This window comes from Enterobacter cloacae complex sp. BZL2005 (assembly GCF_049238885.1).
Lineage (GTDB): Bacteria > Pseudomonadota > Gammaproteobacteria > Enterobacterales > Enterobacteriaceae > Enterobacter > Enterobacter roggenkampii.
Genome location: NZ_JBMKGI010000001.1, coordinates 336,305 through 392,200 on the forward strand (window position 1 = coordinate 336,305; position 55,896 = coordinate 392,200).

Below are 55,896 nucleotides of genomic sequence, written 5' to 3' on the forward strand. Positions count from 1 at the left end.
TTACCGGATAGCACGTCGCGACGCGCACAACAGTGATGCTGAACTGGCCTCCGTTGTCTCTAACATGTCAACGGAGCCGCGCGCCACGGCTGAGATTCGTGAGACAGCGTTCCGCCTGCTCTGCCTTAACCATACCTTCACCAGCTATATTTCGACGCTGGGGGCCCACCGCGAGAAGCTCACTAACCCGGCGGTTCTCAACCTCCTCGATGACGCCGTCTGCTATGTCGATGATGCGCTTCATCACCGCCCGGCCGATGAACCGCGCGTTCGACAGGCTCTGGATGAACTGGCTCAACGCATTGCGCATCTTGACCCGGGAAATGACAGCAAAGCGCCGCTGGTTCTTCAGCAGATAGGCCTGCTGATCGCTCTGCTGCCTGAAATTTGCCGGCTGCAACAGCACATCGCTACCTGGAGGAACGACTCTCCTGCGGCTCAGGCAGCGCATTAAACCACTCCGTCAGCTCCCGGCGGATACCTGCCGGGAGTGCCGCCTCATGCAGCCCTTCGATAGCTCCTTCCAACGCAAAGAGCACTTTTATACTGAGTGCTTTATTCTTTGCCCGCATCTTCAGCCAGCTCGCTCTGGCACCCAGCGCCCGCAGCGTTTCTTCATTGGTGATACCGGCTTCAAAGAGCAAAACTTCAAGCTGAAAGGTCAGGTTCGGCAGATCCTTAAGACGGGTTCGTTGATGACGCTGGTAGCGCTCTTTCCTTGCCGCACTGAGTGCAAACGAGGAGAGCTGAAGCAACCGCTCCCTGTCCTGCCATAATCCGTCATCCACACGATAATAGTTGAGCAGCACCGGGCGGCCTCGCTTCATCAACGTCAAGAAGGAGGAAGCATTTTTTACACAGTATTTTGCACTCTCTTCACACGCGCGAAGGTAAAGTTCGCCATCGGACACCATGGCAAAGACCGCATCATCGACCGCCAGGGTGTAACCGCCAAACAGCGCGCGATGATGAATCTCGCCCAACGGAGAGAGGTATTCCTGGGATTTATAAATCCGTTCATAAGATATCTTTTTCATGATATTTCCCTTCAAAATCATAGGCTAACAACGAAATTTCTTACTAGCGGATCCGTTAGCAGGAAAATAGGCAACTTATCGTCGTTGAGCAAGATGATTTTTCGAGGGGCATCAAGATTGAATGAATTTTGCGAGTCGCTTTCCGAAAATGAGGTTGATCTTTGGGCATACAGGAGTTACTGTATATCCATACAGTAACCACAGGGCTGGAATGAATATGCACACTTCAGGCTATGCAAATCGCGCAACCTCTCTCTCTTCTGCCGCAGGCAATGTCGCGCAGAATTCCGTCGAGCGTGTTTCCACAGGGCTTATCAGTGAAGTGGTTTATCGTGAAGACCAGCCCTTGTTAACGCAACTTCTTTTACTGCCATTATTACAACAGCTCGGTCAGCAATCACGCTGGCAGCTTTGGCTCACGCCTCAGCAAAAGCTGAGTCGCGAGTGGGTTCAATCCGCAGGCCTTCCGCTGACCAAGGTCATGCAGATTAATCAACTTTCGCCTTGCGATACCGTTGAGTCGATGATCCGCGCGTTACGCACAGGAAATTACAGCGTGGTGATTGGCTGGTTACCGGAAGAATTGACGGAAGAGGAACATTTCCGACTGACTGAAGCCGCTGAAGAAGGGAATGCGATCGGGTTCATTATGCGTCCGGTTCGATCGGATTCTTACCGCAGAGGACAACTTTCAGGGCTAAAAATTCACTCAAATTTGTATCATTGAGTGAAATTAAGATTTTTCCTGGAATTTTTTTTGACCGCAAGATGGGATTTTAGTTCCCGGCCTTAAAATTGCGGCAAGGCTTGTCTGGTGCGGTTCTCCTTAATTTTATTGCACAAAATTCGTTCAAAAAATGTTAAATAATCGGTATACGGAACTTTTTTTTCATATGCCTGACGGACTTCACACTTGTAAGTTTTCAGCTACGTTGTAGACTTTACATCGCCAGGGGTGCTCGGCCTAAGCCGAAGATATCGGTAGATTTATATTTGACCACGCCCCCCGGTGAAGGATTTAACCGTGATTCTCTCTTGAGACTTTCATGGCGAATTTTGGATGATAACGAGGCGCAAAAAATGAAAAAGACAGCTATCGCGATTGCAGTGGCACTGGCTGGCTTCGCTACCGTAGCGCAGGCCGCTCCGAAAGATAATACCTGGTATGCAGGTGGTAAACTGGGCTGGTCTCAGTTCCACGACACCGGCTGGTACAACAGCAGCCTGAACAATGATGGCCCAACTCACGAGAGCCAGCTTGGTGCAGGTGCGTTCGGTGGCTATCAGGTTAACCCGTATGTTGGTTTTGAAATGGGTTACGACTGGTTAGGTCGTATGCCATACAAAGGCGACACCGTAAACGGCGCTTTCAAAGCACAGGGCGTTCAGCTGACCGCTAAACTGGGTTACCCAGTAACTGACGATCTGGACGTGTACACCCGTCTGGGCGGCATGGTATGGCGCGCTGACTCCAGCAACAGCATCGCTGGCGACGACCATGACACCGGTGTTTCCCCAGTATTCGCTGGTGGCGTTGAGTGGGCTATGACCCGTGACATCGCTACCCGTCTGGAATACCAGTGGGTTAACAACATCGGCGACGGCAACACCGTTGGTGTTCGTCCAGACAACGGCATGCTGAGCGTAGGTGTTTCCTACCGTTTCGGCCAGCAGGAAGAAGCAGCTCCAGTTGTTGCTCCAGCGCCGGCTCCAGCTCCAGAAGTACAGACCAAGCACTTCACTCTGAAGTCTGACGTTCTGTTCAACTTCAACAAAGCGACTCTGAAACCAGAAGGCCAGCAGGCACTGGATCAGCTGTACACCCAGCTGAGCAACCTGGATCCTAAAGACGGTTCTGTAGTGGTTCTGGGCTTCACCGACCGCATCGGTTCTGACGCTTACAACCAGAAACTGTCTGAGAAACGTGCTCAGTCTGTTGTTGATTACCTGATCTCTAAAGGTATCCCAGCTAACAAGATCTCCCCACGTGGTATGGGCGAATCTAACCCAGTTACTGGCAACACCTGTGACAACGTGAAAGCTCGCGCTGCACTGATCGACTGCCTGGCTCCAGATCGTCGCGTAGAGATCGAAGTTAAAGGCATCAAAGACGTTGTAACTCAGCCAGCGGCATAAGTTATCGTCTTATAAAAAAACCCCGCAATGCGGGGTTTTTTATTGTCTGAAGAAAAGTAAAAAAAACTACTTTTTACCCAACAGCGCCTGAAGGTCATTCTTCAGTGTCGACATCTGGTTGGCGTACTTCTCTTTATGTTCTGCATCCTCAATCAACTGCACGATGGTTTCCGACAGCGTTTTACCCCGTCGTTGTGCCAGCCCGGCCAGGCGCTGCCAGACAACAAATTCCAGATCGATTGATTTTTTGCGAGTGTGCTGGTGCTCAGCATTAAAATGCCGTTTGCGTCGCGCGCGGATAGTTTGCTTCATCCGGTTTAACAACGCAGGATTAATGTGTTTCTCAATCCAGCCGTTGACCTGTACCGGTTCGTTTTCGAGGGTCAGCAAAATATCCACGGCTTCTTGCGCAGCGCTGGCTTCGATGTAGCAGGTGATCAGCTCCCCTTCACGGTGCTTTTTGACCAGGTACTTCCATTTCCAGCCGCTTTCGAGATTTTCCAGTTGTTGATATTTCATTGCGATCTCAGTGTTACCACGTAACTCTGTTCAGAATATCAGTTTTTTAGCAATCTGCTGAAAAGAAATCATATCCTGTGAGTGAATGCAGCTAATCACCCTGTCGAAATCCCCAATCCTGCTTGGGTACAGCCCCCCGCTTACGGTATACTCCACGCTTTTACATCTGACTAAAAAACATCAACTTTGACCATTACGAAACTTGCATGGCGTGACCTTGTTCCGGATACCGAAAGTTATCAGGAACTGTTTGCACAGCCAGATCTCGCAAAAGAACACGAATTCATCCTTAGCGATACGCAGCCCCGTTTGCATTATGCGCTGGAGCAGGTATTAAGCCCCTGGGCAACTGCGCCTTTCATGCTGCTCAAAGCCCCGGAAGAAGCGGAATACCTGACGTTGTTCGGGGATGCCGTGCGTCAGCTAAAGCCGGAAGCGAACGCCGTTTTTGGCGGCCAGTATCGTATCGCTGGACATGATGTTACTTTCGAACCGGCGGCGCAGGCCGACGGCCTTTTTGCCGCTAAGGGCGAGGTGATTACCGCGAACTGGGTCGAGGCTGAACAACTCTTTGGTTGTCTGCGCCAGTTTAACGGCGAGCTTTCGCTGCAGCCTGGGCTGGTACATCGCGCAAATGGCGGTGTCCTGATCATCTCGCTGCGTACCCTGCTCTCGCAGCCGCTGCTGTGGATGCGTCTGAAAACCATCGTGCATCAGCAGCGTTTCGACTGGGTCGGCTACGATGAGTCTCGTCCTCTGCCTGTCTCGGTTCCGTCTATGCCGCTGTCATTAACCGTCGTGCTGACGGGCGACCGTGAATCGCTGGCAGACTTCCAGGAAATGGAGCCTGAACTGGCTGAGCAGGCGGTATATAGCGAATACGAAGACAATATCCAGATTGCCGATGCCGACGATATGGCGCAGTGGTGTCAGTGGGTGATGGCCGTTGCCGAACGTTTTGCGCTGCCAACGCCTGCGGCTGACGCGTGGCCAGGCCTGATCCGCGAAGCGGTGCGCTATACCGGTGACCAGGAAACGCTGCCACTCTGCCCGCTCTGGATCGGCAAGCAGCTGCGTGAAGTGGGTGTGATTAGCGGTAACGGTGCGTTCACCGGAGAACAACTCACCCAGATGCTGGCTCAACGAGAGTGGCGGGAAGGCTATCTTGCTGACCGCATGCAGGATGAAATTCTGCTGGAACAAATTCTGGTGGAAACCGAAGGCGAACGCGTCGGGCAGATTAACGCCCTGTCGGTGATTGAATTTCCTGGCCATCCGCGCGCGTTCGGGGAGCCGTCCCGTATCAGCTGCGTTGTGCATATTGGCGATGGCGAGTTTACCGACATCGAACGCAAAGCCGAGCTGGGCGGAAACATTCACGCCAAAGGCATGATGATCATGCAGGCGTTTTTGATGTCTGAACTGCAGCTTGAGCAGCAGATCCCCTTCTCCGCCTCGCTGACGTTTGAGCAGTCCTACAGCGAAGTGGATGGCGATAGCGCCTCTATGGCTGAACTGTGTGCCTTAATCAGCGCCCTGGCGGAAGTGCCCATCAATCAGAACATCGCGATCACCGGTTCGGTGGATCAATTCGGTCGTGCGCAGCCTGTGGGTGGCCTCATCGAAAAAATTGAAGGCTTCTTCTCTATCTGTCAGCAGCGCGGTTTAAACGGCAAGCAGGGTGTGATTATTCCGGCTCCCAACGCACGCCATTTAAGCCTCAGCCAGGAGATTCTGGATGCGGTTGAACAAGAGCAGTTCGCTATCTGGGCCATCGAAGGGATTGAGGATGCACTACCCTTACTGACAAACCTGGTATGGGATGGCGAAGGGCAAACCACCCTGATGCAGACTATCCAGGAGCGCATTGCTCAGGCAACACAGCAGGATGCTCGTCACCGTTATCCATGGCCGTTACGCTGGCTGGGCTGGTTTAGTTCGAACTGATCGGACTTGTTCAGCGTACACGTGTTAGCTATCCTGCGTCCTTCACTAAAATAAGGCTTACTGAGAACATGGTAGATAAACGCGAATCCTATACAAAAGAAGATCTTCTTGCCTCTGGTCGCGGTGAACTGTTTGGCGCGAAAGGCCCACAGTTACCGGCCCCGAACATGCTGATGATGGACCGTGTCGTGAAAATGACCGAAACCGGCGGCAACTTCGATAAGGGTTACGTAGAAGCAGAACTCGATATCAACCCGGACCTGTGGTTCTTCGGCTGCCACTTTATTGGCGATCCGGTAATGCCTGGCTGTCTGGGTCTGGATGCAATGTGGCAGCTGGTTGGCTTCTATCTGGGCTGGCTGGGTGGTGAAGGTAAAGGCCGCGCGCTGGGCGTGGGCGAAGTAAAATTCACCGGCCAGGTTCTGCCTACGGCGAAGAAAGTGACCTATCGTATTCACTTCAAGCGCATCGTTAACCGCCGCCTGATTATGGGCCTGGCAGATGGCGAAGTGCTGGTAGACGGTCGTCTGATCTATAGCGCAAGCGACCTGAAGGTTGGCCTGTTCCAGGACACGTCCGCGTTCTGATCGTGCTTTCGCACCTCCAGAAAGGCGAAACCTCCGCAATGCGGAGGTTTCTTTTTTGAAAGAGACGTTATCAGGCTATGAGTGCCCTGTCGCCGATGGCTTCTCGCCAGCCTCCAAGCCATTGTGACCTTTGATTTATCGTCTGATAAGGACACATTTCTTTAGAACGTCCAGCGATGCCGGCCTGATAACCACGTTGATGAGCCCGTTCCAGGCGATCTCGTTTCTGTCTCTTCATGCCTCGTTTCCCTCATTCTTTTGTCTGGTGGAAAGAAAACAGTGTCTGCACTATCTGCACAGGCACAGATAACGAATACCCCGAATTAGTCGCATCGTCAATGTTCAAAATTCATACGGGTGTCATATTTGTGAGCTAGCTGGAAATTCATTTGTACAAAAATTGTGACGTGGCACAAGTAACAACCTGAGTTGAAAACGAAAAAAAAACCGCAATCAGCGACAGACCGATTGCGGTTTCTGATGATGAATTTTACTTATGGCAGCCGGGAAATCTCTCTCGCGATACTGGCCGACTCCTGCGCCCATCCCTGAGCCAGGACTTTCACCATTTCGTCATAGCCATCTTTCTGCTGCTTCAGCTCCAGATGGAAAGGACGCTTAATCAGCTGCCCCTGATGGTTCAGCAACCACTCCCCGCTGATGACCACTGCACCGTCATAACGGCCGTGGAAGCCCGTTACGGTGACGTTCAGCGTATCCTGATCGTTACCCAGCGGCTGCGACGCGACTACCCACCCCGGAAGCTGACTGCCCAGGTTAGCCACCAGCGTGTTGCGTAGCTGCTGATCCAGCGGGCTGGCCCACAGGTTGTTGGTCGCAATCACGTATTTCACGTCGCTGGTCTGATAGACCACGCCGTTTCCTGCCAGATAATCCGGCACGGCGACCTGCTCAACCCACAGCTGGCGGTTCCCCTGGCTCGCCGTGCTTTGCCCACCGCTGTGGGTTGCCACAGGCAGCTGATAATAGCTTTTATTATCTCCCCCTGAACTGCATGCCGTTAACAGCAGAGCGCCAACCATCAATAGCCATTTTTTCATTCTTTTGCCCTCTTCGGCTCAGGATCCTTTTTATCTTTCGCTTCGAACACCAGTGCATTGCTCTTCTCGTTGAGCGTTTTTAGCACCGGCTGCAGTTCACGCAGGACCTGATCAAGACGCTGCATATCTGCCACCATCTTGTTATAGGCCGCTGATCCCGGCTGGAAGCCCTGCATACTGCGGTTCAGCTCACGCAGCGTTTTCTGCATATCCTGCGGCAGCTGCTGCATGCTCTGGCTCGCCGTAATCTTGTTGATGTTATCCAACGTGGTTTGCAGACGGCGCATCGTTGCCTGGCTTTCGCTCAGCGAGTTTGTTGCCGCTTCAATCATCGGATTCAGTGGCAGATTGTTGATCTTATCCAGCGTCTCCATCAGACGCTGCTGGATCTGCGCCAGACCGCTGCTTACGGTTGGGATGATCTTGTAGCCACCGAATTCACGGATACCGGTAATCGGCGGTGCTTTCGGGTAGAAGTCCATATCCACATACAGCGCACCGGTTACCAGGTTACCGGTTTTCAGCGACCCGCGCAGACCGCGTTCCATCAGCTGGGTGATATGAGTCGCGATATCCTGATTTTCACCAATCTGATTAAGCAGACGCTCTGGTTCAATGCGGATCAGTACCGGAATGCGGTAATCATCATCCAGCACCTGCTGAAGGCCCGGAACGAAGAACGGCACTTGCCCAACCGTACCGAGACGAATGCCGCGGAACTCAACAGGCGCCCCCGGCTGCAGGCCGCGAACGGAGTCTTTAAAGAACATCAGGAAGTCAACGTGATCGGTATAGAGCGCATCCTGAATGCTTTTTTGATCGTCAAAGAGACGGAAAGCGGTGTTCTCTGCGACCGGCTGCCCTAAATCCAGGCCCTCCGGCACGTCAAAGCTCACGCCGCCACCAAACAGCGTGGTCAGCGAACCCATTTCAACGCGCATGCCTGCCGAAGTCAGATCTACCGCGATCCCGCTGTCTTTCCAGAAGCGGACGTTGCTGGTGACCAGGCGATCGTTTGGCGCATTAATGAAGAGCTGATAGCTGATCGCGCGTTTCTGTGGATCAAACGTGCTTTTCTCAACCGACCCGACGCGGTAGCCGCGGAACAGAACCGGGTCGCCCGCCGTGAGCTGACCCGCTTTTTTGCTATCGAGGATCACGCGGATGCCCTTGGCATCAGGCGGTGCAAGCGGCGGTGAATCCAGAAGCTGGTACTGGGCCGGCTGGTTACCCTTAGCGCCCGGCTGCAGCTCAATGTAGGCACCCGAGAGCAGCGTCCCCAGGCCGCTGATCCCTTCACGCCCCACCTGCGGCTTAACGACCCAGAAAACGGAATCGCCGTGCAGCAGTTTTTCCATGCCGGCATTCAGGCGCGCCTTAATCTCCACATGGGTTAAATCGTCGGTCAGGGTTGCGCTTTCCACCACGCCCACATCCACGCTACGGCTTTTGATGGTCGTTTTACCGCCCTCAATCCCCTCGGCATTGGTGGTTATCAGCGTCACTTCCGGCCCCTGATGGCTGTAATGATAAAACAGGATCCAGGCACCGATCAGCGCAGTCACGATGGGAAAAATCCACACCGGAGACCAGTTTTTGACCTTCTGCACTTTCGCCTCTCCACTCTTATTTTCCATGCTCTTACTCTTCCTCATGGCTTGATTCAGGCTCACGATCCCACGATAAACGAGGGTCGAAGGTCATGGCCGCAAACATGGTCATGATCACGACCAGTGCAAACATTAAAGCCCCCATCGCAGGATAAATACTCATCAAACCGCCCATCCGCACCAGCGCAGAGAGAACGGCGATGACAAACACGTCAATCATTGACCAGCGTCCGACAAACTCGACCACTTCATAAATCAGGTGCATGCGTTCGCTGTCGCGTTTCCCATGACCTTTCGCATCCCAACAGAGCCAGGCGATGGCGATCATTTTTAAGGTGGGCACCATAATACTGGCGATAAAGATGACGCCAGCGACCGGATAGGAACCTTCGCCCCAGAGCAGTATCACCCCGGCCAGGATCGTCGAGGGCATTTTGTCGCCGAGCAAATCGGTGATCATGATTGGCAGAATATTGGCTGGCAGATACAGCATGACGGACGTGACCAGCAGCGCCATCGTCCACTGCAGGCTATTTTTACGGCGCACGTGCCCTTTCGTTTCGCAGCGCGGACAAACGTCGAGATCGGCGGGCAGCACGGCGGTACAGCACGGGCACGAGCGAAGCCCCTGGCGAATGCCGGGCACGCCGACCTTCACCGTCTGCGCAAGCGTCGGTGCCGGGGCGATATCATCCCACGCCCAGCGTCTGTCCACGCACTGGAAAGCGCGCAGCTGCAGGACGCAGTACAGACACCAGGGAATAAAGCTGCTGCCAATCCCCACGTCGCCGTACGCCATCAGCTTCACGAAACTGACCAGGATCCCCGCCAGAAAGATCTCCGCCATCCCCCAGCTTTTGAGCTGAAACAGAATACGCGCAAGTCGGATTTTCAGCGGTGCCGGCATCCTGACGCGGTTCACCAGCAAAAGGATGACGACCAGGCAAAAAGCCGGGACTATCTGGACAAACAGGAGAAAGAAGGTCCCCAGGCTGGCGTAATCTTCCGAGAACATCACGCCCGGGATTTCAAGCAGATCCACCTGACTGGTGATCCCCCCCACCTTCATATAGATGAAGGGGAAGAGATTAGAGAGCAGCAGCATGAATAGTGCTGCCAGCGCGTAAGCAGTGGGACGCTGCCGCGGCGCGTCCCACTCGGTTGTCAACGTCGCGCCACAGCGTGGACACAGGGCTTTATGTCCGTGACCAAGCTCTGGCAACGCCACGAGCATATCGCATTGCGAGCATAAAATATGCCTGTCGGCATGGTGCTGGTCACACATATGTTATCCCTGTTTATGCGCCGTTTTTCAGAGACTCAAGGTACTCCCAGCGCTCAAAGGCGTCTTCCAGGGCTTTTTCAGCCGCGGACATTTCAGCCAATACTTTCTGAGTATAGTCATGCGATTGGGTAAAGAATGACGCATCAGCAACCTGTTTTTGCAGATCCTCAAGCGCAGCCTCCAGCTCTTCAAGACGCTGCGGTAGCCCCTCCAGTTCGCGCTGCAGGTTATAGCTTAGTTTAGCCGAGGTTTTCTTGACAGTTTCTGCTTTTGTTACAGCAGGTTCAGAACTTATTTTGGACTTTGACTGCTTCGTCGCCAGCGACTGTGCCTGCTGCCCTTTTGCATCGTGATAACCGCCGACATATTGACCAATTCGCCCTTCACCTTCGAAGATCCAGCACTCGGTCACGGTGTTGTCAACGAACTGACGATCGTGGCTGACCAGCATCACGGTACCCTGATAACCGTCAATCAGCTCTTCCAGCAGTTCCAGCGTTTCGACATCCAGATCGTTGGTCGGTTCATCGAGGATCAGCAGGTTGCTTGGCTTCAGGAACAGGCGCGCCAGCAGAAGACGGTTGCGCTCACCGCCTGACAGCGCGCGCACCGGCGTCATGGCACGCTTCGGATGGAACAGAAAGTCCTGCAGGTAGCCCAGCACGTGGCGCGGCTTGCCGTTCACCATCACTTCCTGCTTGCCTTCGGCGAGGTTGTCCATCACCGTACGGTCCGGATCCAGCTCCGCGCGGTGCTGGTCGAAGTAGGCGACCTCCAGCTTGGTCCCGCAGTGAATGCGGCCGCTATCGGCCTGCAGCTGGCCGAGCATCAGTTTCAGCAGCGTGGTTTTACCGCAGCCGTTCGGGCCGATGAGCGCAATTTTGTCGCCGCGCTGAACCTGTGCCGAGAAGTCTTTCACCAGCACTTTACCGTCAACCTGATAGTTAACGTTTTCCATTTCAAAGACAATCTTGCCGGAACGGGACGCCTCTTCCACCTGCATTTTGGCGCTGCCCATCACTTCACGGCGTTCGCTGCGCTCGCGACGCATCGCCTTCAGGGCGCGCACGCGGCCTTCGTTACGGGTACGGCGGGCTTTGATGCCCTGGCGGATCCAGACTTCTTCCTGCGCCAGCTTGCGGTCAAACTCCGCATTCTGCAGCTCTTCCACGCGCAGGTTTTCTTCTTTTTCCAGCAGATACGTATCGTAATCGCCGGGATAGGTCACCAGCTTGCCGCGGTCGAGATCGACAATGCGCGTCGCCATATTGCGAATAAACGAACGGTCGTGCGAGATAAAGATGATGGTGCCGCTGAAGGTTTTCAGGAAGCCTTCCAGCCAGTCGATCGCCTCAATATCCAGGTGGTTCGTCGGTTCGTCCAGCAGCAGCACCTTCGGCCCGCTGACCAGCGCACGACCCAGGGCCGCTTTACGCAGCCAGCCGCCGGAGAGCGCCGACAGCTCCATGTCGGGTTCCAGCCCGAGCTGCGCCAGCACTTCATTAATGCGGTTTTCAAGCTGCCACAGACCGTGGTGATCGAGCATCTCCTGCACTTTTGCCAGCTCGTTGAGGTTTTTGTCGCTCGGATCGGTCATCACCAGATGCGAAATCTCGTGATAGCGCTTCAGGTATTCAGCCTGCTCGGAGATCCCTTCCGCCACGAAATCGTACACGCTGCCGGTCACGTGACGCGGTGGATCCTGCTGCAGGCGGGAGACAATCAGATCCTGCTCGTAAACAATGCGCCCGTCATCCAGGCCCTGTTCGCGGTTAAGGATTTTCATCAGCGTGGATTTACCCGCGCCGTTACGGCCCACCAGACAGACGCGCTCGTTATCTTCGATGTGCAGCTCTGCATTGTCGAGAAGCGGTGAGTCGCTGAAAGAGAGCCACGCGCCGTGCATACTAATTAAAGACATTTATTTTTCCTTTCAGACCGCGGTAATCAACCAGCAGTTATGGATTTGACGGTTACGGGCAAAGTCCTGAGACAGCGTTTTTTGGCTGATTTCTTGTGCTTTCAGTCCCAGGGCTGCTAAGCCGTCATGATCCATACGGAAGCCGCGTTTGTTGTTCGAGAACATAATGGTGCCGCCTTTACGCAGCAGGCGCTTCAGGTCGGTCATCAGGCGCAGGTGATCGCGTTGAACGTCAAAGCTATCTTCCATGCGCTTGGAGTTGGAGAAGGTCGGCGGATCGATAAAGATCAGGTCAAACTGCTCGTCGGTGTCGCGCAGCCAGCCCAGCACGTCAGCCTGCATCAGACGATGCTGACGCCCGGTTAAGCCGTTAAGACGCAGGTTTCGCTCCGCCCACTCCAGATAGGTGCGGGACATATCCACCGTGGTGGTGCTGCGCGCGCCGCCCAGACCCGCATGCACGCTGGCGCTGCCGGTATAGGAGAAGAGATTCAGGAAGTCCTTGCCCTTGCTCATCTGACCCAGCATGCGGCGGGCGATACGGTGGTCGAGGAACAGGCCGGTATCCAGATAGTCGGTCAGGTTGACCCACAGACGGGCGTTATATTCGCCCACTTCGATAAAGTCGCCCTTCTCGCCCATCTTCTGGTACTGATTTTTCCCTTTCTGACGCTCGCGGGTTTTCAGCACCAGCTTGTTTGGCGCAATACCCAGCACGGCGATGGTGGCGGCAATAACGTCCAGCATGCGCTGACGCGCTTTTTGCGCATCAATGGTTTTCGGCGGCGCATATTCCTGAATCACCACCCAATCCGCGTAGCGGTCAACCGCCACGTTGTACTCCGGCAGGTCGGCATCATACAGGCGGTAGCATTCAATGCCCTCCTGCTTCGCCCACTTCTCAAATTTCTTCAGGTTCTTGCGCAGACGGTTAGCGTAATCTTCCGCCACGCCGGACGGCTTGCTGTCGGCCGCCTTCTCCGCCAGATGGTAGTTTTTCTGCACGCAGTCCAGCGGGCCGTTTTTCGCCTTAAACTGGCGGTCGGCACGCAGCTGCAGGCAGCTCAGCAGTTCCGGCGAGGCGCTGAACAGAGACAGGTTCCAGCCGCCGAAGTGGTCCTTCATGTTGCGGCCCAGCAGGCTGTGCAGGGCAATCAACGCCGGTTCGCTGTCGAGACGTTCGCCGTATGGCGGGTTGCTGATCACCGTACCGTACGGGCCTTTTGGCAGCGGGTTGGTCAGGTTTGCCACGTCTTTCACTTCGAAGGTGACCAGCTCGCCAATACCGGCACGGCGGGCGTTGCTGCGCGCGCGCTCAATGACGCGAGGGTCGCTATCGGAGCCGTAGAAGTGGGAGGTGTACTCCGCCAGGCCTTTACGCGCGCGGGTCTGCGCATCGTCTTTGACCTCTTTCCAGAGTGCTTCATCGTGCTGCGCCCAGCCTTTGAAGCCCCAGTGACCGCGATGCAGCCCCGGCGCGCGGTCGGTGGCCAGCATGGCCGCTTCAATCAGCAGGGTACCGGAACCGCACATCGGGTCGAGCAGCGGCGTGCCTGGCTGCCAGCCGGAGCGCATCACAATGGCGGCCGCCAGGGTCTCTTTGATGGGTGCCATGCCGGTACGATCGCGGTAGCCGCGCAGGTGCAGGCCCGCGCCGCTCAGATCGAGAGAGATACTCGCCGTGTCGCCGTTCAGCCAGACGTTAATACGCAGATCCGGGTTTTCACGATCGACGTTCGGACGTTCCTTATTTTTACGCGTAAAGCAGTCCACAATGGCGTCTTTTACGCGCAGGGCACCGTACTGGCTGTTGCGGATCTCGTCGTTCACGCCGTTGAAATGGACCGCAAAGGTGGCATTCGGGGTGAAGATCTCTGTCCAGTCGATCATCTGTACGCCGGTGTAGAGGTCAAGGTCGCTATAAACCTTGCACTCCTTCATCGGCAGCATGATGCGCGACGCCAGGCGGCTCCACATCAGGCTCTGGTAAATAAGCCGCGTGTCGCCCTCAAAATGGACACCACCCTGAACCACCTGACACTCTTGTGCGCCCAGGCTTTCCAGTTCAGTTTTTAACAGCTCTTCCAGCCCACGGGCCGTACTGGCAAACAGAGAATTCATATCGTCACTTTTACTCTTAGAAAATTGTCGCGCATTATAGCTAATATGGCGTGTATGTCATAAAGTTGAAGGCTTATTTTCATTCGAGGGAGTGTGCAGTGGCGACGTTATCCAGGCTTTTTATTCATCCGGTGAAATCCATGCGCGGCATCGGCGTCTCTCACGCGCTGGCCGACATGAGCGGATTCGCCTTCGATCGAATTTTTATGGTCACCGAGCCTGACGGTACCTTTATTACCGCACGCCAGTTCCCTCAGATGGTTCGCTTTACCCCTTCCCCGCTTCACGACGGTTTGCATCTTACCGCGCCGGACGGTTCCAGCGCGGTGATTCGCTTTGCTGATTTTGCGCCCGTCGATGCGCCAACGGAAGTGTGGGGGAACCACTTTACCGCGCGCATCGCCCCGGATGAAATTAACCGCTGGTTAAGCGGCTTCTTCTCCCGCGACGTGCAGATGCGGTGGGTTGGGCCTGAACTGACGCGTCGCGTGAAGCGACACGACGCCGTTCCCCTCTCCTTCGCCGATGGCTTCCCGTTCCTGCTGACGAACGAAGCCTCGCTGCGTGATTTACAAGGCCGCTGCAAAGCCAGCGTTCAGATGGAACAGTTCCGTCCGAACCTGGTGGTGACGGGTGCCGAGGCCTGGGACGAAGATACCTGGAAAGTGATCCGCATTGGCAGCGTCATTTTTGACGTGGTGAAGCCCTGCAGCCGCTGCATTTTCACCACGGTGAGCCCGGAGAAAGGTCAGAAGCATCCTTCCGGCGAACCGTTGAAAACCCTGCAATCATTCCGCACCGCGCGGGATAATGGCGATGTCGATTTCGGCCAGAACCTGATCCCACGCTCCAGCGGCGCGATCCGCGTCGGCGATGAGGTCGAAATTCTTGCCCGTGGGCCAGCGAGAGTGTACGGCTCGGGTCAGGAGGAGGAGTTTGTCGACGTTGAGACGAACGTCGCCTCTGCGGTAGATATTCACTGGCGGGGCAACGTCATCCGGGGTAACAACCAGCAGGTACTGCTTGAGCAGCTGGAACAAGCGGGGGTCCGCATACCCTATTCCTGCCGCGCGGGCATTTGCGGATGCTGTCGTATCAGACTGGTGGATGGCGAAGTGAGTGCGTTGAAAAAGTCGGCAATTGGAAATGACGGCACAATTCTGTGCTGTAGCTGCGTACCGAAAACGTCCGTACAGCTGGACGCTTAAACCGCCTGCTCGAGGCTGAAGGCATCCACGCGAAGCTGGGGCTTCAGCCTGTCGTTCATGACCTTAATGGCATCCCCGAGCTGCATCGTCCGCCCGGCAATCGTCACGCCAGGCTGGGCCAGCAGGCAGAGCGCGGCATTTTCGCCTGGCTCCACCACCAGCAGGCTCACCTCTTCTGCGGTATCGCTCAGGTTGACGCTGGCCGCATCGCCCGTTGCCGGGGTCCAGTTCATGCCGTGCGGCAGGAAATGCCAGCTCTTTGGCATTTGCGGCTTCAGGAAACGGATAGCCACCAGCGCATTTAATACCAGCTCGGCGCGCTGCTCTTTCGAGAGCATCAGATCGCGACATTTTTCCTCAAAGGAGAAATAAAGCGCAGCGTCATCAACGCAAAAGCCTGACGGGGAAAAAGCGTCCGGGGTTAACATTCGGCGGGCAAAACGAGAGCGAAACAACATGCCATTGGCTAAGTCGAGCATCATTCGGTCATGCTCGTCGCAAAAATACCAGCGCCAGTTATCGTCAGGTTTAATTCGCATGTTTCTCTCCCGTCCCCGAAACGTCCTGTACTAAAAATGTCCTGTTTGCCGCTTCGTTTATAACACCATTAATAAAAGACTATAATGTCTAAATAAGCAACAGTGACGGAATATAAAACAACCAGGGCTGGAAATAAAGCCCCGGTTGTCTGATTACGAGAAAAGATTAGATATGCGTAACGATTTCTTTAATCAGCGGCGGTCCTTTAAAAATAAAGCCGGAATAGATTTGCACCAGTGACGCACCCGCCGCCATCTTCTCACGCGCAGCAATCACGGAGTCAATGCCGCCGACGCCAATAATCGGCAGGCGGCCATTTAATTCCGCAGACAGGGCGCGAATAATTTCGGTGCTTTTTAATTGCACCGGACGGCCACTTAACCCACCCGCTTCGTCACAGTTTTTCATTCCCTGCACGAGGGAACGATCGAGCGTGGTATTGGTCGCAATTACACCATCAATATTATGGCGAACCAAACTGTCGGCAACCTGGATCAATTCTTCGGCAGAAAGATCCGGGGCGATCTTAACCGCGACCGGAACATATTTGTGGTGGATCGCCTGGAGTTCATTTTGCTTATTTTTAATGGCACTCAGAAGATCGTCCAGCGCTTCACCATATTGTAAGGATCGCAGGCCCGGGGTATTGGGTGAGGAAATATTCACCGCAATATAACCGGCATAGGCGTAGACTTTTTCCATACAAATCAGATAGTCATCTTTACCCTGCTCGACCGGCGTGTCTTTATTTTTGCCGATATTGATGCCCAGTATTCCGTCAAAGTGGGCTTTTTTTACGTTCTCGACCAGGTGATCAACACCGTGGTTGTTGAAGCCCATGCGGTTGATCAGCCCTTCGGCTTCCACCAGTCGGAACAGGCGCGGTTTGTCATTTCCCGGCTGCGGGCGCGGGGTGACGGTACCGATTTCAATGGAGCCAAAGCCCATCGCGCCCAGGGCATCAATGCACTCGCCATTTTTGTCCAGACCGGCCGCCAGACCCAGCGGATTTTTAAAAGTCAGCCCCATGCACTGCACAGGTTTTACCGGCACATGCTGGCGCACCAGCGCGGCCAGAGGCGTTCCGGTAATACGACGTAATTGCTGGAATGTCAATTCATGAGCGCGCTCAGGGTCGAGCTGGAAAAGGGCTTTACGAACGAAGGGGTAGTACATGAACTCTCCTGGATTCCCGGTGTGCAAACCGGGAGGGGATTATGGGCGATCCCGGCGAGAAAGGGAATTGACCTGCGGCAAAAAACCCGCGTAAAACGCAATCGTTTACCTCCCCGTCTATTTCTTATGCACTTTTTCGCATTTTAATTGCAGATAAATCATTTAGTGGAATAAACGCGCGGTGTCACACTCCTTAAAATTGTTATGAATGTTAGATAAAAGCAAACAATTAGTTATAAGGAGGAAGTATGCGCGTCATTACCCTGGCCGGAAGTCCACGATTCCCGTCGCGCTCCAGCGCCCTGCTGGAATATGCCCGTGAAAAACTGAATGCTCTGGATGTGGAAGTGTGCCACTGGAACCTGCATAACTTCGAACCTGAAGATTTGCTCTACGCCCGTTTCGACAGCCCCGCGCTGAAAACCCTCATTGAGCAACTTAACGGCGCGGACGGCCTGATCGTAGCAACGCCCATCTATAAGGCCTCCTTTTCCGGGGCCCTGAAAACCCTGCTCGATCTGCTTCCGGAACGCGCGCTGGACGGCAAGGTGGTGCTGCCGCTGGCAACGGGCGGTACGGTTGCCCATTTACTGACCGTGGATTATGCCCTGAAGCCGGTGCTGAACGCGTTGAAAGCGCAGGAGATCCTCCACGGCGTTTTCGCCGATGACTCACAGGTCATAGACTATCAACACAAACCCCACTTTACGCCTAACCTGCAAACCCGCCTCGATAATGCTCTGGAAACGTTCTGGCATGCCCTGCTTCGCCGGGATATCCAGGCCCCGGCGTTTGGTCAGCCTCAAGGAGTCGCACATGTTTAAAACGTTAACCCGCATCGGACTGGCAGGTTTGATGGCGCTTACCTCGCTGGCCCATGCCGCAGAAACGGCTCCGGAAAGTTTACGTATCGGGTATCAGAAAGGCAGCGTCAGCATGGTGCTGGCAAAAAGCCACCAGCTTCTGGAAAAACGCTTCCCGGACACCAAATTCTCCTGGGTGGAGTTCCCGGCCGGCCCGCAGATGCTGGAGGCCCTGAACGTGGGCAGTATCGATCTCGGCAGCACGGGCGATATCCCACCTATATTCGCCCAGGCCGCGGGAGCGGACCTCCTCTACGTTGGCGTTGAGCCGCCAAAGCCTAAGGCCGAAGTCATTCTGGTGCCTGAAAACAGCGACATTAAAAGCGTCGCCGATCTTAAAGGCCATAAGGTCGCTTTCCAGAAAGGTTCCAGCTCACACAACCTTTTGCTACGCGCTCTGCAAGAGGCCGGGCTTAAGTTCACCGACATTCAGCCCGTCTACCTGACGCCTGCCGACGCGCGCGCCGCGTTCCAGCAGAAGAACGTTGATGCCTGGGCCATCTGGGACCCGTACTACTCCGCCGCATTGCTGCAGGGTGGCGTTCGCGTGCTGAAAGACGGTACCACGCTGAAGCAGACCGGCTCGTTCTATCTGGCCGCGCGCCCTTATGCGGAAAAGAACGGCGCATTTATTCAGGGCGTGCTGGATACCTTTACCCAGGCCGATGCCCTGACTCAGAGCCAGCGTCAGGAGAGCATTGCCCTGCTGGCGAAAACCATGGGCTTACCTGAGCCGGTGATCGCGAGCTATCTCAACCACCGTCCGCCGACCACCATTACGCCGGTGGACGCACACGTCGCCGCACTTCAGCAACAAACGGCTGACCTCTTCTATCAAAACCGCCTGGTTCCAAAACAGGTCACTATTCGCGAACGCATCTGGCAACCCGCAGGCAAAGAAGGAGCTAAATCATGAGTCTGAATCTTTTCTGGTTTTTACCCACCCACGGTGATGGACACTATCTTGGTACAGAAGAGGGTTCACGCCCGGTTGACCATGGCTACCTGCAGCAGATTGCACAGGCGGCGGACCGAATCGGTTTCACCGGGGTGCTGATCCCGACCGGACGATCATGTGAAGATGCCTGGCTGGTCGCCGCGTCGATGATCCCGGTCACCCAGCGTCTGAAGTTCCTTGTCGCGTTACGCCCGAGCGTCGTCTCCCCTACCGTGGCGACACGTCAGGCGGCCACGCTGGACAGGCTGTCCAACGGCCGCGCCCTGTTTAACCTGGTGACGGGCAGCGATCCACAGGAGCTGGCGGGCGACGGCGTGTTCCTCGACCATACCGAACGCTATGAGGCCTCCGCCGAGTTCACCCGCGTCTGGCGACGCCTGCTGGAAGGGGAAACCGTCACCTTTGAAGGCAAGCATATTCACGTTCGCGACGCGAAGCTCTACTTCCCGCCGGTGCAGCAGCCGCGCCCGCCGCTCTATTTTGGCGGGTCGTCGGATGTAGCCCAGGATCTGGCGGCGGAGCAGGTCGACCTCTATCTGACCTGGGGCGAACCGCCTGAGCTGGTGAAAGAAAAAATCGCTCAGGTCCGCGCGAAAGCGGCCGCCCATGGCCGCAAGGTGCGCTTCGGTATTCGCCTGCACGTGATTGTGCGTGAAACCAATGATGAGGCCTGGCGGGCGGCGGACCGTCTGATTTCTCATCTGGACGATGAGACCATCGCCAAAGCGCAGGCCGCGTTTGCCAAAACCGACTCCGTCGGGCAGCACCGGATGGCGTCCCTGCACAACGGCAAGCGCGAGAATCTGGAGATCAGCCCGAACCTGTGGGCGGGCGTCGGTCTGGTGCGCGGCGGTGCGGGTACGGCGCTGGTCGGCGACGGCCCGACCGTGGCCGCGCGCATCAATGAATACGCCGAACTGGGTATCGACAGCTTTATTCTCTCCGGTTATCCGCACCTGGAAGAGGCGTACAAGGTCGGCGAGCTGTTGTTCCCGCATCTTGATGTCGCCATTCCGGAGGTTCCGCAGCCGCAGCCGCTCCAGCTGCAGGGCGAAGCCGTGGCAAACGAATTTATTCCACGCAAAGCCGCACAGAGCTAAGGAGGGACCATGTCTGCCACCTCACAAAAATGGCTGCTGCGCGCCGCGCCGTGGTTTTTACCCGTCGGCATTGTAGCGCTCTGGCAGCTCGCATCGTCCACCGGCTGGCTGTCGAGCCGCATTCTGCCCTCTCCGGAGGGCGTTGTAGAAGCGTTCTGGTCGCTGAGCGTCAGCGGAGAGCTGTGGCAGCATCTGGCGATCAGCTCCTGGCGCGCCGCGATCGGGTTTTCCATCGGCGGCAGTATCGGGCTGGTTCTGGGTCTGGTGAGCGACCTTTCACGCTGGGGCGAGCGGCTGCTGGATACCTCCATCCAGATGCTGCGCAACGTGCCGCATCTGGCGCTGATCCCGCTGGTCATTCTGTGGTTTGGGATTGATGAGAGCGCCAAGATCTTCCTCGTGGCGCTGGGCACGCTGTTCCCGATTTACATCAACACCTGGCACGGCATCCGCAATATCGATCGTGGTCTGGTGGAGATGGCGCGCAGCTACGGCTTATCGGGTTTTTCCCTCTTTGTTCACGTGATTCTGCCGGGCGCCCTGCCCTCCATTATGGTCGGGGTGCGTTTCGCGCTCGGCCTGATGTGGCTGACGCTGATTGTGGCGGAAACCATCTCAGCTAACTCCGGGATTGGTTATCTGGCGATGAACGCCCGCGAATTCCTGCAAACGGACGTGGTGGTAGTAGCCATTATCCTTTATGCCCTGCTCGGCAAACTCGCCGACGTCAGCGCCCAGTGGCTGGAGCGCAGCTGGCTGCGCTGGAATCCGGCCTATACCCTTCAGGAGGCGGAAGCATGAATACTGCACGACTGAATCAGGGGACCCCGTTACTGCTGAACGGTGTCACCAAACGCTACGGCGATAACACTATTCTTAACGGGCTGGATCTGCATATTCCCGCCGGACAGTTTGTGGCCGTAGTCGGGCGCAGCGGCGGCGGCAAAAGTACGCTGCTACGGCTGCTGGCCGGACTGGAAGCCCCCAACGGCGGCGACATTCTGGCAGGAACGACGCCGCTTTCGAATATTCAGGGCGATACCCGCATGATGTTCCAGGATGCACGCCTGCTGCCGTGGAAATCGGTTATCGACAATGTCGGGCTCGGTCTTAAGGGTAACTGGCGGGATGAAGCCCGCCAGGCGCTGGCCGCCGTTGGGCTGGAAAATCGCGCCGATGAATGGCCTGCCGCACTCTCGGGTGGGCAGAAGCAGCGCGTGGCGCTGGCGCGGGCGTTGATTCACCGTCCGGGCCTGCTCTTGCTCGATGAACCACTGGGCGCGCTCGACGCCCTGACGCGAATCGAAATGCAGGATTTGATTGGTTCCCTCTGGCAGACGCACGGCTTTACGGTACTGCTGGTGACGCATGACGTGAGCGAAGCCGTCGCAATGGCCGACCGGGTGCTGTTAATAGAGGAAGGAAAAATCGGTCTGGATTTGACGGTGGATCTTCCACGGCCTCGTCGCGTGGGCTCGGCAAGACTGGCGGAGCTGGAGGCAGAAGTGCTGGATCGGGTGATGAAACGCGGGAGCACGGAGTTACAGCGAGCTAAGGCTAATGCCTGATGCCTCACCCCCGGCCCTCTCCCACAGGGAGAGGGAGGGTAAACTTTTATTACGCTAACGCTTTAGCAATCTTCTCGTACAGATCGCCAGACAGGTTTTCCAGCCCTTTCAGCTGCTCAAGCGCGGCACGCATCTTCGCCTGACGCTTCTCATCGTAGCGTTTCAGACGGATTAGCGGCTCTATCAGACGCGACGCCACCTGCGGGTTACGGCTGTTCAGCTCGATCAGCATTTCCACCATGAACTGATAACCGCTGCCGTCTTCGGCGTGGAATGCGGCCGGGTTGCTGCTGGCAAACGCGCCAATCAGCGAGCGTACGCGGTTTGGGTTGCTCAGGGTAAAGGAACGATGCTTCAGCAGGCTGCGCACCTTGCTGAGCGCATCGGCCGCCGGGCTGGTCGCCTGCAGGATGAACCACTTATCCATTACCAGACCATCCTGATGCCACTTGTCGTCATACTCCTGCATCAGCGCATCGCGGCACGGCAGTTCGGCGGCAACGCTTGCGCCCAGCGCGGCCAGCGCGTCGGTCATGTTATCCGCCTCGTGATACTGCTTGCTCACCTGGGTGTTCGCCAGCTCAGTTTCACCAAACGCCAGATAGCGCAGGCAGGTGTTACGCAGAGAACGTTTACCAATGTCCGCGTGCTCAACGCGATAAGCGTCAAGCTTGTTGGCGTTATAAATGGCGAGGAACTCGTCCGCCAGTTCAGCAGCCAGCGTACGGGTCAGCGCTTCACGCACCGCCACGATCGCGATCGGATCGATAATCTCGAACAACTCCGCGATTTCCGTTGCTGACGGCAGGGTCAGAATTTCAGCGGCCAGCGCCGGGTCAATCTTCTCATCCAGCAGGATCGCGCGGAACGCGTCAGCCACGTGAACAGGCAGCGACAGCGGCTGACCCTGCTGGTGACGGTTTACGTTGATCTTGATGTAGGTCGCCAGCAGGCTTTGCGCCGCATCCCAGCGGGAGAAGTCGTTGCGGGCGTGACGCATCAGGAACGTCAGCTGCTGATCGCTCCACTTGTACTCCAGCTTCACCGGCGCGGAGAACTCACACAGCAGCGCAGGCACCGGCTGGAAGTAGACGTTATCGAAGATAAAGGTCTGCTCGGCCTGGGTCACGTTCAGCACGTGGTGTACCGGGTGGCCGCCCTTCTGCAATGGAATGACTTTGCCCTCGTTATCGTACAGCTCAATGCTGAACGGAATATGCAGCGGGTATTTCTCTTCCTGCTCTGCCGTCGGCGGCGTGCGCTGGCTGATGGTCAGCGTGTACTGCTCGGTTTCCGGATTGTAGTCGTCTTTGACGGTAACAACTGGCGTACCGGCCTGGCTGTACCAGCGGCGGAAGTGGGAAAGATCGACATTAGAAGCATCTTCCATCGCCTGCACAAAATCGTCGCAGGTGGCCGCGCTGCCGTCATGACGCTCGAAGTAAAGCTGCATCCCTTTCTGGAAGTTCTCTTCACCCAGCAGGGTGTGGATCATGCGGATAATTTCAGCGCCTTTCTCATACACCGTCAGGGTGTAGAAGTTGTTCATTTCGATGACTTTATCCGGACGGATCGGGTGCGCCATTGGGCTGGCATCTTCCGCAAACTGCAGGCCGCGCATGGTACGCACATTATTGATGCGGTTCACCGCGCGTGACCCCAGATCGGAGCTGAACTCCTGGTCACGGAAGACGGTCAGGCCCTCTTTCAGGCTCAGCTGGAACCAGTCGCGGCAGGTGACGCGGTTACCGGTCCAGTTGTGGAAATATTCGTGGCCGATGACGCGTTCGATATCGAGATAATCTTTATCGGTGGCGGTATCGGTGCGCGCCAGCACGTATTTGGAGTTAAAGACGTTCAGGCCTTTGTTCTCCATTGCGCCCATGTTGAAGAAATCAACGGCAACGATCATATAGATGTCGAGGTCATATTCGAAGCCAAAGCGCTCTTCGTCCCACTTCATGGAGTTGATGAGCGAGGTCATCGCCCACGGCGCGCGGTCCAGGTTACCACGGTCAACAAACAGCTCCAGCGCCACTTCGCGGCCTGAGCGCGTTTTGAAGGTATCGCGCAGCACGTCGAAGTCCCCCGCCACCAGCGCAAACAGGTAGCACGGTTTCGGGAACGGATCCTGCCACTGAACCCAGTGACGGCCATTCTCCAGCTCGCCTTCGCCTACGCGGTTGCCGTTGGAGAGCAGGAAGGGATACAGGGTTTTATCGGCGATGATTTTGGTGGTGAAGCGCGCGAGGACGTCCGGGCGGTCGAGATACCAGGTAATGTGGCGGAACCCTTCCGCTTCACACTGGGTACACAGCGCCACGCCTGACTGGTAAAGCCCTTCCAGCGCGGTGTTGGCGGCCGGGCTGATTTCATTCACGATGCGCAGCGTAAACTGTTCCGGCAGGTTGTCGATGACCAGCTGGTTGTTTTCTTCTTTATAGTCTGACCAGGCTTCATCATTAATATGCAGGGAGACCAGCGTCAGGTCTTCGCCATCCAGACGCAGCGGCACAGCAGTTGCGCTGTGGCGCGTCACCTGACTCACCGCCGTGACAACGGTTTTAGTGGCATCCAGGTCAAAAGTCAGATCGATTTCGCTAATCAGATAATCCGGCGCACGGTAGTCGTGGCGGTATTTGGCTTGTGGCTGTTGTGTCATAGAAAACCTTATGCATCGTTTGTCGAGTAACGTTTCAATATATTCCTGTTGCGCATAACGCGCTATGCAGAATGTTCATCTTTTCAGGGTCAATACCTTTTTTTGCTACATTTGTATAATATGAACTCATAGTTTTTAAAATCGATAAAGATCGTCCAGGAGCGCTTTAAACAAGGGATGAGCGAGATCGAGATAAAGCTTGATTAACGAACTTTAACGAACTTCACAGACCACTTTTGCCCCATCCATGCCCCACGCATAATTCTAGTCAGCGCCAGACCACATCAGCCCTGTAGGGCAAATCGATAACAAACACGCCAGCAGTATGTTCCCCAAAATTTAAAAACAAGTGGTTCATGCCTTGACAGACAAAACCGCCAAAGCAAAAATACTGTATATTCAAACAGTGATTAGCGGAGCACTTATGTTCGTAGAACTGGTTTATGACAAGCGTAATGTTGAGGGGCTCGAAGGGGCCAGAGAGATCATTCTGGCCGAGCTGACGAAGCGGGTGCACCAGATTTTCCCTGATGCCGAAGTGAAGGTGAAGCCGATGCAGGCAAACGGCCTGAATAGCGATGCCAGCAAAAGCGATCGGGAAAAACTGAACCGCATGCTGGAGGAAATGTTTGAAGAGTCCGATATGTGGCTGGTGGAAGACTAGCCCTGAAGACCCTGATAAAACTCCAGGTTATCTCCGCACAGAAATAGCAGTACTATTCCATACATATTCGTTTTGCATCGCAAGGTTATGCATGCTGACGCTAATAAGTAACTGGAGAACCGGAGTTGATAAGAATTGGAAGGCTGCTTCCCGGTGGGGTTGTCATTGAGGAAGGTCAACATCGCCCTACTAAAGGGGTCGCTCTTCTCTCTACTAGTGATGGGGGGACCGAAGAATTGGTCGTCTATGCTAAAAAAATTCCATTGCGGAGCATTTCCATAGAAGTGACATGCGCTGCTCTAGGGAGATTTCTTTCCTTGCCAATACCCGAGCCGGTGATTCTGATTGATGATACCAACAATGCGTATTTTGGTAGCGTTGATATACCATACCCAAGCTTTGCACAATTTATCAACGACTCCACAGACGCAGGGATTCGGGAAAAATTGGAGTCATGGCCGTTGTTGCAAAAAGCAGCATACTTTGATGAATGGATTGCAATGGATGATAGGCATAATGGTAACTTGTTGTTTAATGGAGATGATTTTTTCCTCATAGACCATGAATCAGCAATTCCATCTGGGCTTTCCCCTGAGCAAAGCGGCATTGATTATTACTCCAACCAATTACTACAAGTGGCAAACTATCTTTTGGACAGAACCAACGATATCGCAGTTCAAATGGCTGCAAATGAAGCTAGATCCTGGTCTGTTGCCAGCCGAAACGGTGCGATGGAGAGCCTTGACGCAACATTGCATGAAAGCATTCAAGATAAGACAAAAAATCAGTTGATATCGTTCCTGGCCGCTAGAATAGAAATACTAGGTGATATACTTTATGAACAGATTAAACCTCAGCAAACACAGATGAACTACAATGCTCAATCTTGATCATCTCCTTCAAACGCTTCCACCATTACCCTCTATCTCTGGGAAATGGGCATCTGTTTATCTCGAACCAATGTTAGGCTCGGGAGAGAGGCTTACGATCATCGTTGCAGCAGTAGCTTCAGATGGCGAAGTTCTGGTTAGACCTGCGATAAGAAAAGAAGTCATTGAAGCAATGTATGGCTTGAGATCATCTTCGTTCAATAACATGGTGGATTTGATTGCAAAGAGTTTGAAATTCCATCTTGAGAAAAATAATAAATTTGAAGAATGGGTACCCCCTATTACGGGTGTAACCGTTGGCACACCTAGAGATGCGGCCTCATCAACTTCAACAGGTATACTTCGGCAAGCAGTATCATTGACCTCCAGCCTCTCATCATTGCTTGAGACTGAGCGTGTTGCTAATGAAAAAGTTAAAACCACACGAGAGAAAGACCGTTGGTCAACTCAACTAATCGAGGCTGTTCTCAATCAAGATGCAAAAAGGGAACTGTTCTTCAATCGACAATTTAGTTTCACTGACGGACATAGACCTGCCAAAATTTTCTACATGAGCGATAGTGCAGCAATTAACACAGGTAAGTTACTGCCATCAAATTTGACGGAATTTGTCAAAGATGGGAAAGCAAAAATATCTGATTTATCTATGATAAAAAAGCATGGAGAACTTTTCCGTAGAGATATTCATGAGATGCTCGTGTTTAGACCTACTGATGATGATCCTGCTTATACTGACAAAAATATTGCTGCCATTAACAGCGCCTACCTTGCACTTGAGGATTTGGCTGATACGTATGATGTCAGAATCAAACCAGTTTATTCTGTTGAGCATGCAGCTAACATAATTTTAAAAACAGCAGCTTAACAATCGACTGTCCTAAGTTTACTCAACCCGGCCACCACGCCGGGTTTTTCACTCGGCTTTTCTGCTCTTTCCGGTCCTGATTTTCAGCAACGCATCCAGTTCTTTACTTGCGTCTTTGCGACGCAGGAAGAAAGATTCCTCTTTTTCACGCTTCATCTCCCTTTCAATCATAAGAACAGGTTCGACCGGCACAGCCTGCAATGCAGCTATACAATCCTCACGTGTAAATAGAAGCGGAGCTCGAGGTCTATCACTTATACGGTAAGCCTTTAGCCTTCCTTCCAAAACCCATCGCGTCACAGTCCCCCTTGAGATACCGAGTAGTTCGGCAGCTTCCTTTCGTGTCAACGTTAGCTTTTCCATGGGTGCCCTCGCAATCCTGTTCGTATACAGCCATCCTTACACAAAACGCTTTTCGGGGGTATACATCATGCCAAAAACACGCACAGACCTTACCGAAGATTCACTCATTGACCTGAAATACATAACTAACGATTCAGGATTCACCGCTAAATATTTTTACTCGCTAATGAAGCGGGGTGAGTTCCCTGCCCCGATAAAGCTCGGCAGAAGTTCGAGATGGTTACTAAAAGATTATTCTGAATGGAAAGCCAGACATATTATGAGAAGAGACGCAAGAGAACGCCTCAGGTAAACCATAGCTCAGAGGCTTGGTATGAATACTAAGTAACAAGCCGCATCCCTTTCCTGAACTCAATGGGCCGCGGCTGTTTATTTCCTTAGTCTGGAAGTGTCGGCCAGCCTGGTGTTGCAGCGCGCAGATCGACACGGCTAAGCAGCACACGATAACGCTTCCAGGCCAGCAACCTGGCTTTTTCATCATCACTGGCCAGATCAACATCTACCGCTTCCTGCAGCGATTCGATAATGGCATCCGCTTTTGTTCTCTGTTCTTGTTGAGTGTAGAGGTTGTCAAGATAAGGGATAACCGGGCGTGCCCCTTCTACAAGGGTTTCACCCTCTGCCAAATCATCCGGTGTGCTAATCGCGCGATAGCCAGTCCCAGTTACCGCCCAATATTCGTTACCTTGCATATTTATAGCCTCCAATGTCGATATAGAGTCCGCCACCAGTAGGCTCGGTGACGTAGTGATAATAGATGTTAGGGTAGGATCGTAACGGCGTATTAGGGTTGATGTATTTCCCACCAGGAAAGCAGGTGGACATATAACCATCTGCGCCTGATGTGGTAAGGAATTGGCTTACACCTGCCGATGCCTTGTTGTCGGTTGTGTGAATGATGGTTTGTGCCGTAACTGGTACAACAGTATCAATGGCCACCGCCGTAATGCTCTGCGCCGTACCGCCAGCCAGCATACGACCAACAATACTCCAATCGCCACGATACATTGCCACACCGTCTATGGCATCAAGTCCCCGCACCGTGCCTGCACTGTCAACACGGAAACTCCCTAAATATCGACGTGACGTATCGCCTGTCTTTGTATGTGCCGGATAAGCGTATGGTGTTGGCGCAGTGGTAGAGATTTCAATCGCAGGCGTTCCATTGTTTGAATACAGGTAAACGTGATACCAGGTTGACGCTGTGGTAGTTCCGATATTTGCCGTTACTGGCGCCGATACCTCCAGGGGAGCGCCCGTAGAGGGGATCACAGCTGCGCCAGCAGAAACCGTTACTGTCGTTGTCGACACGGTCAGATCTAAACCACGGATAAAGCGCTTATTGATCGAATCAGTTACACGAGTGTTTACCTGCTCAATTCTTGCCGCCAGTGTCGCGGCATCCATGCTGCCGGGGTTATTGATGCGGCCAAAGAGTTGTCCCCAGATAACACCAACGGCACGCGCTGCCAGAATATCGCTGGCGGTGTCTTTATAGACATCACTTGCCCTGGAAAGGTCAATACTCACCTGTGACGCGGTCGTTTTTGAAGCGCTTCCCGCCTGAGCGCTGTTTGGATAGGTATTCGTGGGCGCGAATACGCCGCTGGTTGACGCTGTATTAGCAAAAACACCCGTTCCGGACGCGCCGATCGTACCTTTGGCGTTTGGCGCTTCCCCGTGGAAAATGCCTGCCTGAGCTGTTGTACCACCGGTTAATGCCACCTGCGCAATAGAGCCAGCCTGCACGCCATTGTAATCAGGGCAGCGGAAGTGGTCCGCATCAACCTCTGCGAATGCCTGACGCAGCTTAGGGTCTGCCAGCCATTGAGCATTAGTGACCACAGGTAGTGATCCTGAGGTCATTGCAGACTTAACGCTGGTGTAGGTCGCATAAGGCAATATCTGCCCGTCATACGCAACGCCACCAGTGGGGATTGTTGCGCGCGTGGGCGAATACATTGGCAGACCGAGCGGGATAGTGGCCACGCCGTTTATGGCAGCAAGCGCGGCTTCAACATCACCGATAGCAATACGATCCGCTTCTGCTTCCTCAGCTGATTGGGCCGCATCAGTCTTTGACTGTGCAGCGCTCGCCTCCGACTGAGCCGCGGCATCAGCTTTCTGTGTTGCTGTAGTTGCTGCGCTTTCGGAGGCGGTTTTATTCTGCGCAACCTCTGTCTTATCCAAAGCTACCTGTTGCGCGTCCACATGAATCTGAGCAGCCAGGATTTGAAGAGCATCCACATCGATGCTGTTAAGTAACTCGACAATCTTCAGCCATGACGGGCCGGAGAACGTTGAACCGTCAGGAAGCCTGACAGTGATGTTACCATCGTCACTGAAGATAGCCTGCCAGTTCTGCTTGTCATAGTTAAGACCACGCAAAGCCTCAGTTGTCTGCGCCACCAGCGCGGCCGTCACCAGATTCTGGGTAGAACGCGGCACGGCATTCCAGGCAGAAGCAGATTGTGTTGGGCCGGGGAATTTGCTAACCAACGTCAACTCGATATCGCTGTCGACTATTTTCACCGGCAGGGTATACGTGATACCACCCACAGTTGAGACAATGAAGTCACCTGCTGCAAGTTCGGTTCTGAAAGAAGTTCCGATTCCAGCAACAATAGCGGACCCGTTTGTCAGGGTGATAGTTCCTGCAGACATATGCGCTCCTTTCGGGCAATAAAAAACCCCGCCTGAGCGAGGTTTATTCAAAAATGTTTGAGTTAATGGCAGGTGGTACTACTGAACGTGTTTGCGCTGACCCATGACCAGTTAAATGGGTAACCGGCGCGGTACTGGGTCTGGTTACTTTGCTTGCGCACTCCGTAAATCTGGACGATGTTTTCCTGTCCGCCGATCAGGGCCGTTCCGGTACATATGGGTTGCTGCTTCTGAAGAACGCCAGCGCAACCGGAGAGCAATACAGCCACCGCCAGGCAAAGAATCATGTTTTTCATCGTGGTTATATCCCAGGGTATTAACGAAGATAAACAATAACAAGATGAATCAAAGGGATATAATTGATTCTGTAGATCAATTTCATAAGATTGATCGCTGAAAACGATCAATCGTAGTTGGCGCAGTTGATGGCCATAATCACGTTTCTCATATTTGAATACGCGACGTTCTGAAGGTTTCCTCCGGGCGTTGTTTGTGGTCTGGCGAATATTCGCGTATTGCCTCCCTCAAGTTTTGCCATGCTCTTGTAAATCGCCGAGTAGGGCTGCGGCTGGCCGCCAGCCGATATAACTCCAGTAATTAGACCCAGCATGCAAGGCATACAGGCCCATTTCCCCGCCAGCGTGGTATTGATGTTATAACCTGAACTTGCATCTACTCCGGCAGTACCGAGGGTTACCACATCACTGAGTGTGCGCGTTTCGTTTGTCAAAATAAGCGTCCCTGACGCATCCCAGACGGCCAGCCCGTAGTCTGGCTTTGTCTGTGGGAAAATAGAGAAAAAATAAACGTACGCTGTGCCGGTTGCATTTGGTCTGAGAAAATCAACCGTAATGGTGTTCCCGCTTATCGTCTGGGTAATTTCCACCTCAACCGTGCAATGAACGAAGGCGACAACGGGTTGGCCTGAGGGAAATGTATGCGTCACTTTAGTGTTGAAACCTGATGTTCCCTGAAGGGCCGCTGTCTTTCGAGCCTGTAGAGCAATTGGCGAACTGTTCGCGGTTACCCATACTTCGCCTGCAGTCGTTGTCAGTAAAACGCCATACTGCGCCATTTATGCCCTCTCTATCTGGAAAATGAGATACGCCGCAGCCGCTGGCTCAGTCCCTGCAGAGTAGTCGGTATCGCCTACTGCCGATACCGTTGCGGTGCCACCTGAGATAGTGATCTTCCTCCGGCTCGTTCCCCACTGATCACCGTTCATGATCTGAAAGTAAGTAAGCTTACACCCCGGCGGAAGCACGACTGAGTAAGTGCCTGTTTTCTGGTTCTGAGCCAACTGAAGATATCCACTTACACTGACTGGCTTAATCCCATAGTTGTTCACCCTGCCTGAGGCGTCCCAGGTTTCAACACCGTACTGAGCCATAGCTGTTCATCCTAAAAAAAGAGCCCCGTCTGAGGCCCAATGTTTACCACGTTCCCGTAATTCTCCCGATCTGCACCCTCAACACATTGTTGGCGTCACGCACACTGATTGTCTGGTTTGTCTGTTTCATGGCTCCCTCTCCAGCTGTCGAACCGTAGTTCTCGAATGTTCCTGATTTATCCAGCCTCCATCCGACAGACCCAGCAACGTAGTTATTGGACTGGATGAAGCCGCCGATTTTGGCATTGGTGATCGTGCCATCCTGAATAAACGCCGAGCTGATAAACACCTGACCATTCACCACTGCGAAAGGAGAATACTGCGTATCTCCACTACCACTCATCAGCACGAACTGGTTAGCGTTGAAACCGACCCGCGTCACAACAGGTTTGCCAGCCTCAGCCAGCACGGCAATGGACATCCCGGCGTTATACATCACATCGTTGATGCGAACTCCTGCCTTCAGGGTATAAATCGCCGTGGCGCCGTCCGCATCAACAACAGCAGTCAGCTTATCTTCAAGCGTTGCAGTGACATCCTCAATTTGCGCCTGTACAGTCGTGGAGAGTTCAGCCATAGCTTTATCGACTTCGGCTATTGTCGTTCTGACAATGAGGATTTCAGCACGAACCTCACCATACTGCGCCCACTGGTGATCAACCGTAGCGTGGTTCGCCAGAGCGTTTTGAAGTGCAGCCTCCAAATCTGTATCGATATCGCTTGTAAGCCGTTCGCCATCAGCAGAGCTCAGGAAGTCATCGGCTATATCACCAAGATAATCATCGGCGTTATCGTTAGACATGCCGCGAATCCAGTCGGTATAGCCTGATTCATTTCCTGTTTTGTCCACCAGCTGTGCGCGGTACCAGAATTCCTGCCCCGCCCTCAGTCCAAGCTGAGTATATTCAGCAGATGGGTAAGGCACGTCTGACAGAAGTAGCGGATCTGAAAAGTCACTGTTGGCCGTGTACTGGATTTCTGTTTTTAGCGTATCGCCGGTGTTTGCCGGGAACCCCCAGTTCAGACGAATACCCCAGTTAATGCCAGTAGCCATAAATCCCACTGGCTTCGGAGGGTTGCCTACTTTGCCTGTCAGCGCCTTCTCTTCTGAATACCCCCATCCTGATGATATTTCGGCAGCATTGATGGCGCGCACGCGCACCAGGTAACGCCCTGCATAAATGCCAGGAACATCGAATGACGTAGTCGAGCTGCGCGGCATGTTCACCCAGTTCCCGTCGTTACGGCGCCACTGTGCCTCATAGGCGATGGCATTTTTTGCCTGGTCCCAGCTTACGCGCATGGTTTCGACGCTGATATTCTGCTGAACCACAGAAAACGAGCTGATTACGATGTTGGCTGGTGCGGACTGGTTTCCCGGCGGAATAACACTAATCGGTCGCTGGTCGATAATCGCGCCGGTATCAATCCTGGCGTATTTGTCCGGGTCATGAAATGCCGCAGTGATTGAGAAGGTACCATTATTGTTATCGCTCACACTGACAACGCGGTACTGTTGCGCGTAGAGCTCGTTTGATTCCACCAGCCAAACTGCTTCAGGTTGTGGCGTCTCACTGTACGTGGTTGTGACAGTTACCGACTCACCGTTTACCGCCTGAATGGTGCGGCTCTGCGAAGCTCCAGATGGAAGGTTCAGAATAAGGCGATCACCTGCAGTCGCATCAGGAACACGATCAAGCCTGATAACGCGACCGTTAACTTCGCTGATGCGGCCACCCATTACCTTTCCTGACAGCAGTTCGTCAGCCACGGCGATGATGTAGCCTGGCTGTGGTATGTTTCCGTCCAGGCCTACATCAAACGAAACAACGCGATCCTTGTTGTTGGTGAGAATACCCCAGCGCCCCTTTCGGTTTGCCTCTGACTGCCTGGTGCAGCCGATGGCGGTCATTTCCAGTTGGTTAAAACCGTACCGCGCAACCAGCGACTGTTCAAATACCGGCTCCATAGCGTCGGCGTAGGCATTATCTGGATCGGACCATGATACCAGCGCAGTAGTGTATCGGCTTTTCGTGGTGCTGCTCGAATAGGTGAAGCGACCGTCAATAACGTTTGCGCGCGTATAGCTGTAATCAACATCACGCGGCATGTCAGCCAGAGCAACAATTTGATTGCCGCCCCAGTAGGTCATGCCCCGAAAGATAGCAGCAAAATCACGCAGGACTGTGTAGGCGTCGTTCCGGTCCTGAATGTACACGTTGCAGGTGTACCGTGGTTCGGTACCGCTGCCACCCTTCCCGTCAGGAACTCTCTGATCACAATACTGAGCTACCTGATACAGCGTCCATTTATCGATATTTGCCGCGCTTAGCCGGTGACCAAGACCGAAGCGGTCGGAAACCACCAGGTCGTAAAAAATCCACGCCGGGTTATCGGTCCATGCCCATTTAAAGGCGCCGGTCCATGTGCCGAAATATGTTCTGGTTTCAGGATCGTAGTTATCCGGAACGCGAATAACGCGCCCGCGTGGCTCGCATGAGATCTGCGGGATAGAGCCGTTGAACTGGCTTGAATCAAACTCAATATAAAGCAATGCTGTGTTTGGGTAGCGCAGTTTGGCGTCGATCACCTCCGTGAAGCTCTGCAGAGTCATCGTGTCGCCGATCTTCGCACTATTGGCATCGGCTGTAATCTTACGCAGTCTGATTGTCCAGGTGCTGCCAGCCTGCGGTAAATCAATTCGGTGGCTGCGCTCGTAACCTGATGTCGTTTTCCCGGTCACGCTGGTATTGAGTACCGTCTGCCAGGCGCCGCCGTCCGTCTGCAGGTCGATAGCATAGTTGATTGAGTAGCCGACCAGATCACCGTCGTTTTCCTGTTTAAACAGTGACGGCCATTTCAGACGCAAGCGAACCGCTGAAAGCTGCGTGTTGGTGAATGTGCGCGTCCAGGCTGTAGTGCTGGATACTTCGGTACCAACGCTGATTTCGTTTTCGGTACCGGGAATGCCCTGGATGTAATTTTGCGCCTGCGTTCCTGCGCGAAACTCCCACGTCACGCCGCTAAAGTTTTGGGAGCCGTCGGAGTTCTGCAGCGCCGTGCCGTCCAGGTAGATATTTTTTCCGGTTAGCTGCCCTGCAAACTCCCCTTCCCCAAGCGCAACAAGGATTTTTGCCTTCGCTACAGATTGCAGATCATCAGGCTGTTCGGTAGGGGTTCGGGAACTTGAGCTGCCGCCCTTGCGGCCCTTTAAAACTTTTTCTGTAGCCATATTGCGCCCATAAAAAAAGCCACCCGAAGGTGGCCAGAAAAAAGGTTAGTTATCTACTGCTGATCTTCGACATAAATTCCGGCAGAAATAATCGCTCCGCCGATTCGACGCTTACCATAAAGCAGAGGCACCGGGTACCCCTGTGCCGCGGTGTTTGTAACACCGCCGAATGCGTAGGATGCGCGGTTATCTGCGCTTTGTTTGCTGGCCAGACCTGCAGGTTGAGGAGATAGCATTTGGACAACACCTCCCAGCATCACCGCAGCGCCAAATTTATAGAAAAACGGAGATGCTGCTGCCCAGGGAGTAAAATTAAGTACTGCGCCAACAGCAACGAGGGCCGCTCCCAAAATAGTTTGCAACACTCCAGCCTTTTTGCTGCCGATGACTACAGGCACAATACGAATGACTTCACCCGTTACAGGGAACCCTAAATCATCAACGCTGATATTCTTTTTATCTTTATAAACGGCGTAAGTAAGGCCTCGCGCCTTGCTTGTATTCAAGAACGTCTCGAAACCATTGATTGTTTTTGCAAGAGCATTGATTGCTTCTGAGGTGGTACGTATTAGACGATGATGTACTCTCCCAAACGTTTTACCCAGAACGCCACCAAGTTCAATTCTGGTAATTATCTCTTGCATATGTTCTCCTAAATAAAAAAAACCGCCTAAGCGGTTTAATTTTTAAGTTATCTAAGGCCTCATATATTGAGAGCTTAATTTGGGGATGTTTTTCTCTGCCCTGTTTTTATTCACATCTTTGAAAAACATTTTCTTAACGGGGATATCATATCCTGCGCTTGCACACAGCGTAGAAATCACTGTTTGGTCAATAGGCTCACCAGTTTGAGAGTTAACATCAAATGATGCCGCAATAAGTTTACCATCTGCATTTTTACCTAAGAATGTTGCAAACAGTTGTTTTCCGGCATATGCGCCGTATGAATTCTTACCGTTAACATATCCACAATAAGTAAAAGTGGTATCTGGATAGGGAAAGTCCATATGGTAGAATTTTGCAGCATCGGGGTCCTTCATTTCTTCTCTGATAACATTTTCTACTGCAGATTTTTCATCTTCAGTAATTGGTCTTGCCTCAACGTGCATTCCAACAAATGCCAATATCAATAGTGCTAAGCGTTTCATTTTTCCCCCTTTATGTTTGAAGGTTAATGATAACAGGCTCAGTACCCTTTCAGAAATATGCCGCCCCAGCGAATTCAGATTAGCGTTTTGAAACGTAAAATCTTCATCGTCCTTTCCTGCCAATAGCCCCCATACGGTACGCGCTGGCTCAGATGGCCGTACAGGTGGTGCAGCAGCATATTTCCCTCCAGCAGAATTCCCGCGTGGTTCCACTTATCAGCCTGGACCTGCATGATCACCATATCGCCGGGTTTCGGTGGCCCGTCGAATTCCCGGAAACCGCACTCATACCAGCAATCCTGATAGAAGTTGTCCGGATAGTCGTTTTCCCACCAGGGATAATCCACCCGGTAATCATGGAGCTCGATACCGTGCGTTTGCCGGAAATAGCTCATTACCAGCCCCCAGCAGTCGAAGTGTCCAAGCACAAACGGACGCTCCAGCAGCGGCAGTTCTCCGCGCGGCTGGATAGTGCGTAAATCCCCCTCCGGCCAGCTCACAATATGCCAGGGTAAAAGCGTTGCGTCGCATTGCGCTTTATCCAGTTCGCTCGGTTGCGTTGTGGCGTCAGGGTGACTGTGAACGATGGCGATCACCGTTCCCCAGTCCTCAGCAGCTGCGTAGTCTTCGGGGCAAAGGACAAAATTGTCCTCCGGCGCCGCGGCAAGATTCCGGCTCGGGAAATAACGTTCAACGCGGCTTTTCTGCGCCACCACGCCGCAACACTCAAGAGGATATTCAGCTGCAGCATGCGCCATAATCGCATCGATGGTTTTCTGACGCATATCAGCTCCTGATCAAAGACGTGCCCGGGAAGCCCCCAAACGAGAGTTCGTTATTTTCGCCGAATCGGAGTTTGCAGGCAGTCAGCGTGCCATTGCATTCATCCAGCGACGGATCGCTTACCGGGTTGTTGTTTTTATCGAAATAGCGGGTGCCGGCATAGTCGCAGCCGTCGCCGGTACGATATTTATTCCGGATGCACCAGGTACACAGGGAATGAAGCTGTCGCGTCGGGATCATTTGCCCCTGCAGATCCATCGGGCTGGACAGAACAAATTCAACGGTTTCACCGGCAAGCTCGCTCGTTTTCCCGTCGATATACCAGACCTGCAGCTTTTCCTGAGTCGGGTCTGCTGTGGGGTTGCCGTCCGCGAAATTTCTGGCATCGAGATATTTCTCTTTTGTGTCGTGAATAGTGACTTTCGCCTGCAGCAGATCGTCATAGGCAAGACACAGGGCAGAAATAGAACTTTCGATGTTCGCAACCGTCAGTGATGGCGTTGCATTGCTCCCACTGGTTGATTTTTCCAGGCCTTCCAGCTGATACGGCCAGGCGGCGTATTCATTTCCCTGCCACCAGATTGGTTTCGCCGGAAGCTTGGACTCATCCCCACCAGCGGCGATGATTTCAGCTTCTGTGTGGGGAATGCTGTAATTGTGAAAGCGGAGAACGTCCGTTAGACCAAAGGAAGAACCGTCCACCTCAATCAGACGAACATCGTTTCCGGATTCAAGCTTCTGATAGTCAGCGTTTAAGCTCATGGTTTAAATGCCTGGATGAATGTTGCTTCAAGGTTGAATTTCCCCGCGCCTAGCCCGGTGGTTTTATACGTTTCGCAACGATACAAACCCAAATGCTCGAGCGGCGGCTTCCACTGAAAGGCTTTCGTTCCTTCATGCCTGTCGAGAAAAGTCTTTATGGCGGAAATGTAGGTTTCATTGCCGGTGAAATTAAGCGTCCATTGCTGGCTTTTAGGGTTTAATCCATCCCCTGAAACCTGCTCATATCCATCGCCAAACTGGGCTTTCCTGACGCGGAAACTTGTATCAGCCTCCGCGTTAATCCGTGGGCACCAGGTGAAAGTTTCAATGGCCATAATTATCGGGTTCCTTTCATTGCGTTCCAGATGTCGCCGCCGGGACGAATGTCACGCATCACATTCTGCTTATAACGTCGATCAACAAATTCCCCGACCTCGGCACCAAATTGCTCAAGGCCTGGCGAGGTCTGTGTTTGAGTGTTGCCGCTGCCATCGATGGTGATATAAACCTGTGGCGCCGAAGATACAGACTGACCTCCGCCACCTCCGACCGCACGAACGCCCAGCGAACCATCAGCGGCGCGCGTAAGCGGCATAATGGCTTCCGGACCAGCCTCGGCAAAAACCCCTGCGCCTTTGGCAAAAGCAAACAGCTGAGGCGTCTGGAAAACGCCATTGCTGTAAGCGCTCAGGGACGGAGAGTCGTAAACATTACCCTTCGCATTAAATGTGAAGTTCGCGCCAGCATTCTGAATAGCGGTACCGCTGCTGGCGGTTGCGGCTGACGAGGCACCAAAACTGAACAGTGATCCAATTGAGCTGACGCCATTAGCAACAGCCATGTTCACCAGAACGTTCTGGATAATCTTCAGTACGCTCACGCCCCAGTCCTTCCAGCTGTCAACGTTGCCATTGAGCATGTCGGTGATCGTGGTGACCGCGCCACCCATGGCCTGCTTCATGCCGTCAGCGGCCATGGAAGAATAATCAGTGGCTTCGTCCACCCAGTTCGCATAACCCTCAGACAGTCCCGTCATCCAGTCGTCACGCTGAGCATCAGAAGCTGCGTAATATCCCTCCTGGTCGCGCAGGCGCTCTTCGAGGTAGCGCTTATTAAGTGCCAGCCCCTGCTGATAGAACGTCTCGTCGATTTCACCAGCCTGACGCTGGCGGAGAAGATCGGTATTCTTCTGCTCAAACTCCTTACGCAGATTGAACTGCTCCTGAAGTCTTTCACGGAACCTGGTTCCCTGCCCATAGCCCAGCAGTTGCGCTTCATTGGCTGCGCGGGCGCTGGCGTTACTGTCAGCAAGGTTGGCTTCGTAATTTCGCAGTTGCTCACGCAATTTAACCTGGTCAATGAGCGCAGCATTCTGCAATACCGTCTTTTTCTGGGCTTCTGTCAGAGAAGCAAGCTCGCCCTGGCTGACCTGGTATTTAACCTTCGCCAGTTCAGTATTCTGGCCTTGCAGGGCAATCTGCTCTTTTTGCTGCTTGATAAGGCGCTTATACACATCCTCGGTTTTCTCGCCTTCGGTTTTACCACCCTTCGCCTTAGGTTTGTTGGCCTCATTATTCCGCCATTCAGCAAGACCGTTATTAATCAACTCCTGACGGCCTGTCTGGAATTGCGGATCACTGGTTAACCCCAGGTCATCGGCTGCATAACTCAGACGCAGGCGCTCTTTGGCCTCACCCTTCAGGCGTGACAACTCAAGATCCCGACGGCTCTTTTCGAGGGCATCGGTTTGCTTTTTGTCGAGGTCGGCCTGAGGAAGTCTGAGAGGGACGTTCGCCAGCCCTTGCCGAGCCATTAATAGCTGATTTCCCAGCCCCAGCAGACGGTTAAATTCGTCATGCTGCCCATTCATCAACAGGAGAGATTGATAAGCCCGGTTTTGATTAGCAGCCTCTTCTCGAATGAGTGCCACCCGGCGATGTTCAAGCCCTTCCAGAACCTGTTGAATAGAAGCGGATTCTTGCTGCATCTGAGCAAGTCTTTCTTGCTCAACAGATAACTGCTCTGTAGCCGTAGCCAGCCCACGAGTCACAGTGTCCAAATATGTCAGGTGGTTAATCATGAAACCACCGCTGGTAGTTGGACCGGGATTGCTAATCACTGACTGATAACCAGCTATCTGCTCTTTCAGGCTTTCAACCTTGCTCTTTTGTTCATCAATTAGCCTGTTTTGTTCATTCAGAGCGGCACGAGTTTTCTCTGCATTATCTGAAGCTTCAGGAAGGGTCATTGCCCTCGTCTTTTTACTGACTTCATCTATCGTGCTGGCATACTCCTGAGCAGAGCGCCGAGCCTGCTCCTGATTTTGATACACCGCATACCAGGCACCGGCTCCAAGCATCACCAATCCCGGCACGCCGCCAATGAGCCCGAGGGCACTGCTTAAAAGGCGGGTGCCAACAGATGTGACACTATTGAGATTGCTTTGGGTGGTAACACGATTTGCAAGGTTCCGGTCTCTGGCGGCCTCCGCGGAAGCCAGGCGTCTTTCAGCGATAGCCTGTGCATCGGCGTTTTTTGCTGCCACCAGACCTGCCTGCGCACGCTCAAGCGCTGTTCTGGCTCTGACTTTCTCTGTAGCGGAACCGCTGGCTAGAGCGGTAGTCAGCCTGGCCTGGGCTGCAGTGACTTTTGCTTCTGCCGCAGCAATTTTCTCTTGCTGCGCAGCCTGAACATCTGCGCTACGCGATCTCTGTACAGCTTGCTGAGCCCTATAAACCTCCGCCCTTGAGGCGGCAACGGCAGACTGCGCAGCCTTATCCTGTGCAACGGCAAGAGCAACCTCTGACTTAGCCGCAGAAATTAGCGCGCCGGTTGCGCTCGTGGCGCTAGTTACTACTCCACTGAGATACCTTGCCAGCCCAACGCCAACAAGTGCACCCGCCACTGTTGTGATCGTGGACATATTGTCTGCAACATCACTTAGTGCGCCGCTTACTGCCGAAGAGGTAAATGAATCAAGCGTTTGGGCAACTCCGTCTAGGCCACCAGATAGCGCATCGGTAGCACCTGTAGCCTGGTTGACACCTCCAACCCATGCCATGAACGAGTTTGTGACTTTTTGCAGGGATCCGGAAACTGTTTGCGGCATGCTGGCAAACTCACCCTGTAATGAGCCCAACTGGCTCATTAATGCAGGAACAACCTTATCAATCGTAAGTTGCCCCTGGTCAGCCATGCTCTTCAGATCTTTGCGGGCCACGCCCATTCCGGCGGCAAGTGCGCGGATAACACGATCACCTGCTTCGTTAACGGCGTTGAATTCTTCACCGCGAAGAACGCCCTGCGCCAGAGCCTGGCTGAATTGAGTGATAACAGAACTCGCTTCCTGAGTATTAGCCCCCGAAAGTTTAAGGCCGGTAGAAACAGCTTCGGTAATTTTCAGAACTTCGTCAGAGCTATACCCAAACTCACGCATTGAAGCAGCTGCGCGTGAAAAAAGGTTTGCGTTGTCTGAAAACGCGGTGCCAGTTCTTTGGCTGATTTCCATTAACTGGCGCTGAGAGGCAGCAAAATCATCAGCTGAAGATGATGCCTGCTTAAGACGGGCGTTTACTGAATTCCACTCATCAGCAATCTGCACGAGCTTACCAGTCGCAAAAGCGGCCGTAGCAGCAGCAGCGGCTCTTCCTGCCGATGCAAACCCAGCGGTCAGATCAGATAACGCCCTTTCGCTCTCTCGGGCGGCAGCGGCAGCCTGACGGCCACCATTTTGCATGGTGCGGTAATAATCCTGCCCCATACGTGAAGCGCGGGAAATTTCCGTCTGGAATGATTGCGAGTTAGCGGAAATTTTGATTATTAACTCACGTAAAGTTGCCATTTAGTCTAACTCCAGACGTAAAAAAACCGCCGAAGCGGTTTTATTTTTATTGTTTCCAGACCTTTTGCCTGGCTTCTTCGAGGTATTCTTCATCAGTCTTAACCGGTGGGGAATCGACTGCTAAATCACTACCACAGTGCTTACATTTAATAGCTTCGCTTTTGATTAACTCTGCACAGAATGGGCACTTCTTCATACCATCGTTTTCAATTAAGTCTTTTTCTTCTGCCGCAACATCCTTCTTTATTACCAAAGAATGTACAAAAGCAATTATGAATAGCAGAGCACCATACACCCACCATGCAAAGAAAGATCTTCCTTTGCTTTGAGCAATTAAGGCTGGAATTAAGCCTATAACAATTGAAACTAGTAAAATTTCCATTTTGGTTCCCCAGCATTATCAGTCTAAGAATCCTAATATTATCTGGGTCAAAAGTCACTGCGTCGCGGCAGTAAGTGCAGCCTCAAGCCCAGCAAACGGGTCCTTCGGTTCTGATTGCTCATCGCCACCCCAGCGCAGGATCGCATCGTCAAGCGGTACTTTTGCCCCCTGCGAGCCGTAGATGGCAGAGACGAGCTGGGCGGCCTGAATGTCACCACGAATATCGCCAACCGGACTTTGCCTGTCGTACTCAATCCACATCAGAAGCTCGCTTGCCGTCATATTCTGCCGAAGCTCTGAGAGCGTGCGCCCCATCCGGAGCGCAAGCGACATCAGAAACTTTACGCCGGGGGTTGAGACTTTTCCCGCGCTTCGTCCGCGTTGTTGATCAGGTCAAGCGCCTGTTTGAGCAGGCGTGAATGGATGGGTCCGTAAATTTCACGCACCTGCTCTTCTTCTTCAGCACTGAATACCGGCTGCTTATCGGTATCACACAGAACATCAATGAACAGAACCACATCAGCGCAAAGATTACGGTGTGCCTTCTCAGACACCGACACATTTTCATCTTCCGCGCCTGCTTTCACCACTTCCTGCCAGCGAAGCCAGGCTTCACCGGATGGCTCACGCAATACAACTTTGACACCTTCCCACTCAGGGACAACGACCGTCTTATGGCGAAAGCCAGCCATTTTCGCCATGGCTAATTGTTTTAAAGTTTGCGACATCGCTTATCCATGCCGGGACAACCCGGCATCTCCATTAACTGATAGTAAGGGTACAGGTAGCTGAGGTAACCGTTTTGACCGGAGAAGAAGAATCCGTAACCACACAGGTGTAATCACCTGCATCACCTGAAACTGCGCTGGCTTTATTAAAGGTATCGGATGTCTGCCCGCTGACGGTGCTACCTGCCTTCTTCCAGGTGTAGGCATACGGAGGCTTACCACCGGCAGCTACTACAGCCATGCTGATCGCAGCCCCCACCGCTACAGACAGTGAGGAAGGAAGATCAGTGGTCAGTTTGAGTACAGAGTCAATCGGGACAGGCTTGCCTTTAAGGCGCAGTGAGAATGTAGCTGCCACAACACCATTGGTACCAGATGACCAGGTATGCTGGCGAACTTCGGCCAGAAACTTAAAACCATTACCTGACGGGAAGATAATCTGGAAGCCGTAAGTGGTGTCGTTGTCATAAGCATCACGCAATGCGTTCTGCGCGGCATTCAGGAAGAAGTTACCAGACAGAGAAATCTCTGAAGGAGCCGGGAGGCCGTTGGTGTTCTCCTGCTCAGTGGAACACAGTGTGGTGGTGTCAATATCCTGTTTCTGTCCACCTGTAAACTGAGCTTCTTTGAGGGTGCAACTCAGATCAAGGTAGGTGGCAGAATCCATTGCCTCTTTGGTTGTTGGCAGTGACGAAATGAGGATTTTCGTCAGCTGAGACTTTTCATAAAGTGCAGACATGGTTGTCTCCTGGAAAAAGAAAACCCGCCATCAGGCGGGTTCGTTGGGTGAATTAATTGTCAGGGGGTAACTTTAAAATCCAGGGTGGCACGGTAGAGCCGATAATCTGGCTCGTACCCGGGGATTTTTACCACCTCTGTAGGGGTTAACGGCTCAAGCGAAGCGAGCACCAAATCTCTCAGGGTGCGTGATTCAGTGATCGTAGTGGAATACACATCTACCTGAATGGAAACCCTGCTCTCTGCCTGGCCGCACAGCACGTCAGCGGAAACATCATCGACGATGGAAAAAATAATCCAGGGTGGCGAGACAGACGGTTTTCCGTCACTACCTAATGGCGCAACGTAGGGATATACCCGCCCTTCTGCCAGGGGAGAAAGCAAAGCGTAGATATCATCTTCATTCACTTGCTCAACACCTCATCAATAGCCTGATTCATCCTAGCAATGGCGACGCTGGCGGCCTCTTCCTCGCGCGTATCGTAAGCGGGTCGCACAAACGGATGTGGCGGCATATTCACCGTACCCATTTCGACGAACCGCCAGTAAAAGGCATTTCTCGGGTTATTCGCCTTCATCGTGTTATCGCTGTTTCCGGTACGCGGGTTGACACCACGAATGTGGACACCGGAAGAAATGTCCCCGTGGCGGCGGCTTTTTTGGGTCACCACCACCACGTTTTTTTTCAGTTTCCCGGTACGCACGGGAGCGCGGGCGATCACTTCTTGCTTAAGCACTTCGGCTCCGGCGCGCGTGGCATCACGCAGAACCTTGTTGTTTTCAGCGCGGCTAAGCGCCTCCAGATCCTTTGCGATGTCATTCAGACCGGAAAAATCGAGGCTCGTCTCAATCATTTTTCGGTACCCTGTTTGCAAAGAATTTCGAGCTGAACACCGCGAGAGTCAGGGATTGGCGGACCAATGATATTCAAAATGGCCCCCTTGAACGCGCCAGTCATAACCCTGAGTCTGGACGCAGCAGTTATATCGCTACGAAATCGTGTCCATACCCTTATAGTGGCGACTGCTGTTTCAGCACCAGCGGCTACCAACTCGCGCCCACTAATGCCCTTTACTTCTGCCCAGGTTTCTGCGCCGTCATGCCATGTTTCAACAGGCTGGCCAGAAGGATCTCTGGATGTTGTGATGTTCTGAACCACCACCATGTCTCTCAGTCTTCCGGCCTGCATAAAGTCCTCCTAAACCCCGTAAATTCGGTATGGCTGCAGTAGAGCTTCTACGGCGAAAGGCACCGCTGATGTAATATTTCCGATGTTCACAGCCTCTCGGTTTGCATACCAGTGACCAATCAACAGTAGCATTGCCGCCTTAACATCATCATTCAGTAGAATCGCATCCGGGTCATCTGCGTAGCCAGGGGAGCTTTGATTTTCATAGAGCGTTCGCCTTGTCCATGTCTGGACGTAACGCGCCGCCGCACCTGTGTAAATCTCCAGCAGAGCATCATCACCCGTAAAGTCGGTATCAATGCGGCAATGCTGTTTCACCACATTCTGATCAAGCATCTGTTTGCCCCAAAAAAAGCGGCCCGAAGGCCGCAATATTTATCAGCTCCCCGCGCCGGTGCTGAATGAACCGTACACGAACGCCTCAGGGCGTTTCACAGCCAGCGCCAGACGTTCTTCGCAACGGATGGTGATCATGTTTTTCTCGAAGTCGTCGGCGTTCTCCGTGGAGATCACCACATTCGCATCTTCGCGGTCGAAGATTTGCGCGCCAGCGTTGAATGCACCTGTCAGGAATTTACCCTGGAAGGCTGCCGCTTCCGTTGCAACAACCGGCAGACCCCACAGTGTCGGGCCAGTCAGTGCCGCCGGGTTAGCCAGGATGTAACGGCCCAGACTGTCTTTTGTCAGCTCGATCCGCGCCCAGTCAATGAAGTGAAGAACGTGACCGGATGCAGGGAAGCGCGCCAGCTGCGCCTGCAACATTGCCAGACGCAGATCATCAATCCCGCTCTGCTGTTCGACAGTGAACGCCGGATTAAAAGCGGATGCCTGAGGAACGATGCCATGCAGATGAACGCCGGTACCATCACCGAAGAGAATTTCCTGCTCTTCTGCATACTTCAGCCCGTAGCGCATTTCGGCATCAACGGTGGACTGCAACTGTGCGAAGTCATCCAGGATCTGCTTTGAGGCTTTGAACAGGTGAGCAATGGTGCTGACGCCAGTGATTTTCGGCGTGAACTCAATTTCGCTGTATGGTTTCTGCGTATTTTCAGGAACCACTTTCGCGTTATTGGTAAAGCCTGTCTGCTGCACCCAGAAAATAGCTGAGGAGGATGTGCGTCCTGGAGCAATCAGATCGCGAATGAACAGGCGCTGTTTCGGTGCCGTATCAATTCCCGGCAGGCGCTGTGGCTCCACAACACCATCAGGCACATCCACCGAAGTCAGGGCGGCCTTAACCGGGATGCTGATGCGTTTACCGCCTTCCACGCTGGACGCAAAGGTTTTGAGGGCTTCAGCGGAAATCACCTGGTGGCCAACGGATTCGACAACCTGTTTCGCGTTTGCCAGCGGCATCTGGGCAACATGTTGCTCCAGTTCGCCCATAGCGGCCTTCAGCGTTTTTTCAGCTTCACGAAGCGCATTAAACTCAGAAGCCATTTTATCAACGGCAGCCTTTGTTTCTTCTGACAGCCTGCCTGACTTCTGCGCCTCTTTGAGTGCGTCTTCTGCTTTCGCGTTGAACTTGCCGGTTGCCTCTTCAATGCTGGCAGTGACTTTTTTCAGAATATCGTTTACTTCAGACATAAAGGGTCCTTATTTGACTAGCGCCGCCAGGGCGTTTTCAAGTGAATTGATGGTTTCAGGTTTGATGTCTTCGGCAGCGCCCGGCGTACCGTCGTTGGTGGTGACAGCGCCAGGCATGCCACCGGATAAGGCTTTAATGAGTTTTCTGCGCTCAGAGCGCGGGGTGTTGGTCTTGGCCAGCAATGCATCAAGTTTGCGAAGCGCGGCTGCAGGCGATTCGTCGCCGTCGCTGACCGCATCAGCAGAAAGCAAGCTGTCTGCCAGTCCCTTCGACACAGCATCACTGCCACCGATATAGCTTTCCGCGTCCATCAGCTTCTGCACAGCAGCCATATCAAGGCCGGAGCGCGCCGCGTAGATGTCAGCCATAGCGGTATCGAAGGGTTCCAGTGACTGTGCCAGTTCTGCAAAATCATGGCGGTTTCCCATCGCGTATACCCAGCAGTTGTGGATCATAAGGAAGGCACCGCGGCCAATCTGAATATCATCCCCGGCCATCGCAATTATCGAGGCGGCGCTGGCGGCAATGCCCAGCACCTTCACCGTTACACGGCCTTCGTATTCGCGGAGCAGGTTATAAATAGCCAGACCTTCGAACATGTCGCCGCCCGGTGAGTTGATATTCACCGTGACGTCGGCGCCGTTCATAGCCCGAAGCGCACCAGCAATACGTTTAGCTGTTACCCCTTCGCCCCAGTAGTCCTGCCCGATAACATCAAAAACAGAAATGCTGTTATCGTCGGTGGCCGCTGCTTTGATCCCGCCGTCCCAGCGGTCCAGTGCGGACGGTAATGTTTCACAGGTAACGCGCGCGCAGGGGCGACCCGCCGGTGCTACCGGAAGTTGTTTTTTGCTCATCAGGAAAGTGCTCCTAAGCGGCCTGTTTCAGCGGAGATTGCTCAAAGGAAATGTCGGGGAAAACGTGGTTATGCAGCTCTCGCAGAGCAAGGGCCTGAACAGCAGGGTTGCTGCTTTCGAGATTTTTCAGTTGCGTCAGGTTGAGCTGAACGGTGTAAATATCGCCCCCTTCAATCGGCGGCATGTTTTCAAGACGACGAACGTCATTACGGGACATCCAGCCATTTTGAAGCGCGCTGGTATAGTATGCCGCGCGACCGGCACTATCGGCTCGCAGTAGACCTTCAACAGAGAATTCTGCAAACACTTCGTCATCGCTGTCGAGTAAGCACCGGCCAATTTCCTGCTCAATATTCACCAGCAGCGGTCGAAGGGTATGAGTCAGAAACTGCAGGTTCATACCTTCCAGGCTGGATGCCCAGCTGCTTTGTTTCGTGGTGTGGCCAACCATGAAAGGAGGCACCCGAAACCAGCGGCAGATTTCCTCAATACTGAATGAGCGGCTTTCCAGCATCTGGGCGTCTTCAGGATTCATGGTAACGCCCTGGTACTTGAGCCCTCCCTCCAGCACCATTATTTTTCCGGCATTCTTTGAACCGGTGAACTTTGCCATGTATTCCCGGAGCCTTTCCCTCTGCTCATCGTTTAATGCTTGCTCCGCTGTCAGGAAGCCAGAACTCTGTAACCCTTGCTCGAATATCTTCGCCGCGGACTCTTCAACGGCCATTGCTGAACCAATCACATCCCGGCCAGTCTTCATCGGCATCATGCCGCAAACACCGTCCAGACCGAACCCGCGAATGTGCATGATGTTTTTGACCGGAATGACGCGCTCGTTTCCGTTTTCAGTGTATTTGTATTCCAGCGCACCGGTAGTGAGACGTTTAACCACCATGTTCTGCGGCAGTAAAGGCACCAGCGAAACCAGGCGGTTTGCGATGAATTTCTTCTCAATGAAGGCGTTCCCGCGCAGGCAAATACTGGCGACGACCATCAACATAAAGCGTGATGGTGTCATTTCTGAATTGGGTCGGCGGCACAGTATCGAATAGGCCGGATGATCAGTTGCCGCTTTACGCGAACCGTCAGGCTGTCGAACGTATATTTTCAGCGGAAGGGTTGAAATAGACTCGCTTAACAGCCTTACGCATGCCCACACAGCCGATAGCTGGATGGCTTTATCGGCCGTGACCACCTTTCCGCTGCTGCTGGTGCCAAACCATTCCTCCCAGAACGTGCCGGTAGTCAGGCTGATAGGCACACCAAGCCAGTTAAGCAGAGCGCTTTTCACCCTGCCTGGCTGTTTGTTTTTTTTCATCAGAAACCTACCATGATGGGATTATTGAAGAATCCGGAGAGATCCTGCTGGTCGTTGCCACCGTTAACCAGAACGCGGCTCATTGCGGTGAACAATGCCGCCGGGCCATCAATCTTGGCCTCTGGTGTGGACTTGTTTGGGAAAATGTTCTCGTTCCGGTCAGGTTTGACAGTTACGTTGGACATCATCCAGTTCATCACCGGGTGATCGCTGTGATGGAAGCGGCCACCGTATACCAGCGCTTCGACCTCTTTCATCGCCTCAGAGAAATTGCGAACCGTCTGCGGCACTTCCACCAGCGGCAGCCCTTCTTCTGCCAGCGCAAGGCTGAACTGCGTCGCACTCCATGGGTCGAAGCCAATTTCTTTCAGACTCTCGCCAGCAACCCACACCTGCAGCTCTTCCTTAATCTGAGCATGGTCGATTACATCCCCGTCGGTAAGGATCAGCTTGTCCATCTCGGCCCACTTACGATACAGCTCTGCCATCTGGCGTGAACATTTCTCAAGGCGTCCTTCCGGCAGCCAGAATTTAAAATCCGCATGCACGTGGCCACCTGGCGCGCGCCAGACTTTAGCGGCTGCACAGATATCAATTTTGTTTGAAAGGTCAACGCCCACCCAGGAGGGATAGGTTTTAAGTTCGTGCTGCGGGGCGATAAACTCGCATTTTTCCCATTTCATCATGTCCATCCAGGCAGACTCAGCGGTAACCCAGATGTTCATGTGTTTGGTGAAAAAGTTAATCCTGGCCGAAACCTGCTCTTTCGCCTTTTTAGCCAGGCGGCGCAGATCATCCCAGCGCTTACAGATACCCAGCCCCGGATTCGCCTTCTGCCAGACTTTTTCATCAAATGGATCGTCACCTTCATCTAAGGTGTAGATGATGGCAAAAAACGTATCGTCTTTAACCAGGCCGCGCAGGACCTTGATTGCGTAATCGCGTAGTTCGTAACAGATACCTTCTTTGTTGAAGCCGGCGGTGGTGATACCGAAAAGCAGCGATTGCAGGCGAGCGCCTGTGGCCGTCTCCAGAACGTCCCAGACGTCACGGGTTTTATGAGCATGCAGCTCGTCGACGATGGCACAGTGGATGTTCAGGCCGTCGAGGTTGTTCGCATCTGATGATAAAGGCTCGAATTTGGAGGCCGTTTGCTCCTGGTAGATAGCGAGCTTGTTGAATTCGAAGATCCGCCCAAGAGTGGCTTTCGCCTTCTTGACCATATTTTTCGCGTCTTCAAAAACAATTCGCGCCTGGTCACGGGTGGTTGCAGCGGAATAAACCTCCGCACCACCCTCGCCGTCAGCGCCAGCCATATAGAGCCCAACGCCGGAGCAAAGTGTTGATTTGGCATTTTTACGGGCCACCTCAACATCTGCTGTACGGAAACGCCGAACCATCACCGGCCGACCGCTGCCGTCTTTACGCAGAACGGTTTCCCCCGTCTCTTCGTTAACCAGCGGGATAACAAAACCAAAAATATTAATCAGGATGAAAACATGCCAGTCCATCAGCTCAATAGGCTGGCCTGCCAGAGCGCCTTTTACGTGAGGAACAAAATTATAGAAATTCAGAATGTGCTGCGCGCGTGGCTCACTGAAGAAAATACCGCGCTCTTCGCCGTGTGCCAGATCGTCAAGAAAACGCTGGCAGGCAAGGCGCACATACTCACAGGCAATAATTTCTCCCGCCACCACCCTTTCGGCGTAGCGGATGCCTTCTGCAACCTTAGCCATTAATCCCTCGCTTTCATAAACTCGGCCAGCGGGTCAACCGCATCAGGACCTTTTGCATTCACTTTAGAGCGGCTTGCTGGCGTCATGCCGAACTCACCGAGCATGGCGCGCAGACGTTTCCAGGCATCAGCTTTCATGATGGCGGCCGGGTGAGCCTTGATCATGCGAATCTCTCGCTTTTTGCCTTCGTCTGGCTCTTCGTCGCTATAAACGGCGTAGGTGTAACCTTCTCTCTCCAGCGTATCGCAGTGATGCCGGTACTCGGTGTAAACCTCAACCAGAAGCTCAAGCGCTCTCGCGTCCAGCTGAGACATGACGCCAAGCGCATCAAGCTCTTCAGCCATACGCCTGAACCAGTATTTCCCCTGCTTGTCGAAATGCTTCGGCGTTGGGGGTACCCCTGCAGCTGGCTTAGGTTCGTTTTCATTAATTGGGCGTTTTGATGGGTTACCCCTAACCAAACGTAGATGGGTCGGGGTTTTCGGTGGTCCAGACATAATCGAAAACTCCTATTAATCATCGAATGGGGGACCCCATAAAAAAGTTTTCTAACCTGCGGCGATGTGAAAAGAGGTTAGGCGGCGGTCCTTTAGGCTGATTTCCCTGAGGTTTTTACCCGCCCTCCCCCAGACCGCGCAAATGAGAGCAGATATCATTTAACCGACTCATGCACGATTTTCGCCAGTTTCCGGCTCGGGGGACCACTGTTACCAATGCGAGGGCTGAACACCTTACTGATGTCCCAGCCTGCCTTCAGTCGATACTCAATGGAGTTTCTCGAAATACCCAGGTAATCCGCCCATTCGTTAAGACACATCGTCTTGCCGTGAGCGGTATATCTGCGGTCGGAGTTCTCTCGCATTGTCTTTCTCATCTTGTCTACGCCTCGCTTCTGATTGCACACAGGGCAACTTGGCACAAGATTGTCAGGCTCGTTATTGGTCTTACAGTCATCGAGGTGGTCGATGTGAAGGGTGTCCCAGCCAATGGTTTTTGCACACCAGTGACAACGGAACGGTCCAGCCCCATGTTTGTCGTAATAGACTTTCCGGTGTTCGTAAACACGAGGACTCCCACATGCCAAAGGATGATCGGGCGCATACACCAGCAGATATCCGCCAGCGTGCTCCAGCTTGCCATCCTTTCTTGTGCTGAGCTTCTCTGTCGTTCCATGACGCCGGACGCGCATGTAGTGCTTTTCACAGTAGTGGCTGTTACGGGATCGTACCGATAGTTCGCATCCATCCACTATGCAGGAAGCATGGGCGTGCGGAAGTCCTGAACCATGTTTCGATTCAGTCATCTTCACCTCGTTACTTAATTTCTGTTCAGGCGTTCGCGTGCTGTCTTGGCTTTATGGCAGCCGCAGCATATTGATTCCAGATTAGAGAGGTCGTCAGTACCGCCGTGAGCTTTCGGCTTGATGTGGTCCACCGTCTCAGCGGGTGTATACCTTCCATTTCGCAGGCATTCCTGACAAAGGTGCTTATCTCTGTCGAGAACGATTGGGCGCAGCCTGTCCCACTTGCTGCCATAACCTCGCTGATGCCTGCTCTGTCCTCGCTGATGCTGCTGCCAGCCTTCATTGCGGTGATGTTCGCAATATCCAGATCGGTCTGTTGTAGTCCCGGAGCAGCCACGCTTACGACAGGCGCGGGGGATGGCCGCTGGCATTAGCGCTTACCATAGAGCAGACCGCCAGGCCTCAGCATGTTGCGGATAGCATCGCCAACTGCATCATTCACTGCCTGTTTCATTTCATCACTAAGCACAGCCGATACCGTTATCTTCCCGCTACAAACCGCAGCGTTCTTGATGGCTGATTGAGCAGCTTCATTCACCTTAAATCGGTCAGCCTCAAACACTACTTTGCGCTGATCACCTTCAATACTGATGCCAATACCGGCAGAGTACAGCTTGCCTGAAGTTTCCCCAAGGTAACCACCAACAGGCACACCAAAGCGAGTTTTGACCAGGTTCTCAATGGCAAACTTCTGGCCTTCAGCAGTAAGGAAAGTAAAATAGTTTTCCCCCTGATATGGCGTTGCAGTATGCCGGGTTTCAGCTAACCCCAGGTCGCGCAGCTGTGTTACACCAGATTTAGATGGCAGGTTGCCACTTTGCAGCGCACCACGGAAAAACAGAGCATACAAAACATCTGTCGCGCGGTCGGATAACTTAATGTTTTTCTCTGACATGATTTACTACCCTTTTAGACGTGAGCCTGTCGCACGGCAAATCCGCCGAAAGTTAACGGTTTGCCCAGGCTCACAGCTGAAAGACTTTCTTCGATGTGCGCGTGCGATGCGCATTAAAAAGCCCCGCTATTGCGAGGCTCATATACATTCATTTTGCGATTAATTTAAAGCATCAAGATAGCTAATAACCATGTCAAGACTGACGCGGTCCTGTCCATCAGAATACCAAGTATTAGGGTTCGGCTGATTGGCTTTAAATAATTCATCAATGTTCAAGTCGATATCAACCACCTTAAACAGGTTGCTATCCACATCAAACACTGACTGGACGATCTGGCATGTCCCTTCAGGAATTTTTTTATGATATCCCAACTCCTGATACTTAGAATAAATCTCGTATTTAAATGTAGAACCATCAGTAGATTTTGATAAAAAGCTGTGCAGAAGGTGCTTCATTTTGCTTCCCCACGTCGAAGGTGAGGAAATAATTTATCATATTATCTGAAACTGTCAGTGAGCGAATGATGTGATGCATTTCCCATCCCAGGGAATATAACTGCTTTGGTATTAGAGTAGATAACCATTATCAAGCCCACCAGCAGGTGAGCTTTGTAATGGCTATCAGGCCTTCACATCGTCAGCTTTCACGGCGTAAATGGGCGCGCCAGGATGCTCATCATCTTCAACTGCTGCGATATCATCTTCATCGAACCAACTTTCTTGAGCACGGCCATCTGCGGCTTTGTAGTGAACAAGATACTGATTGCAGTGGTTGATGCTCTCAGCGCGGGATTTGATATGGCCCATTTCGCCACTGATTGACAACTCAACAAACTGGTTAAGGTCGAACTTAAATTTATCCACTTTATTTCCTTTCTTTGGTTTTCTGGCAGTTCGCCTGCCACGCTTTGTTATGCGCCAGGATGTCTTTCTTCGTCTGCTTATCCAGCACATCAATATCATGCTCGGTCAGGTAGATTGGCTTCACCCAGTCACAGGCGGTATCAACTACCACCGGGGCGCTGCCACGAGTCCCGCAGCTCGCGATCAACATCGTCGCCAGGCATATGGTTAACAGTCTGCTGTACATTGCTGGCCTCTTTCGTTGCTTCTACCCGGCGTTCGGCTGCTGCGACCGTTGCCGCTGCGTTATCTTCGGTGCGCTGCTGGTCGGCTTTCACTTCAGCTTTGCTGGTGCCGCGAATATGGCCCAAGCCAAACGCGGCGGCGATAACAGCAAATACAGCGACAACTAGCCCGGTAATCATCTCAAGCGTCATATAACCACCCGCTCCTTCACCCAGCCATATACAAACGTCTCGTTCGCGCTGCGCTGTTCTGCCAGTTCGAGATAACGCTGACCCTGGCTGCAATTCAGGGCCCGGAGCATAACCAGTTCGCCCTCTTTTCCTCGCCGGGAAAGATAGCTTTTTAACGCGCTGATAGTTCGCGGACCGATAAAACCATCTGCAATCAGATCGGGATAAAGCGTGCCCTGAATGTTGAACACGTTCAGCCAGCGCTGGAACCATTTGGTCTGAACTGATGGGCCCATGTTAACGCCGGTATCGCACAATTCGGCGGCGATGGCTGGTGATACCTCAGAAACAAGGTCGAAGCGTGGCCCTGCCCAGTAGTCAGCCGTCAGGATATCCAGCGCCTGCTGGCGGGTAAGGTTACGCATATCACCGCTGTAACCGTGGGCACGTGCTACCGCTTGCGTGATTCCCCAGTTTGTTGGGCCACCTTTATCGTCGGGGTGATTAACGTAACCGCCCTCTTTGCCAAGAATGGCGTCAAAAATTTCGTCTTTTGTCATTAGTGCCTCAGAAGATCAACCAGACGTGCCAGATTTCCCCGGACCTTCATAACAGCTGCGCATATCAGGAGGTTCGACATCACCACCAGCCAACTGGAGTCACGATAGAGGCCGAAGATGAATTGCCATGGGATTACTGCGTAAACCAGGATGGTTATATACGCCAGGATTGAGATAAAAGGACGGTGCCGGGCACCATGGCGCTGGTAGAACATCAGAACGACGACGATCACCGAGCAGATAAACGCGTTAAAGACAGCTGACGGGTCAATTACCATTTCCCCCTCCTCCGCGTAACCGTGAGAAAAAACCGAACAGGGTGTTCAGGTCCTGGTTATTAAGAAAAGTTAGGATTTTTATACACAGTGCAGACAAAATCACTGCACCGAGTGCATCCAGTGGTTTTTCATAACTCGAGGCAGCATTTAGCCATGAACCAACAAACCCGGCGCCAAGCACTCCAACAATGAATGATGTAAGGAAATATGCAGCCAGGCGAGCACGCGTAAGGTTTGCAGCTGTCGCGACGTAAAACACCGCACCACCAAACGCTCCAAACACCACGCCGAAATCTGTATGAGTAAAGACACCATACAGGACTGAACCCAGCAGGCCTCCGCCGAGAACTGCACCAGTGCCGGTTAATGGATCGGACATTACGCCCCCTCTGTAATTGCTATGAATCCTCTCAGTAAGTTTGAGGGGAAATAATAAAAGCCCGCTGTTGATGGCGGGCTAATGAGTTGACTATTTGTAAGGTAGGTGTGAGTAAGACTTATGCTCAGAGGTGAAGCTGTATCGGCTGATTCACTATCGGTCCAGGAGAACCACCGGGCATTCAGTTACTTCCCACAACTCAAAGCGTAGCAGCAGTTTGCAAAACCATAAAAAAAGGCCTGCGTTTTATGGCAGGCTCTCAAGGAATTTGAAACTTGTATTGTTGTTGTCATGGTGCCGGGTGCCTCCCGGTGACTCTACCCCAGTCAGCAAAGTCGCGCGCATACCTGCAGATAGCAGTTGGCTGGAACGCCCTTTCGCTTAGAAAGGATTCACCACAGAAATAAATTACGCCGAACTTATTCCTGCAGTCAATGAGATTAGCCATTGCTTCCTGATGGTTGTCTTACAAATGAAAAAACCTCGCCGAAGCGAGGCTATTTGAATTTGAGGCACCTCACCCAACAAACCACCCGAGGTTAACTGGATTTTAACGAGATGCTTTTGGATGAGCGCTGAACCCAAAGGTCAGCATTTTCACACAGCAATTTTGCAAAAAGCAGCGCCCATTCAAAACTAGGTCGCTTTTCAGTCACTCCGGGGACCCCATCATCGCAGACCGAAAAGCTTAAACTGGAGCGGGCAGCGGGAATCGAACCCGCATCATCAGCTTGGAAGGCTGAGGTAATAGCCATTATACGATGCCCGCATATGGTGCCGACTACCGGAATCGAACTGGTGACCTACTGATTACAAGTCAGTTGCTCTACCTACTGAGCTAAGTCGGCAGTGGTCCGCCACCGGAGCCTCGAACCCCGTACCACAACACCTGGGTTGCCGCTCTTCCCGATGAGCTAGTGGCGGTCTGGTGGCCCTTGCTGGACTTGAACCAGCGACCGGGCGATTATGAGTCGCACGCTCTAACCAACTGAGCTAAAGGGCCGGGAGCAAGAAGATACATAGGTAAAACTACCCTTGCAATAATATGGTTTTATGATGAAAAACAATCAGGGAAATGGTTAAATATCAAGCGGCAGTGCTTTCAATCTAACCAGAGCAAGGGAAGATATGATTTTTATTAAAAACGGCAATAGCTTTGATCGCATTAATGACTGGACAGAAATTCAAGCTCGGGAAAGCTATCATTCCAGGCTGGAACTGACCGATCAACAATTATCCGATGTTTTTGGTTATTATGATGACCTCCCGGAAGAAATCCCGTGTGGCAAGTCGAGCTGTCGAACAGGCCATAAAAAAGGGTTTCTTGTTCTTACTGAGGATGGTCTGGAGACGAACCTGGGTCACGTTTGCGGTACAAAAGTCTTCGGTATAGCATTTGAAAACCTAGCCACTGACCTCGAGAAAAAGGCAAATTTCCACAGATATCTAACAGCCCTCAAGGAAGCCAAGAAAAATATTTTTCTCCATTACCAAGCAAAAGCCAAAATCGAAGCCAGTGAACCATCATTAGAATGGGTCGCACATAAAATTTTAGATTTAAGAGATTCTAAAGTAGTTGGCCGAGCCGGGAGTCAAGCTTTGAAACGTATGGCTGCTTTAGGAGATGGAAAAGTTTTACTTCCCAGAAGGAAAACCAAGGAAGAAATGCAGTTGTCGAATGTTATGTCTCAAAAACCTTCCGATAACGAAGATGAAAATGCTGAGGATAATGTAAAACCACAATTCATCGACGAAGTAATTGGCATTGTTCGTAATCCTGAA

General features: G+C 53.0%; 60 protein-coding genes, 3 tRNA genes and 1 pseudogene (2 of these 64 only partly in view). 15 read left to right on the plus strand and 49 right to left on the minus strand.

Annotated features, from left to right (window positions below; genetic code table 11):
• Positions 1-454: the 3' end of a YccS family putative transporter gene (gene yccS, locus ACOTXI_RS01795; RefSeq protein WP_039025219.1), read on the plus strand. 1,709 nt of this gene lie to the left of the window's left edge; only the last 454 of its 2,163 coding nucleotides appear in the window; the start codon falls outside the window, past its left edge; its stop codon occupies positions 452-454.
• On the opposite strand, the gene ACOTXI_RS01800 is transcribed toward yccS, so the two are convergent.
• Positions 411-1,037, minus strand: a complete 627-nt coding sequence (locus ACOTXI_RS01800; protein ID WP_008499926.1) for a TfoX/Sxy family DNA transformation protein — start codon at positions 1,035-1,037, stop codon at positions 411-413. The genes yccS and ACOTXI_RS01800 overlap by 44 nt on opposite strands.
• Before the next feature lie 217 nt (positions 1,038-1,254).
• On the opposite strand from ACOTXI_RS01800, the gene sulA reads away from it, so the two are divergent.
• Entirely contained in the window at positions 1,255-1,764 is a 510-nt protein-coding gene (gene sulA, locus ACOTXI_RS01805; protein ID WP_023618859.1) for an SOS-induced cell division inhibitor SulA, read from the plus strand.
• 353 nt (positions 1,765-2,117) lie between these two features.
• Positions 2,118-3,173, plus strand: a complete 1,056-nt coding sequence (ompA, locus tag ACOTXI_RS01810; RefSeq protein ID WP_008499928.1) for a porin OmpA — start codon at positions 2,118-2,120, stop codon at positions 3,171-3,173.
• 66 nt (positions 3,174-3,239) lie between these two features.
• Here the strand turns inward: ompA and matP are convergent, their stop codons facing one another.
• Positions 3,240-3,692, minus strand: coding sequence for a macrodomain Ter protein MatP (matP, locus tag ACOTXI_RS01815; RefSeq protein WP_008499929.1), 453 nt, complete (start codon positions 3,690-3,692; stop codon positions 3,240-3,242).
• Between the two features lie 186 nt (positions 3,693-3,878).
• On the opposite strand from matP, the gene ACOTXI_RS01820 reads away from it, so the two are divergent.
• The gene (locus tag ACOTXI_RS01820; RefSeq protein WP_103786788.1) at positions 3,879-5,639 is read left to right on the plus strand and encodes an AAA family ATPase; all 1,761 of its coding nucleotides are present in this window, start codon (positions 3,879-3,881) and stop codon (positions 5,637-5,639) included.
• Positions 5,640-5,707: 68 nt separating this feature from the next.
• On the plus strand, positions 5,708-6,226 hold the full coding sequence (fabA, locus tag ACOTXI_RS01825; RefSeq protein ID WP_008499931.1) for a 3-hydroxyacyl-[acyl-carrier-protein] dehydratase FabA: 519 nt from the start codon (positions 5,708-5,710) through the stop codon (positions 6,224-6,226).
• Positions 6,227-6,296: 70 nt separating this feature from the next.
• Here fabA and rmf read toward each other — a convergent pair whose 3' ends face one another.
• From rmf to rlmKL, 6 genes are all read right to left on the minus strand, one after another.
• A complete protein-coding gene (gene rmf, locus ACOTXI_RS01830) occupies positions 6,297-6,464 on the minus strand; it encodes a ribosome modulation factor (RefSeq protein WP_013097261.1) in 168 nt (55 codons plus the stop codon).
• 256 nt (positions 6,465-6,720) lie between these two features.
• The gene (gene pqiC / locus ACOTXI_RS01835) at positions 6,721-7,287 is read right to left on the minus strand and encodes a membrane integrity-associated transporter subunit PqiC (RefSeq protein WP_008499932.1); all 567 of its coding nucleotides are present in this window, start codon (positions 7,285-7,287) and stop codon (positions 6,721-6,723) included.
• Positions 7,284-8,924, minus strand: coding sequence for an intermembrane transport protein PqiB (pqiB, locus tag ACOTXI_RS01840; protein ID WP_008499933.1), 1,641 nt, complete (start codon positions 8,922-8,924; stop codon positions 7,284-7,286). The genes pqiC and pqiB overlap by 4 nt, the downstream gene beginning before the upstream one ends.
• A 4-nt stretch (positions 8,925-8,928) precedes the next feature.
• Positions 8,929-10,182, minus strand: coding sequence for a membrane integrity-associated transporter subunit PqiA (gene pqiA, locus ACOTXI_RS01845; RefSeq protein ID WP_008499934.1), 1,254 nt, complete (start codon positions 10,180-10,182; stop codon positions 8,929-8,931).
• A gap of 13 nt (positions 10,183-10,195) precedes the next feature.
• Entirely contained in the window at positions 10,196-12,103 is a 1,908-nt protein-coding gene (locus ACOTXI_RS01850; protein ID WP_008499935.1) for an ABC transporter ATP-binding protein, read from the minus strand.
• A 12-nt stretch (positions 12,104-12,115) separates the two neighbouring features.
• Positions 12,116-14,224: a bifunctional 23S rRNA (guanine(2069)-N(7))-methyltransferase RlmK/23S rRNA (guanine(2445)-N(2))-methyltransferase RlmL gene (gene rlmKL / locus ACOTXI_RS01855; RefSeq protein ID WP_008499936.1), complete on the minus strand. Its 2,109-nt coding sequence runs from the start codon at positions 14,222-14,224 to the stop codon at positions 12,116-12,118.
• A gap of 98 nt (positions 14,225-14,322) precedes the next feature.
• On the opposite strand from rlmKL, the gene ACOTXI_RS01860 reads away from it, so the two are divergent.
• Positions 14,323-15,432, plus strand: a complete 1,110-nt coding sequence (locus tag ACOTXI_RS01860; RefSeq protein WP_058654651.1) for a YcbX family protein — start codon at positions 14,323-14,325, stop codon at positions 15,430-15,432.
• On the opposite strand, the gene zapC is transcribed toward ACOTXI_RS01860, so the two are convergent.
• Both zapC and pyrD read right to left on the minus strand, forming a co-directional pair.
• Positions 15,429-15,971 (minus strand): cell division protein ZapC, encoded by a 543-nt coding sequence (gene zapC / locus ACOTXI_RS01865; protein ID WP_021240861.1) that lies wholly within the window; start codon positions 15,969-15,971, stop codon positions 15,429-15,431. The genes ACOTXI_RS01860 and zapC overlap by 4 nt on opposite strands.
• 166 nt (positions 15,972-16,137) lie before the next feature.
• A complete protein-coding gene (pyrD, locus tag ACOTXI_RS01870; protein WP_021240862.1) occupies positions 16,138-17,148 on the minus strand; it encodes a quinone-dependent dihydroorotate dehydrogenase in 1,011 nt (336 codons plus the stop codon).
• A gap of 248 nt (positions 17,149-17,396) precedes the next feature.
• Between pyrD and ssuE the strand changes: the two genes are divergently transcribed.
• Genes ssuE through ssuB form a run of 5 tightly spaced genes read left to right on the plus strand, consistent with a single transcriptional unit; the run spans position 17,397 to position 21,637 of the window.
• Positions 17,397-17,972 carry an NADPH-dependent FMN reductase gene (ssuE, locus tag ACOTXI_RS01875; RefSeq protein WP_421633855.1) on the plus strand — a complete coding sequence of 192 codons (576 nt, stop codon included), beginning with the start codon at positions 17,397-17,399 and terminating at the stop codon, positions 17,970-17,972.
• Positions 17,965-18,927 carry a sulfonate ABC transporter substrate-binding protein gene (locus ACOTXI_RS01880; RefSeq protein WP_021240863.1) on the plus strand — a complete coding sequence of 321 codons (963 nt, stop codon included), beginning with the start codon at positions 17,965-17,967 and terminating at the stop codon, positions 18,925-18,927. Before ssuE ends, ACOTXI_RS01880 begins: the two co-directional genes overlap by 8 nt.
• Positions 18,924-20,069, plus strand: a complete 1,146-nt coding sequence (ssuD, locus tag ACOTXI_RS01885) for an FMNH2-dependent alkanesulfonate monooxygenase (protein ID WP_058654653.1) — start codon at positions 18,924-18,926, stop codon at positions 20,067-20,069. Before ACOTXI_RS01880 ends, ssuD begins: the two co-directional genes overlap by 4 nt.
• Positions 20,070-20,078: 9 nt before the next feature.
• Entirely contained in the window at positions 20,079-20,870 is a 792-nt protein-coding gene (gene ssuC, locus ACOTXI_RS01890; RefSeq protein ID WP_058654654.1) for an aliphatic sulfonate ABC transporter permease SsuC, read from the plus strand.
• Entirely contained in the window at positions 20,867-21,637 is a 771-nt protein-coding gene (ssuB, locus tag ACOTXI_RS01895; protein WP_058654655.1) for an aliphatic sulfonates ABC transporter ATP-binding protein, read from the plus strand. Before ssuC ends, ssuB begins: the two co-directional genes overlap by 4 nt.
• A gap of 49 nt (positions 21,638-21,686) precedes the next feature.
• Here ssuB and pepN read toward each other — a convergent pair whose 3' ends face one another.
• The gene (gene pepN / locus ACOTXI_RS01900; RefSeq protein WP_058654656.1) at positions 21,687-24,299 is read right to left on the minus strand and encodes an aminopeptidase N; all 2,613 of its coding nucleotides are present in this window, start codon (positions 24,297-24,299) and stop codon (positions 21,687-21,689) included.
• 424 nt (positions 24,300-24,723) lie between these two features.
• Here pepN and ACOTXI_RS01905 point away from each other — a divergent pair, with 424 nt between their 5' ends.
• From ACOTXI_RS01905 to ACOTXI_RS01915, 3 genes are all read left to right on the plus strand, one after another.
• Entirely contained in the window at positions 24,724-24,963 is a 240-nt protein-coding gene (locus ACOTXI_RS01905; protein ID WP_248247757.1) for a DinI family protein, read from the plus strand.
• Between the two features lie 125 nt (positions 24,964-25,088).
• Positions 25,089-25,853 carry a hypothetical protein gene (locus ACOTXI_RS01910; RefSeq protein ID WP_108090950.1) on the plus strand — a complete coding sequence of 255 codons (765 nt, stop codon included), beginning with the start codon at positions 25,089-25,091 and terminating at the stop codon, positions 25,851-25,853.
• Positions 25,840-26,718 (plus strand): hypothetical protein, encoded by an 879-nt coding sequence (locus ACOTXI_RS01915; RefSeq protein WP_108090951.1) that lies wholly within the window; start codon positions 25,840-25,842, stop codon positions 26,716-26,718. Before ACOTXI_RS01910 ends, ACOTXI_RS01915 begins: the two co-directional genes overlap by 14 nt.
• A 48-nt stretch (positions 26,719-26,766) precedes the next feature.
• Here ACOTXI_RS01915 and ACOTXI_RS01920 read toward each other — a convergent pair whose 3' ends face one another.
• The 38 genes and pseudogenes from ACOTXI_RS01920 to ACOTXI_RS02105 all read right to left on the minus strand — a co-directional run bounded on the left by ACOTXI_RS01920 (position 26,767) and on the right by ACOTXI_RS02105 (position 55,117).
• Positions 26,767-27,081, minus strand: coding sequence for a helix-turn-helix domain-containing protein (locus tag ACOTXI_RS01920; protein ID WP_233465414.1), 315 nt, complete (start codon positions 27,079-27,081; stop codon positions 26,767-26,769).
• A gap of 377 nt (positions 27,082-27,458) precedes the next feature.
• Complete coding sequence (locus ACOTXI_RS01925; protein ID WP_421633856.1) at positions 27,459-27,773, minus strand: tail fiber assembly protein; 315 nt, start codon at positions 27,771-27,773, stop codon at positions 27,459-27,461.
• Between the two features lie 1,564 nt (positions 27,774-29,337).
• Positions 29,338-29,745, minus strand: a pseudogene (locus ACOTXI_RS01930) (phage tail protein); the annotation flags it as partial.
• 62 nt (positions 29,746-29,807) lie between these two features.
• A complete protein-coding gene (cor, locus tag ACOTXI_RS01935; RefSeq protein ID WP_045409817.1) occupies positions 29,808-30,041 on the minus strand; it encodes a phage exclusion lipoprotein Cor in 234 nt (77 codons plus the stop codon).
• Between the two features lie 107 nt (positions 30,042-30,148).
• Complete coding sequence (locus ACOTXI_RS01940; protein ID WP_126287103.1) at positions 30,149-30,820, minus strand: hypothetical protein; 672 nt, start codon at positions 30,818-30,820, stop codon at positions 30,149-30,151.
• The gene (locus ACOTXI_RS01945) at positions 30,821-31,135 is read right to left on the minus strand and encodes a hypothetical protein (protein WP_103786911.1); all 315 of its coding nucleotides are present in this window, start codon (positions 31,133-31,135) and stop codon (positions 30,821-30,823) included.
• Positions 31,136-31,178: 43 nt separating this feature from the next.
• Entirely contained in the window at positions 31,179-34,367 is a 3,189-nt protein-coding gene (locus tag ACOTXI_RS01950) for a host specificity protein J (RefSeq protein WP_421633857.1), read from the minus strand.
• 53 nt (positions 34,368-34,420) lie between these two features.
• Positions 34,421-35,011: a tail assembly protein gene (locus ACOTXI_RS01955; RefSeq protein ID WP_421633858.1), complete on the minus strand. Its 591-nt coding sequence runs from the start codon at positions 35,009-35,011 to the stop codon at positions 34,421-34,423.
• A 51-nt stretch (positions 35,012-35,062) separates the two neighbouring features.
• Positions 35,063-35,515, minus strand: a complete 453-nt coding sequence (locus ACOTXI_RS01960) for a hypothetical protein (protein WP_048703079.1) — start codon at positions 35,513-35,515, stop codon at positions 35,063-35,065.
• A 74-nt stretch (positions 35,516-35,589) separates the two neighbouring features.
• Positions 35,590-36,300: a C40 family peptidase gene (locus ACOTXI_RS01965; protein WP_214573402.1), complete on the minus strand. Its 711-nt coding sequence runs from the start codon at positions 36,298-36,300 to the stop codon at positions 35,590-35,592.
• 1 nt (position 36,301) lies between these two features.
• Positions 36,302-37,060, minus strand: a complete 759-nt coding sequence (locus ACOTXI_RS01970; RefSeq protein ID WP_214573401.1) for a phage minor tail protein L — start codon at positions 37,058-37,060, stop codon at positions 36,302-36,304.
• A complete protein-coding gene (locus tag ACOTXI_RS01975) occupies positions 37,057-37,395 on the minus strand; it encodes a phage tail protein (RefSeq protein WP_180260403.1) in 339 nt (112 codons plus the stop codon). The genes ACOTXI_RS01970 and ACOTXI_RS01975 overlap by 4 nt, the downstream gene beginning before the upstream one ends.
• A 2-nt stretch (positions 37,396-37,397) precedes the next feature.
• Complete coding sequence (locus ACOTXI_RS01980; RefSeq protein ID WP_421633859.1) at positions 37,398-40,901, minus strand: phage tail tape measure protein; 3,504 nt, start codon at positions 40,899-40,901, stop codon at positions 37,398-37,400.
• Between the two features lie 46 nt (positions 40,902-40,947).
• Positions 40,948-41,283: a zinc ribbon domain-containing protein gene (locus ACOTXI_RS01985; RefSeq protein ID WP_016240210.1), complete on the minus strand. Its 336-nt coding sequence runs from the start codon at positions 41,281-41,283 to the stop codon at positions 40,948-40,950.
• A 54-nt stretch (positions 41,284-41,337) separates the two neighbouring features.
• Positions 41,338-41,616 carry a phage tail assembly protein T gene (locus ACOTXI_RS01990; RefSeq protein ID WP_006809154.1) on the minus strand — a complete coding sequence of 93 codons (279 nt, stop codon included), beginning with the start codon at positions 41,614-41,616 and terminating at the stop codon, positions 41,338-41,340.
• An 8-nt stretch (positions 41,617-41,624) separates the two neighbouring features.
• Positions 41,625-42,011 carry a phage tail assembly chaperone gene (locus ACOTXI_RS01995; RefSeq protein ID WP_191604132.1) on the minus strand — a complete coding sequence of 129 codons (387 nt, stop codon included), beginning with the start codon at positions 42,009-42,011 and terminating at the stop codon, positions 41,625-41,627.
• A gap of 34 nt (positions 42,012-42,045) precedes the next feature.
• Positions 42,046-42,750 carry an immunoglobulin domain-containing protein gene (locus ACOTXI_RS02000; protein WP_332618501.1) on the minus strand — a complete coding sequence of 235 codons (705 nt, stop codon included), beginning with the start codon at positions 42,748-42,750 and terminating at the stop codon, positions 42,046-42,048.
• 59 nt (positions 42,751-42,809) lie between these two features.
• On the minus strand, positions 42,810-43,157 hold the full coding sequence (gene gp17 / locus ACOTXI_RS02005; RefSeq protein WP_219410861.1) for a tail completion protein gp17: 348 nt from the start codon (positions 43,155-43,157) through the stop codon (positions 42,810-42,812).
• Entirely contained in the window at positions 43,154-43,603 is a 450-nt protein-coding gene (locus tag ACOTXI_RS02010) for an HK97-gp10 family putative phage morphogenesis protein (protein WP_070533686.1), read from the minus strand. Before ACOTXI_RS02010 ends, gp17 begins: the two co-directional genes overlap by 4 nt.
• Positions 43,600-43,938, minus strand: a complete 339-nt coding sequence (locus ACOTXI_RS02015; RefSeq protein WP_070533687.1) for a phage head closure protein — start codon at positions 43,936-43,938, stop codon at positions 43,600-43,602. Before ACOTXI_RS02015 ends, ACOTXI_RS02010 begins: the two co-directional genes overlap by 4 nt.
• Positions 43,939-43,947: 9 nt before the next feature.
• The gene (locus ACOTXI_RS02020) at positions 43,948-44,274 is read right to left on the minus strand and encodes a head-tail connector protein (RefSeq protein ID WP_070533688.1); all 327 of its coding nucleotides are present in this window, start codon (positions 44,272-44,274) and stop codon (positions 43,948-43,950) included.
• Between the two features lie 42 nt (positions 44,275-44,316).
• On the minus strand, positions 44,317-45,528 hold the full coding sequence (locus ACOTXI_RS02025) for a phage major capsid protein (protein ID WP_045326826.1): 1,212 nt from the start codon (positions 45,526-45,528) through the stop codon (positions 44,317-44,319).
• A gap of 9 nt (positions 45,529-45,537) precedes the next feature.
• Positions 45,538-46,386 (minus strand): head maturation protease, ClpP-related, encoded by an 849-nt coding sequence (locus tag ACOTXI_RS02030; protein ID WP_070533690.1) that lies wholly within the window; start codon positions 46,384-46,386, stop codon positions 45,538-45,540.
• A gap of 13 nt (positions 46,387-46,399) precedes the next feature.
• Positions 46,400-47,704 (minus strand): phage portal protein, encoded by a 1,305-nt coding sequence (locus ACOTXI_RS02035; RefSeq protein ID WP_410376936.1) that lies wholly within the window; start codon positions 47,702-47,704, stop codon positions 46,400-46,402.
• On the minus strand, positions 47,704-49,440 hold the full coding sequence (locus ACOTXI_RS02040) for a terminase large subunit (RefSeq protein WP_235123311.1): 1,737 nt from the start codon (positions 49,438-49,440) through the stop codon (positions 47,704-47,706). The genes ACOTXI_RS02035 and ACOTXI_RS02040 overlap by 1 nt, the downstream gene beginning before the upstream one ends.
• A complete protein-coding gene (locus ACOTXI_RS02045) occupies positions 49,440-49,937 on the minus strand; it encodes a phage terminase small subunit P27 family (protein ID WP_235123320.1) in 498 nt (165 codons plus the stop codon). The genes ACOTXI_RS02040 and ACOTXI_RS02045 overlap by 1 nt, the downstream gene beginning before the upstream one ends.
• An 820-nt stretch (positions 49,938-50,757) precedes the next feature.
• The gene (locus tag ACOTXI_RS02050; protein ID WP_123923455.1) at positions 50,758-51,114 is read right to left on the minus strand and encodes an HNH endonuclease; all 357 of its coding nucleotides are present in this window, start codon (positions 51,112-51,114) and stop codon (positions 50,758-50,760) included.
• Positions 51,114-51,638: a phage tail tip fiber protein gene (locus ACOTXI_RS02055; protein WP_123923453.1), complete on the minus strand. Its 525-nt coding sequence runs from the start codon at positions 51,636-51,638 to the stop codon at positions 51,114-51,116. Before ACOTXI_RS02055 ends, ACOTXI_RS02050 begins: the two co-directional genes overlap by 1 nt.
• Before the next feature lie 159 nt (positions 51,639-51,797).
• The gene (locus ACOTXI_RS02060; RefSeq protein WP_115465932.1) at positions 51,798-52,094 is read right to left on the minus strand and encodes a hypothetical protein; all 297 of its coding nucleotides are present in this window, start codon (positions 52,092-52,094) and stop codon (positions 51,798-51,800) included.
• A gap of 165 nt (positions 52,095-52,259) precedes the next feature.
• A complete protein-coding gene (locus ACOTXI_RS02065) occupies positions 52,260-52,502 on the minus strand; it encodes a hypothetical protein (RefSeq protein WP_115465931.1) in 243 nt (80 codons plus the stop codon).
• 1 nt (position 52,503) lies between these two features.
• Positions 52,504-52,692: a hypothetical protein gene (locus ACOTXI_RS02070; protein WP_348555490.1), complete on the minus strand. Its 189-nt coding sequence runs from the start codon at positions 52,690-52,692 to the stop codon at positions 52,504-52,506.
• Positions 52,643-52,918, minus strand: coding sequence for a hypothetical protein (locus ACOTXI_RS02075; RefSeq protein ID WP_087855495.1), 276 nt, complete (start codon positions 52,916-52,918; stop codon positions 52,643-52,645). Before ACOTXI_RS02075 ends, ACOTXI_RS02070 begins: the two co-directional genes overlap by 50 nt.
• On the minus strand, positions 52,915-53,457 hold the full coding sequence (locus tag ACOTXI_RS02080) for a glycoside hydrolase family 108 protein (protein ID WP_032665922.1): 543 nt from the start codon (positions 53,455-53,457) through the stop codon (positions 52,915-52,917). The genes ACOTXI_RS02075 and ACOTXI_RS02080 overlap by 4 nt, the downstream gene beginning before the upstream one ends.
• Positions 53,457-53,735: a phage holin family protein gene (locus ACOTXI_RS02085; RefSeq protein ID WP_023150207.1), complete on the minus strand. Its 279-nt coding sequence runs from the start codon at positions 53,733-53,735 to the stop codon at positions 53,457-53,459. Before ACOTXI_RS02085 ends, ACOTXI_RS02080 begins: the two co-directional genes overlap by 1 nt.
• Entirely contained in the window at positions 53,725-54,114 is a 390-nt protein-coding gene (locus tag ACOTXI_RS02090; RefSeq protein WP_023150206.1) for a phage holin family protein, read from the minus strand. Before ACOTXI_RS02090 ends, ACOTXI_RS02085 begins: the two co-directional genes overlap by 11 nt.
• A gap of 694 nt (positions 54,115-54,808) precedes the next feature.
• A tRNA-Gly gene (locus ACOTXI_RS02095) sits at positions 54,809-54,883 on the minus strand.
• Positions 54,884-54,886: 3 nt separating this feature from the next.
• Positions 54,887-54,962 (minus strand) — tRNA-Thr (locus ACOTXI_RS02100).
• A gap of 78 nt (positions 54,963-55,040) precedes the next feature.
• Positions 55,041-55,117: transfer RNA gene (locus tag ACOTXI_RS02105), tRNA-Ile, on the minus strand.
• Positions 55,118-55,242: 125 nt separating this feature from the next.
• Here ACOTXI_RS02105 and ACOTXI_RS02110 point away from each other — a divergent pair.
• Positions 55,243-55,896 carry the 5' portion of a hypothetical protein gene (locus ACOTXI_RS02110; RefSeq protein ID WP_016240226.1) on the plus strand. 297 nt of this gene lie beyond the right edge of the window, so the window shows 654 of its 951 coding nt (coding positions 1-654); its start codon is at positions 55,243-55,245; its stop codon lies off the right edge, out of view.

Excerpts from the sequence above, each read along its gene's own strand:
- ACOTXI_RS01800 (WP_008499926.1), bottom strand. The coding sequence starts at position 1,037 with ATGAAAAAGATATCTTATGAACGGATTTATAAATCCCAGGAATACCTC.
- sulA (WP_023618859.1), top strand. The coding sequence starts at position 1,255 with ATGCACACTTCAGGCTATGCAAATCGCGCAACCTCTCTCTCTTCTGCC.
- ompA (WP_008499928.1), top strand. The coding sequence starts at position 2,118 with ATGAAAAAGACAGCTATCGCGATTGCAGTGGCACTGGCTGGCTTCGCT.
- matP (WP_008499929.1), bottom strand. The coding sequence starts at position 3,692 with ATGAAATATCAACAACTGGAAAATCTCGAAAGCGGCTGGAAATGGAAG.
- fabA (WP_008499931.1), top strand. The coding sequence starts at position 5,708 with ATGGTAGATAAACGCGAATCCTATACAAAAGAAGATCTTCTTGCCTCT.
- rmf (WP_013097261.1), bottom strand. The coding sequence starts at position 6,464 with ATGAAGAGACAGAAACGAGATCGCCTGGAACGGGCTCATCAACGTGGT.
- pqiC (WP_008499932.1), bottom strand. The coding sequence starts at position 7,287 with ATGAAAAAATGGCTATTGATGGTTGGCGCTCTGCTGTTAACGGCATGC.
- pqiB (WP_008499933.1), bottom strand. The coding sequence starts at position 8,924 with ATGGAAAATAAGAGTGGAGAGGCGAAAGTGCAGAAGGTCAAAAACTGG.
- pqiA (WP_008499934.1), bottom strand. The coding sequence starts at position 10,182 with ATGTGTGACCAGCACCATGCCGACAGGCATATTTTATGCTCGCAATGC.
- ACOTXI_RS01850 (WP_008499935.1), bottom strand. The coding sequence starts at position 12,103 with ATGTCTTTAATTAGTATGCACGGCGCGTGGCTCTCTTTCAGCGACTCA.
- rlmKL (WP_008499936.1), bottom strand. The coding sequence starts at position 14,224 with ATGAATTCTCTGTTTGCCAGTACGGCCCGTGGGCTGGAAGAGCTGTTA.
- zapC (WP_021240861.1), bottom strand. The coding sequence starts at position 15,971 with ATGCGAATTAAACCTGACGATAACTGGCGCTGGTATTTTTGCGACGAG.
- pyrD (WP_021240862.1), bottom strand. The coding sequence starts at position 17,148 with ATGTACTACCCCTTCGTTCGTAAAGCCCTTTTCCAGCTCGACCCTGAG.
- ssuE (WP_421633855.1), top strand. The coding sequence starts at position 17,397 with ATGCGCGTCATTACCCTGGCCGGAAGTCCACGATTCCCGTCGCGCTCC.
- ACOTXI_RS01880 (WP_021240863.1), top strand. The coding sequence starts at position 17,965 with ATGTTTAAAACGTTAACCCGCATCGGACTGGCAGGTTTGATGGCGCTT.
- ssuD (WP_058654653.1), top strand. The coding sequence starts at position 18,924 with ATGAGTCTGAATCTTTTCTGGTTTTTACCCACCCACGGTGATGGACAC.
- ssuC (WP_058654654.1), top strand. The coding sequence starts at position 20,079 with ATGTCTGCCACCTCACAAAAATGGCTGCTGCGCGCCGCGCCGTGGTTT.
- ssuB (WP_058654655.1), top strand. The coding sequence starts at position 20,867 with ATGAATACTGCACGACTGAATCAGGGGACCCCGTTACTGCTGAACGGT.
- pepN (WP_058654656.1), bottom strand. The coding sequence starts at position 24,299 with ATGACACAACAGCCACAAGCCAAATACCGCCACGACTACCGTGCGCCG.
- ACOTXI_RS01905 (WP_248247757.1), top strand. The coding sequence starts at position 24,724 with ATGTTCGTAGAACTGGTTTATGACAAGCGTAATGTTGAGGGGCTCGAA.
- ACOTXI_RS01915 (WP_108090951.1), top strand. The coding sequence starts at position 25,840 with ATGCTCAATCTTGATCATCTCCTTCAAACGCTTCCACCATTACCCTCT.
- ACOTXI_RS01920 (WP_233465414.1), bottom strand. The coding sequence starts at position 27,081 with ATGGAAAAGCTAACGTTGACACGAAAGGAAGCTGCCGAACTACTCGGT.
- ACOTXI_RS01925 (WP_421633856.1), bottom strand. The coding sequence starts at position 27,773 with ATGCAAGGTAACGAATATTGGGCGGTAACTGGGACTGGCTATCGCGCG.
- cor (WP_045409817.1), bottom strand. The coding sequence starts at position 30,041 with ATGAAAAACATGATTCTTTGCCTGGCGGTGGCTGTATTGCTCTCCGGT.
- ACOTXI_RS01940 (WP_126287103.1), bottom strand. The coding sequence starts at position 30,820 with ATGGCGCAGTATGGCGTTTTACTGACAACGACTGCAGGCGAAGTATGG.
- ACOTXI_RS01945 (WP_103786911.1), bottom strand. The coding sequence starts at position 31,135 with ATGGCTCAGTACGGTGTTGAAACCTGGGACGCCTCAGGCAGGGTGAAC.
- ACOTXI_RS01950 (WP_421633857.1), bottom strand. The coding sequence starts at position 34,367 with ATGGCTACAGAAAAAGTTTTAAAGGGCCGCAAGGGCGGCAGCTCAAGT.
- ACOTXI_RS01955 (WP_421633858.1), bottom strand. The coding sequence starts at position 35,011 with ATGCAAGAGATAATTACCAGAATTGAACTTGGTGGCGTTCTGGGTAAA.
- ACOTXI_RS01960 (WP_048703079.1), bottom strand. The coding sequence starts at position 35,515 with ATGAAACGCTTAGCACTATTGATATTGGCATTTGTTGGAATGCACGTT.
- ACOTXI_RS01965 (WP_214573402.1), bottom strand. The coding sequence starts at position 36,300 with ATGCGTCAGAAAACCATCGATGCGATTATGGCGCATGCTGCAGCTGAA.
- ACOTXI_RS01970 (WP_214573401.1), bottom strand. The coding sequence starts at position 37,060 with ATGAGCTTAAACGCTGACTATCAGAAGCTTGAATCCGGAAACGATGTT.
- ACOTXI_RS01975 (WP_180260403.1), bottom strand. The coding sequence starts at position 37,395 with ATGGCCATTGAAACTTTCACCTGGTGCCCACGGATTAACGCGGAGGCT.
- ACOTXI_RS01980 (WP_421633859.1), bottom strand. The coding sequence starts at position 40,901 with ATGGCAACTTTACGTGAGTTAATAATCAAAATTTCCGCTAACTCGCAA.
- ACOTXI_RS01985 (WP_016240210.1), bottom strand. The coding sequence starts at position 41,283 with ATGGAAATTTTACTAGTTTCAATTGTTATAGGCTTAATTCCAGCCTTA.
- ACOTXI_RS01990 (WP_006809154.1), bottom strand. The coding sequence starts at position 41,616 with ATGTCGCTTGCGCTCCGGATGGGGCGCACGCTCTCAGAGCTTCGGCAG.
- ACOTXI_RS01995 (WP_191604132.1), bottom strand. The coding sequence starts at position 42,011 with ATGTCGCAAACTTTAAAACAATTAGCCATGGCGAAAATGGCTGGCTTT.
- ACOTXI_RS02000 (WP_332618501.1), bottom strand. The coding sequence starts at position 42,750 with ATGTCTGCACTTTATGAAAAGTCTCAGCTGACGAAAATCCTCATTTCG.
- ACOTXI_RS02010 (WP_070533686.1), bottom strand. The coding sequence starts at position 43,603 with ATGATTGAGACGAGCCTCGATTTTTCCGGTCTGAATGACATCGCAAAG.
- ACOTXI_RS02015 (WP_070533687.1), bottom strand. The coding sequence starts at position 43,938 with ATGCAGGCCGGAAGACTGAGAGACATGGTGGTGGTTCAGAACATCACA.
- ACOTXI_RS02020 (WP_070533688.1), bottom strand. The coding sequence starts at position 44,274 with ATGCTTGATCAGAATGTGGTGAAACAGCATTGCCGCATTGATACCGAC.
- ACOTXI_RS02025 (WP_045326826.1), bottom strand. The coding sequence starts at position 45,528 with ATGTCTGAAGTAAACGATATTCTGAAAAAAGTCACTGCCAGCATTGAA.
- ACOTXI_RS02030 (WP_070533690.1), bottom strand. The coding sequence starts at position 46,386 with ATGAGCAAAAAACAACTTCCGGTAGCACCGGCGGGTCGCCCCTGCGCG.
- ACOTXI_RS02035 (WP_410376936.1), bottom strand. The coding sequence starts at position 47,704 with ATGAAAAAAAACAAACAGCCAGGCAGGGTGAAAAGCGCTCTGCTTAAC.
- ACOTXI_RS02040 (WP_235123311.1), bottom strand. The coding sequence starts at position 49,440 with ATGGCTAAGGTTGCAGAAGGCATCCGCTACGCCGAAAGGGTGGTGGCG.
- ACOTXI_RS02045 (WP_235123320.1), bottom strand. The coding sequence starts at position 49,937 with ATGTCTGGACCACCGAAAACCCCGACCCATCTACGTTTGGTTAGGGGT.
- ACOTXI_RS02050 (WP_123923455.1), bottom strand. The coding sequence starts at position 51,114 with ATGCCAGCGGCCATCCCCCGCGCCTGTCGTAAGCGTGGCTGCTCCGGG.
- ACOTXI_RS02055 (WP_123923453.1), bottom strand. The coding sequence starts at position 51,638 with ATGTCAGAGAAAAACATTAAGTTATCCGACCGCGCGACAGATGTTTTG.
- ACOTXI_RS02060 (WP_115465932.1), bottom strand. The coding sequence starts at position 52,094 with ATGAAGCACCTTCTGCACAGCTTTTTATCAAAATCTACTGATGGTTCT.
- ACOTXI_RS02070 (WP_348555490.1), bottom strand. The coding sequence starts at position 52,692 with ATGTTGATCGCGAGCTGCGGGACTCGTGGCAGCGCCCCGGTGGTAGTT.
- ACOTXI_RS02075 (WP_087855495.1), bottom strand. The coding sequence starts at position 52,918 with ATGACGCTTGAGATGATTACCGGGCTAGTTGTCGCTGTATTTGCTGTT.
- ACOTXI_RS02080 (WP_032665922.1), bottom strand. The coding sequence starts at position 53,457 with ATGACAAAAGACGAAATTTTTGACGCCATTCTTGGCAAAGAGGGCGGT.
- ACOTXI_RS02085 (WP_023150207.1), bottom strand. The coding sequence starts at position 53,735 with ATGGTAATTGACCCGTCAGCTGTCTTTAACGCGTTTATCTGCTCGGTG.
- ACOTXI_RS02090 (WP_023150206.1), bottom strand. The coding sequence starts at position 54,114 with ATGTCCGATCCATTAACCGGCACTGGTGCAGTTCTCGGCGGAGGCCTG.